The organism is Arthrobacter sp. TS-15 (genome assembly GCF_006964045.1).
Lineage (GTDB): Bacteria > Actinomycetota > Actinomycetes > Actinomycetales > Micrococcaceae > Arthrobacter.
Genome location: NZ_SDXQ01000030.1, coordinates 1 through 42,668, shown reverse-complemented (window position 1 = coordinate 42,668; position 42,668 = coordinate 1). Strand labels below are relative to the sequence as shown.

The following is a 42,668-nucleotide window of genomic DNA, read 5'->3' as shown; positions in this document are numbered from 1 at the left end:
GTGACCGCGACGCCGCAGGCCCCTTGGCGCCTGCGGCGTCGCGGTCACCAACGAGGAACGCTTCAACAGCCCGCCGCCCGAACACGAGGCCCTCGAGCAGGGAGTTGCTGGCCAGCCGGTTGGCACCTTGCACCCCGGTACACGCCACTTCGCCGGCGGCCAGTAGCCCGGGAACAGAGGTGCGGCCGTAAAGGTCGGTGACCACGCCGCCCATCCAGTAGTGGGCCGCGGGTGCTACAGGAACAAGCTCGGTGGTCCAGTCAACGCCGGCTTGGCGGGTGCGTTTGCTGAGGGTGGGGAAACGTTTGGCCAGGAAGCCTTTTCCTCGGCTTTCCTCAATCACGGTGGCGTCCAGGAACACGTGGCCGTTGGGGTCGCCGAGTTTTGTGAGGTGAAGGGCGATGCTGCGGGAGACGACGTCCCTGGGTGCGAGTTCGGCATCAGGGTGGTAGTCGGGCATGAAGCGGTGACCGGTGGCATCTACCAGGATGGCGCCCTCGCCCCGTACCGCTTCGGAGATGAGCAGGGGGTCGTTGTTGCCTTCTGCTTCCCGTGCCTCAGTCGGGAGAACCATGCACGTTGGGTGGAATTGAAAGAACTCAAGGTCTGCCACGGCCGCCCCAACACGCCACGCCAGTGCCAGGCCATCCGCTGTTGCCACTGAGGGATTGGTGGTTTGGGCGAACAGCTGGCCGGCTCCCCCGGTGGCGAGCAACACAGAGTCGCCGTGGACGCCGAGGTGGCGGCCATCGTGGAGGAAGTTCGCTCCCACTACACGGCCGCCGCCCGGTCCCCCCAAGGAGAGCGATGTCACGTGGGCGTGCCCTATGACCTGGATCTTTCCTGCGGCTTGGAAGTCCAGCACGGTTTTGATCAGCGCGGCCGCCACTCCGGCTCCTGTAGCGTCGCCACCGGCGTGGAGGATGCGGGGAGCTGAGTGGGCGGCTTCGAGACCCAGTGCGGGATCGCCGTCGTCGTCAAGGTCGAAGTGGACGCCGAAACGTGCCAGTCCTGCGATGTCCAACCGGGCCTCAGTGCACAGCACCCGTGCTGCTTCTTCATTGCAGTGGCCGGCCCCGGCTTTGAGTGTGTCGGCGATGTGGGCTGCCACAGTATCGCCGGGGGCCGGCTCGTCCAGCACAGCGGAAATCCCGCCTTGGGCGTAGTAGGTGTTGCTGTCTGCGAGCGCACCTTTGGTCAGCAGCACCACTTCCGCGCCGGCATCGGCAGCAAGAAGGGCTGAGTACAGACCTGCGATGCCGCTTCCGACGACGACCAGCCTTTGGGAGGCGGCCCCGCCGGTAAGGCTCTCTGTAGTCATATGAGGCTCGATTCGGCTAGTCGGGTCTTGATGCGCCCGGACGGTGATGCCGGCTTTGTGGTGCCGTCGGTTTTAGGCAGGTTTGGCTGCCAGCATGCGTTCGAGCGCAATTTTGGCGTTGTCCTGCACGGAGTCGTCAACGGTGATGCGGTTGACGATGCGTCCTTCCACGAGTTCCTCCAGGACCCAGGCGAGGTATCCGGGGTGGATGCGGTACATGGTGGAGCAGGGGCAAATGACGGGATCGAGGCAGAAAATGGTGTGCTGCGGATATTCGGCGGCGAGCCTGTTCACCATGTTGATCTCGGTGCCGATCGCGAACGTGGTGGATTCGGTGGCGGCGGCGATGGCCTTCTTGATGAAGTCGGTGGATCCTGCGGAGTCTGCGGCGTCCACTACTTCCATGGGGCATTCGGGGTGGACAATCACGTTGACGCCCGGGAAGTCCTGCCGGGCTTTCTCGATCTGGCCCACGTTGAAGCGCTTGTGGACTGAGCAGAAGCCGTGCCAGAGGATGACCCGGGAGTCCTGTAGTACCTGTTCGTCATTGCCGCCAAGTTCCTTGCGCGGGTTCCACATGGGCATCTGCTCAAGCGGGACGCCCAGTGCCTTGGCGGTGTTGCGGCCCAGGTGTTGATCGGGGAAGAACAGAACGCGCTGACCGCGTTCGAACGCCCATTCCAGAACCACTTTGGCGTTGGACGAGGTGCAGACGATCCCACCGTTGCGGCCACAGAACGCCTTGAGTGCTGCAGAGGAGTTCATGTAGGTGACAGGGATGACGGGTACCCGGCCGGAGGCATCCGGGTCCGTGCCGAAGATTTCTTCAAGCTGCTCCCAGCATTCCTCCACGGAGTCTTCATCTGCCATGTCAGCCATGGAGCATCCCGCGGCAAGGTTTGGCAGGATGACGGCCTGTTCGGGCGTGGAGAGGATGTCCGCTGTCTCGGCCATGAAGTGCACACCGCAGAAGATGATCGCTTCGGCGTCGGGCTTGGTCAGGGCAGCGTTGGCGAGCTGGAAGGAATCGCCCACGAAGTCCGCGTACTGGATGACTTCGTCACGCTGGTAGAAGTGGCCCAGGATGACGGCCCGGTCCCCGAGTGTCGCTTTGGCGGCCCGGATGCGGGCGTCAAGTTCGGCGTCGGTGGCTTTTTTGTACTCATCGGGCAGCTGGCCCTGGCGCGGTGTGGCTTTGGGAGCGACATCCTCGCTGGAAGCACCCGGGCCATAAGCAGGTTCGCCGGCAAGTGCTTCGGCGAGGTCGTACTCCCATGGGCCCCTGGCCAAGGCCGGGCTGCACGTGGCCCCTGCGCGGGAGAGGCCTTTCTCGGCTTCTTCGCGAGTGATCAGCTGGACGGCAGTGTTAACGCTGCTCATGGTGTACTCCTGTTATCTGGCCCGAGGCCGGGCGTGCCGGTGAAGCGGTAGAGGCGTGGCGGGCGGTGTTTTCCGCCTTGAAGGTATTCACCGGTTTCTTCGATTTCCGGTGTTGCCTTGACGTGCCTGCGAAAGTTAGCGGGATCGAGCTGGCGGTCCAGCACGGCCTCGTAGACTTCGCGGACCTGGGCGAGGGTGAAAAACTCTCCCAGCAGGTGGTAGGCGATGGTCCCGTAGGCCATCTTGTTGCGCAGCCGCCACAGGGCGTAGTCCACGATTGCGTTGTGGTCGAAGGCCAGTTCGGCGAGCTTGTCTGCCCGGAACCAGCGCACATTCTCGGACTCGTCAGCGAGGGCAGCTTCAGTGGGTTGCACCAGTGCCCAGTACACGATGGAGACCACTCTTTGGGTGGGCGATCTATGGAGGCCGCCGAAAGCGTAGAGCTGCTCAAGGTAGTGAGGGGCCAGGCCGGTGGTTTCGCGGAGGTTCCGTGAAGCCGCATCCTGGAGGGATTCGTCGTGGGCCAACGGTCCACCCGGGAGCGCCCACATGTCTTTGTAAGGCTCACGGATACGCCGTACCAACGGCAACCACAGGGTTGGGCGCCCGGATGTCTCGCTGGGGCGGAGGGCGAAAATCACCGTTGAAATAGCCAGCGACGGCGGTGCAAGCCGCCGCTCGGCAACGTTGGCTGAGTTGGTGTTCACGGCGTTCACCTCGCTTCATCGCCGTCCGAAACGCTCCCCGGTCAGTGAAGCGCTAGTTAAAGTCATGTTGACTAAAACTAATGGTACGGCTCGATCGACGCGGAGCAAAATGCTTTACGTCACACTGGCTTGGCGGCAGCTTCCATCAGCGGGAGCGTGCGGCCCTGGATGTGGCTGTTCAGGACGATGACCGACGAACACCGGACCACGGACTTGGTGGCGATCATGGCATCAAGGACGCGTTGCATATCAGGGTTGGACCGCGCGGCGATCCGCACCATCAGGTCCGAATTTCCAGTGACAGTATGAACCTCGATAATTTCCGGGATGGCACTGAGGCTTTCGATGATGGCATCGTGGCCGATTTCCTGGGTGATGGTCACCGAGCAGAACGCCACCACCGGAAAGCCGAAGTTGGCGGGATCAGGCTGGGGAACCCAGGAACCGATGACCCCGTTTTCAATCATTCTGTCTATCCGGGACTGCACCGTCGCCCTGGCAACCCTGAGCACGCGGGAAGCTTCCAGCACTGAAGATCGCGGTGAATCAGTGAAGAAACGTACAATTTTTGCATCAAGCGCATCCACCAGCATCAAAGTTCCTGTCCCCGGGGTAACTTACCCATCACATCGCTACAGCAAAAAGTGATGTATCTTACAAACTGCGAGAATTATTCCACGGCTCTTGCTGCGTCGTCGACGCCCGCGTGCCAAACCCATGAGGCCAGCACGCCAAACCAGCATGTAATCCATAGAAGGTAGACACGTATGACAACGAAGTCCATCGCGGCTCCTGCGCCAACATCCGGCCTCGGCCATTCGCTCAAGCCGCGCCAGCTCACCATGATGGGGCTAGGCAGCGCGATCGGCGCGGGCCTCTTCCTCGGCTCGGGGGCGGGCGTTCAGGCGGCCGGTCCGGCAGTCCTTATTTCCTACCTCGTCGCCGGTACGCTGATCATCCTGGTCATGTGGGCCCTTGGCGAGATGGCGGCAGCCAACCCGAACAGCGGCGCGTTCTCCGTTTACGCGGAGAAAGCCATGGGCAAGACCGCCGGCGGAACCATCGGCTGGTTGTGGTGGTTGCAGCTAGTAGTGGTCATTGCAGCCGAAGCCATCGGAGCAGCCGGTCTGCTGTTCTCGATCTGGCCCGTCATCCCCGTCTGGGTCCTGGCGCTGGTCTTCATGGTGGTCTTCACGGGCATCAACCTTGTGGGCGTCCGCAACTTTGGTGAGTTCGAGTTCTGGTTCGCCATCCTCAAGGTCGCAGCGATCGTGATCTTCCTACTGATCGGCGCAGCCCTGCTCTTGGGTTGGCTGCCTAACGTGCCCTCCCCCGGGTTCTCAGCGTTCAGCGACTTTGCCCCCAACGGCATCGGCGGCATCGCGGCCGCCTTGTTCGTCGTGATCTTCGCCTTCGGTGGAACCGAGATCGTCAGCGTCGCCGCCGCCGAAACCGAGAACCCCGCCCACAGCGTAGGCAAGGCCATCCGTACAGTTGTTTGGCGCATCCTGGTCTTCTACATCGGCTCGGTGTTCGTGATCGCAGCCGTCCTTCCGGTGGGATCGGAAGGATTGAAGTCCCCATTCGCCGGAGTTCTGGACCTTGCAGGAATCCCCGGCGCCGGAGCGGCCATCACCCTGGTAGCCGTCGTCGCCCTGCTGTCCGCCCTCAACGCCAACCTCTACGGCGCCTCCCGCATGATTTTCTCCCTCTCAGAGCGCGGCGAAGCTCCACGCTTCCTGTCCCGCCTGAGCGGTTCAAAGGTTCCCGTCGCCGCAGTCGGCATCTCAGTTGCCTTCGGCTTCATCGCCACGGTCCTTGAGTTGCTGTTTCCGGAGAAGATCCTGCCGGCTCTGCTGAACCTTGTGGGATCCACATGCCTCGTGGTGTGGGGCACCGCACTGGTCTCGCAGTTCATCCTTCGCCGCAGGGCTGACCGGGACGGCACCGAGCTGCCGCTGCGCATGAAGGGATTCCCCTTCCTCACCATCGTGGGCCTTGTCCTGTTGGGCCTCATCCTGGTGGTGGGCTTCGCCAACCCGGAAAGCGCCGGGCAGCTGATCGGAACGTTCATCCTGATCATGGTCATCGCCGCCGGCTGCTTCCTCAACGCCAGGGCCAAGGCTGGCAGGCAGACCACGCCGGTCGAGTAGCCAGCTGCTCATCATCATCAGGAAGCCCTGCACAGTTTGTACTGTGTAGGGCTTCTTTGTGTGCCCAAAATGTACAAAGTGTGCCGCTAGAACTGCACTGATTGCGCACAGGCGTAATGGGTGACTAGGGTCACAGCCATGACTACCAAAGCCGTGCTGGCCGCCGTCGATGATGACGCGGCCCCGCTCACCCACCATCAACTCCGTGAGCTGTACACCCTGATGGCAGCCGTCCGGCATCTGGACACCTCAGCCGTCGCCTGGCAGCGCCAAGGCATCATCCCGGGATACGCCCCGGAGCTCGGCCAGGAGGCCGCCCAGGTAGGCAGCGGCTACGCCGTTGACCGGACCCGTGACTTCGTCTTCCCCACCTACCGTGAGATGGGCGTTGCCCGGGCGATGGGCCTGGACATGGTGGGCTACATGTCCACCCATAAGGCCACGTGGCACGGTGGTATGTACAACCCGTTGGAATCCAGGTTCGCACCCATTCAGGCCGTGGTTGCGGGCTCGGTCCTGCACGCTGTCGGCTGGGCCCATGGCCAAACCCTTTCCGGCCACGCGGAGGGTGAAACGGGCGTTGCCATGACGTACTTCGGCGACGGCGCCTCCTCACAGGGCGACGTCCACGAAGCCATGAACTTCGCGGCAGTCATGAAGGCTCCCGTGGTGTTCTTCATCCAGAACAACGGCTGGGCCATCTCCGTCCCCACGGAACGCCAGGTAGCCGGCGGATCGGTCGCGGCTCGCGCTGCCGGGTACGGAATCCCGTCCCTGCAGGTGGACGGAAATGACGTGGTAGCTGTTTTCGAAGCCACTCGTTCCGCTTTAGCGCACTGCCGCGCCGGCAACGGACCCGTGGTGATTGAAGCCATGACCTACCGCCGCGGGCCGCACTCCACCGCCGACGATCCCGGCCGCTACCGCACGCTGGATGAGGAACGCCTCGACGCCGGCGAGGATCCGCTGGAGCGCTTCAGGCAGCGGCTGCTCGACGAAGGGGTTGCAGACGAGGCCTTCTTCGCCGAAGCGCAGCGGAAGGCCGAAGAAGAAGAGGAAGCCATCCGTACCGGCATCGAGGACCTGGGCCCCCGCCCCGGCGCCGAAATGTTCGGCCTGGTCTTCCAGGAACCAACGCCCGCCCTTCAATCCCAGGCCACCGCGTGGCGCGAGGAGTCCGAACATGTCTGAGACCATGACTGCCTTGCCAGGCATTGAAGCTGCCGCAGCTGGCGTTCAGCAACTGTCCATGCAGCAAGCACTCAACCGTGCCCTGGACGAGATCCTGGCCGAGAACCCCAAGGCGGTCATCTTTGGCGAGGACTGCGGCCGGCTGGGCGGCGTCTTCCGCATCACCGACGGCCTCCAGGCAAAGCACGGCGAGGACCGTGTCTTTGACACCCCGCTTGCCGAATCCGGCATCCTCGGAATGTCCGTGGGCCTGGCCGTGGCAGGCTTCCACCCCATCCCCGAAGTCCAGTTCGACGGCTTCGCGTATCCGGCCATCAACCAGATCGTCTGCCAGATCGCACGGATGAACTACCGCAGCCGCGGGACCCTGCCCATGCCCATCACCCTGCGCGTGCCCAGCTTTGGCGGTATCCGTGCACCCGAGCACCACGGAGAGTCCTTGGAGGCGCTCTTCGCCCACGTTCCGGGGCTCAAAGTGGTATCACCGTCCACCCCGAACGATGCCTACCACCTGCTCAAGTACGCGGCAGCTCGACCGGACCCGGTCATTTTCATGGAACCGAAGTCCCGCTATTGGCAGAAGGGACCGGTGGACCTCACCTCGGTGGATGCGGCCACTGCAGCGCACGACGGCGGAGCGGACAACGGCAGCAACCTCACCGGCGCCCGCGTGGCGAGGGAAGGCAGGCACCTGACCCTCGTGGCGTGGGGCGCCATGGTGGCCCGTTGCCTGCAGGTTGCCGAACTGGCGGCCGAAGACGGCATCGACGTCGAGGTCCTGGACCTTCGCTGGCTGAAACCGATCGACGCGGAAGCGTTGGCGACCTCCGTCGGGAAGACGCGCCGCGCCGTCGTCGTCCATGAAGCGCCGCTGACCTCAGGCCTGGGCGCCGAAGTGGCCCAACTCATCACGCAGAGCTGTTTCGCGACGCTCAAAGCGCCGGTGGAACGCGTGACGGGCTTCGACGTGCCCTATCCCTCCGGAGACCTGGAAGACGAATACATCCCCAACATCGACCGCATCCTCTTTGGGATCCAACGCGTACTGGAGTACCGCCGTGGCTGAAATTTCCTTCCCCCTTCCGGACCTCGGCGAGGGCTTGATTGAGGCAACAGTGCTGGACTGGCTCGTGGAGCCCGGTCAGCAGGTGGAACGCAACCAGGCGATCGTGGAGTTGGAAACCACCAAGTCGGCCCTCGAATTGCCCAGCCCGCAGGCGGGTAAAGTGGTGCGTATTCACGGAGCGCCCGGTGACACGATCAACGTTGGCGAGCCGCTGATCGTGTTCGAGGTTCCGGATGACACTGCCGGGATCGTGGGCACTGTTCCGAAGGACGAAGCACCCAAGCGCCGGGTCCGCCTGAGCGCCGTACTGGATGAGGACTGACGTGATGACCGGAAGGCACACCATGGAACAGCACGGGCACACAGTGGAGGGCACCGACCCCGGACTGTTCGTGGAAGTCCATGAGCCGACTACCGACGCCGGGCTGCGCCCCGTCCTGCTGATCCATGGCTTCTCTTCCTCCACGAAACTGAACTGGGTGGACAGCGGTTGGATCACCACGCTTCAGGACGCAGGGCGCCGGGTCATCACCGTAGACCTGCCCGGTCACGGCCGGAGCCACTCCCCTGAGGACCTGGATTCGTACACGCCCAGCCGCATCCGCGCCGACCTTCTCCAAATAGTGACCGACGCCGGCGCCCGGCCCCTGCGCGAAGGCGATCCTTCCACGGGACTGGACGTCATTGGCTACTCGCTCGGTTCCAGGCTGGCGTGGGAGTTCGGCGCCACCCAGCCGGACCTCGTTCACCGCATCGTCCTGGGCGGGCCGAGCTCGGCGGATCCGTTGGCAGCTTTCGACCTCGTGGCCGCGCAGCGGCATCTGGCCGACGGTACACCCATCGAGGACGGGTCCACGGCAGGCCTGCTGAAGATGGCCCAAATGCTTCCAAGCAACAACCTGTTTGCCATGTTGTCGCTCATCGAAGCCATCAAGGGCGAACCTTTCGATCCTGCAGAGGCCGCCCCTCACATGCCACTGCTGCTCGTGGCAGGAGAGAAAGACGAACGGGCAGCCACCATGCCGGAGCTGGCCTCCATTGCCGGCAAGCGTGGCGGCATGGTGGAGACCCTGGTGATCCCGGGACGCACCCACACCAATGTCATTACTAGCCGGGCTTTCAAGGAAGCTGCGGTCGAGTTCCTCGGCGTGTAGGTCTCAGCGGGCCAGTCGCTCCGCGTTCAGGCTCATGCGCTCCAACACGCTCAGGGCCATCGCGTACTCGTCAATGCCTATGCCCATGGACAGGTCCTGACGCGCATCTTCCACCAAGCGCTGGGCCTCGTGGTATTTCTCGCGGCCCCGGTCGCTCAGCGCCAGCCTGTCGTCGATCATGATGATCATTCCCCGCCCCACCAAGGCCGCAAGTTCGCGTTCGCGCAGCCGGGAATCGCCGCCCCACAGCGGCTGCAGGATGTCCTCCAATCGATCCGGCCGCATGGCACCCTCCGATAGCGTGCCCAAGGTGTGCCATTGGCGCCGGGTGAGTTTGATCCTGGCCAGGGTGGCGTCCAGCTGTATTTCCAGTGCGGCGTCGAGCCTCTTGATCCAATATCCGATGGGCTTGTTCACAAGGCCATGCTTTCAGTGGGCGCGCCACCGGGCAAGGTGTGGACTGTAGGCTTGGGAGTGCAACGAATTACGTGGAAGTGGAGCAGATGGGCATGCGTTTCAAGGACCGCGCGGAAGCCGGTCGACGCCTGGCTGAAGCACTCCCCCAACTGAGGGAACGGCCAGACACCATCGTCCTGGGCCTGGCCCGTGGTGGAGTCCCGGTAGCCGCAGCCGCGGCCGCAGAACTGTACCTGCCGTTTGGCGCCGTGCTGGTCCGAAAATTGGGGATCCCCGGCCGTGACGAGACCGCTTTCGGGGCGCTGGCGTGGTCGCAGGGCGACGTCCTGCGAATGGTCAACAGGCCCCTGAAGGAGCTCATTCTCGCGCACGGAATCTCCCAGTCCGCTTTGGATGCCGTGGAAACCCATGAACGTTCCGAACTCATCCGCCGTGCCCACAAATACCCCGGCATCGAGCACGATCTTCGCGGAAAAACAGTGGTGTTGGCCGACGACGGACTGGCCACCGGCGCCACCATGCGGGCAGCCGTGGAGGCCGTCCGGGCCGGCGGGGCCGGCACCGTCATCGCTGCAGTGCCGGTCGCCTCCCTGGAGGCCTCAACCTCCTTGGCCCGGGTCTGCGACGTTGTGATCGCGTTGCACACGCCCGGCAAGTTCCATGCAGTTGGCGCATTTTATGAACGCTTCGAGCAATTGTCCGACGCCGACGTCGTAGGCCAGTTGGAAGGTGCCGGTGCCAGCGGCCGTAAGTAGCCGCCGTCGTGGTCTGAACGCAAAGACGGGCGCGGTCCCTGTGGACCACACCCGTCTTTTGTTTGCCATTTGTTAGTGGTGGACGCTGTACCCCAGCGGACGGCCACGGGTTTCCTTGGCCAAAATCACGCCAATTGCGGAGATCACGCAGAGAACCATGATGTAGATGCCCACCGATCCGGACCACTTGGTGGTATCCAGGAGAGCTTGGGCAATGAGCGGAGCGAAAGCGCCGCCCAGGATTGCACCGAGCGCGTAGCCGATGGAAATTCCCGAGTACCGGACCTGGGCCGGGAACATCTCCGCATACATGGCGGACATTGGACCGTAGGACAGACCCAGTCCGATAGTGAGGACGAACAGTGCAGTTCCGTAAAGCACGATGTCCTTGGAATCGATCAGCACAAACATGGGAATCATCCACGCGAAGACCAGGCCATAACCGATCAGGAACGTCTTGACGCGACCAATCTTGTCCGACAACCAACCGCCCACCATGGTGAAGATGAGCCACCCGAAGGACGCAATGGTGGTGGCCAGCAAGACCTGAGGCGTAGGCATCTTCAAGGTACGTGTGGCGTAGGAGATGAAGAAGGCGATCAGCAGGTAGCCGGCAGCGTTGTTGGCGATGAAGATCAAGGCAGCAAGAACAACTTCTTTCTTGTTCTTACGGAACAGTTCACCCAGGGGCGCCTTGCTTTCAGCCTTGCGCTGGGCGATCTCCTTGAAGACGGGGCTCTCACCAACGGCGCGACGGATCAGGTATCCCACCACGATGAGGACCACGGACAGCAGGAACGGCACACGCCATCCCCAAGAGGCAAAGTCTTCCTTGGACATCCCCGACTGCAGCAGGAACAACAGCCCCGTGGCCAGGATCATGCCGATCGGAACACCGATCTGCGGGTAGGCGCCGAAAAGCCCGCGCTTCTTCAGAGGTGCATGCTCCACGGCCATCAGTGCAGCGCCGCCCCATTCCCCACCGGCCGAGAATCCCTGGACAACGCGCAGGGTGATCAGCAGGACGGGGGCCCAAAGGCCAATAGTGGCGTAGGTGGGCAGTAGGCCGATCAGCGCAGTGGCAGCACCCATCATCACCAGCGTCATGACAAGCACAGCCTTGCGGCCCATCCTGTCGCCGAGGTGTCCGGCCACAAAGGCCCCGAGGGGACGGAACAGGAAGCTGATGCCGATCGTGGCGAAAGACAGGAGCTGGGCTACTCCCGGGTTGGACTTCTCCAAGGGAGAAAGGAACAACGGCGCCAACAGGGTGGCGGTGAGCTGGGCGAAAATGAAGAAGTCGTACCACTCAATGGTGGTGCCCACCAACGTCCCGGCCAGTACCCTGCGCTCCTCGCGCTTGCTGCTGGGTCCTGACGGAGAGTCGACAGTGGAAGTTGCGGTCATTGGAACTCCATGGGGTGAGAGTGACTGGTCGGCGCTTGACTTGCATTAACCGACAGAACGGTCAGTTAGGAAAGAATACTACAACCTGTGAGCCAAAGCACAGACCCCTGCGGCGTGGGCCACCATAGAATGGTTCGCATGAACCCCCGCAGCGACGTCAAGGGCCCAACGGAAGCACCAACGCAAGCTCCGCCGTCGCAAACCCTCTCACGCGGAATCCGCGCGCTGGAGATTCTGGCGGCCGCCGAAAGGCCCCTCAGCATCGCCGAACTCACCGAGGCCCTTGGCGTACACCGTTCCGTGGCCTACCGGATCCTACGGACGCTGGAAGACCACTCGCTGCTGGTGCGCGACGACTCCGGGCGCGTTCAACCCGGCCCGGGCCTGTCCGTCCTGGCCCGCGGTGTTTCAAGAAGCCTGCAAACTGCGGCGCTGCCCGAGCTCACCCAACTTGCCAACACGCTGCATATGACCGCCTTCGTCGCAGTGTGGGACCACCAGGAGTGTGTCAACCTTGTCACCGTTGAACCGCGGCACTCCGGCGCCGCCCTGGCCCAGCACCCGGGCAACCGCCACCCCATCGCCACCGGCGCCCCCGGGATCGCCATCCAATCAACCATGACCGAAGAGCGCTGGCAGCAGGTAGGCGCTCCGAACCCCTACCGCGCCGAAGCCCACGAAGCCCGCCGCCTGGGGTACGCCACCAGCCACGACGAAGTCATTGCAGGATTGTCCTCCATTGCCGCCCCCATTAGGGTCCCGGGCGGGCGGCCGGCAGCGATCGCCGTCGTCTATATCCGCTTGGATCAGGACCCCGACGAAGTCGGCAAAGCGCTCGCTGACAGCGCTGCCCGAATCGAAAGCCAGCTGGCCTGACGCTGCGTTAGCCCTCCGAGCCATGGCCGATCCGGGCGTAGACGTCAGGCTGCGAGCGCCGGAGCCGCAATCCCCACATGACGCCAACCAGCCCAGGCAGCAGCACCAGCATCGGGAGGACGAACGTCGCCGCCGTTGACTCGGCCTGCCCCAGCAAGACGTTGAAGTTGGCCATGATGAGCACAAAGACGATAGCCAGAAGCACGAACCCCAGGCCGGGAGCGATCACCCTGACCCACAGGCCCGCCCCGTGCTGCTGCCGGCGGAAGAACCCGATCACCGCCACGGACACTACGGTCATGAGCAGCACGAGCCCCATGGCGCCGCTGTTGGTGAGCCATGTGAACATGGTCAGCACGGGGTACAGCTCGCCCAGTTCGGAACCCGCACCGGCAATGGCAAAGGCGACGGTTACGACGACGGCAATCACCGTCTGCGCCAGCGAACCGGCGAACGGCGCCCCGCTTTCGGTCCGCACCTTCGCCAGCGCAGACGGCAGGACACGCTCGCGACCCAGGGAGAAAAAATAGCGGGCCACCGCGTTGTGGAAGCTAACGAGTGCGGCGAAGAGGCTGGTGACAAAGAGGACCTGGGCGATGTCGCTGAGCAACACGCCACCGTGGTCGCCCAGGAAGGCGAAGATCATGTCCGGGCCATTGGTGGTGGCAGTCTCAATCACGGCGGACGGTCCCGTTCCCACAGTCATGGCCCAGGCAGAGACTGCATAGAAGACAGCGATGATGCCAACCGCAGCAAACGTTGCCCTTGCGACCGTGCGTTGTGGGTCCTTGGACTCTTCACCATAAATGGCGGCGGATTCGAATCCCATGAAAGCGGCGATGCCGAAGGAGAGTACCGCTCCGATACCGGGAACGAACAGGCTTTCGGGGCTTAGAGTTGCAGCGCTGATACCTTCTGGAGCCACCGCGAGGCTGATGACGTCGTACACAATGACCACCAGGAACTCCAGTGCCACCAGGACGCCAAGGACTTTAGCGGACAGGTCCACCCTGTTCACCCCCAGCCATCCGACGATCGCGATGCACACCAGCACGGGGAGCCACCACGGCATGCTGATACCAAGGCGGGCGGACAGCAGTGACGAGACCGTAAAGCCGAACAGCCCGTAGATGCCCACTTGCATCAGGTTGTATGCCATGAGGGCGATCAGTGACGCGCCCACCCCGGCTGGTCTTGAGATGCCCTGCGCAATGTATGCGTAAAACGCTCCTGCGTTGGTGACGTGCCGGCTCATGGCGGCGTATCCCACGGCGAAAAGCGCCAGAATTGCACCAAGGATCAAGAATGACAACGGCACGCCGGTGACCCCGGTGACCGCGAAAGTGGTGGTCACGCCGCCCGCCAGCACGGTCAGCGGCGCCGAGGCCGCGATAATCATGAAGGTTACTGCCGGTACGCCGAGCCGACCCTTGGTGCTTACGGCTCCGGGGGCGCTGCCCTTGACGGGGTTGTCCACGCTCATAGTGTGCTCCTGCCTCGGTGCCGCTGGAGATTGCGCGGCACGGTGTGTGTCATTCCGCAATCTTCCACCGCAGCGGCGTCGCGTGACTTGTCTCACACGGCAGGGTGTTTGTCGCTGCACGCAAGCACGAGCCCACGCAGGCGCCGGTGTACAATCGTGGGCAAGCTCACGCCCGCAAACCCGGCATTCCCTGCCCCAGTGGCACCGGCGCCGCGGGCCACTGAAAAGGAGTTTGATGACCGTCGCGGCTGATATGGGCCCCGCAACTGTGGAAACCATTGTGGCGGAGTCGTTCCAGGAGTGGAGCAAAGCAATCTCCAGCTCTTTCGTGCCCCTGCTGGCTACGGGCCCCAACAGCTCTTCCTTCCCGGGCACTGACTTCCACGGCATGATGAGGGCACGAGTGCTGGGGCAGATCTCCGTGGTGGAGATTACAGCCGGGCCTCACACTGTGCTTCGCACGCCGGAGCTGATTGCCAAGTCCACGGGGCGCTTTTTCAAACTCAGCATCCAGCTCGGTGGATCGGGCCGCCTGGTTCAGGACGAGCGCGAGGCCGTGCTCCGCCCCGGGGACCTCTCCATCTACGACACCTCGCGTCCGTATCAATTAACCTTCGACGACGACTTCCGCACGTTGGTGCTCATGTTCCCGCACGTTTTGTTGGACTTGCCCGCCGAAGCCATGGGACATGTGACAGCCTTGCGAATTCCGGGCGATGAGGGCCTGGGCGAGCTCATCAGCCCCTTCCTGGTGAAACTGGCCGACAACCTTGAGGCCCTCTCCGGGGCCAATGGACTCCGGTTGGTCCACAACGCCCTGGACCTGGTCACTACGCTTTTCAACGGTGAGCTCGATCAACTGATCGAGACGGGCAGGGATCCGCATCTGCTGCTGCTTGGCCGCATTCACGACTACATCGAGGCCAACCTCGGTGATCCTGGACTCTCCCCCGGAAGCATTGCCGCGGCCCACTACATCTCAACGCGGCATCTGCACGACCTCTTCCAGGAAATCGGGACCACGGTAGCCTCCTCCATCAGGCAACGGCGACTGGAACGGTGCCGGCGGGACCTTAGAGATCCTGTGCTGGCCGATCGACCTGTAACAGCCATCGCGGCGCGGTGGGGGTTCACCGATGCCGCCCATTTCAGCCGCATCTTCCGCGCAGCTTTCGGGAACTCTCCCACCGGCTACCGCAGTGCCGCATAGCGGTTACCCCTGAGGTGGGCGCTTCATCACCAAGGATGTGAGGACACCCAGCAGCAACAGCCCCGCTGCAGCCGCCATCGAGACGACAAAGGCTGCGCCCGGCCCCTGCGTTTGCGCCAATTGCCCGGCCAGGTAGGAGCCCAACGCTGTTCCTGCCACGATTCCGCTGGCGAGCGCCGTCATCACAGTGGCCATGCGACCGGTTGGAGCCACCACGCCGCCGATGCTGAAGACGGTGACCATCACTGGCCCCACGGGGATTCCTAGTATCAGCAGGACAAAGATCATGGGCCAAATACCAGCAGGGAGAAGCAACAGGAGCGACAAAACGGACATCGCCAGCGCTGCGGCGACCCAGCGGGAAGCCAGACTGAACCGTTGCGGCCAGAAAGCTACAGACAGCGCCGCCACAGCTGAACTAAGCCCCATCACTGCATACAGCAGTCCGGCGATCTCGGCCGTAGCGTACTGCGCCGAGAAGGCACTCAGCGCGTTCTGGGTAGCTCCAAAGAACGTACCCATGCACACCATGGCCACCACGGGAACGGCCACCACGGCTCCGGCCCAACGATGACGCCGCTGCGCAGGGACTTGGGCGGAGTGCTCGCCGGTAGAGGCTTGTCCATTGGAAGGCGCGACGCCGGTACGCGGCTTGCGGGGTGCGGGCACCACCGCGTGTTGGCTTGGATGGACGGCGAAGGCCGGAACCAGGGTGATGGTCATGACAGCGGCCAAAGCGAGCGGCAACCAGGGTGCCACCAAGCTGGCAAGAACACCCACCAAGGCGGGGCCCAGGACAAAAGTGACCTCGTCAGCGGTGCCTTCATAGGACAGAGCGGTATCAAGGTCGGCCCGGTTGGCTGCTACGCTTCTGGCCCCGTTTGCTGCAGCCGGGGACAAATTACGGGTGGTCAGCGCCATCCACCGAACACGGGCCATGGGCCCCACCTGGGGACAACTGGCGCCAGCGAGAAAGGCCACAATGAGGACACCAGCCGCCTCGCCCACGGAACCGTAACCGGTAGTGAGGTACGCAGCAGCAAGGAGCCCCACTACAGCAAGGGTGTTGACCACTGCCGCCACAAGCAGCACGATCCGTTGCCCGGCCCTGTCGGCCAGGGAGCCCAGGACGGGAGCCCCCACCGCCGAGCCGATACCGACGGCTCCGGCTGCCATGCCGCCGATGGCGTAGGAGTGGCTGACGGCTGTGACCAAGGTCAGGGTGCCCACGGTCAGCATGGCCAAGGGTAGCCTGGCGAAGAGCCCCAAGGGCAGGAAACCAGGTCCCGCCAGTTCAGGCAGCCGAGCGAAACGGCCCGGCAGGCGGGAGGGGCGGGAGGGAGCCTGGGGTGCAGGCTGTGACGTTACAGAAGTTTTTTCCATCAATCCGGGTTCGCTAAAGGATGCGCATCGTCCCTCCTCCCGATGCGCGCGACCCGGTGTAACGGGTTAAGTCTATCGGATACGTCTCAGACCGGTACAGCGTCGGCAATCCGCACGCTGGAACCATGCCTGCCCTTGATCACCTGCAGCTGGTTGGTGATCCGTTGCTTCATCTCCGCGACGTGACTGACAAGGCCAACAACCCTGCCGCCGTCGCGCAGTCCCTCAAGGGCGTCCATCACTTGCTCCAGGGATTGCTCATCCAGGCTGCCGAAGCCCTCGTCCACAAACAGCGTCTCAATATCGACTCCGCCGGCCTCCTGCTGCACTACATCGGCGAGGCCCAGCGCCAGGGATAATGACGCCATGAAGGATTCACCGCCCGACAACGTGGAAGTGTCCCGCCGCTGACCGGTCCATTCATCCACGACTTCCAGCCCAAGGCCCGACTTTGCGCCTCTGGCGGCCTTGGCGTCCGTATGCTGCAAGGTGTATCTGCCATCACTCATGGCCACGAGCCGCTCGGAGGCTGCAATGGCTACCTGTTCCAGCCTTGCCGCCAGGACATAAGTGTTCAGACTCATGCGGTAGTTGTTATCACCCGAGCCCCTTACGGTGTCGGCCAATTCTGCGAGCATATGTGCCCGGCGCCGAGGTTCCCTTCCCGATTGGGCCAGGGTCCGGTACTCCTTCCCCAGGCGGGCAACAGCGTCCGCTGACTTGCCGGCAAGGCCGGCTGCCAATTCCTTGGCCCGTGCGTCATCGGCGGCCTTTGAAGCAAGAAGCTTCGCCTCGGCAAGCTCGGCTTCGGCCAAGGGGAGTTCGCCGATGCTGGCTTCCTTGGCCGCAAGGATCAGGTCCTCACCGGCAAACAGCTCATCCAAGCGGGACGATTCGGCCTCGAAATCGGCCAGATCCTTTTCCAGGCCCACCACATCTGCGGGCGGGAGGATCTCCCGGCGGGCTTCGTCAGCCGAAGCAAATCCGGATTCCACCAAGGCTTTGTCAAGGGAAGCGGCTGCGGCTTCGCAGGCTTGTTGTGCCTGTTCCAGTTCCCGCTCTGCATCCACGGCCGCCTGCAGAAGCCCGCGCTCATCGACGAGTGCTTCCAGCCGCTCGCGAAGGCTGGGGAAGCCGTCCTTCAAACCGGCAAGTTCTACTTCAAGGGCAGCACACTGCTCCTGAAGCAGCTGTGCTGCCGAAGACCCCTGGGCCGCAGCGTTCGCGGAAGCGTCGTGTTCTTGTTGCACCAGGGCGATCCGCTTGCTGAGGGCCTCGTGCCGGGCGCGAAGCTTCTCCAATGTCACCGCCGCCTTGCGAGCCGTCGAGGCAGCCTCCTGGGCAGACGCCCGCTTGGATTCTGCTTCAGCAGCATCCACTGCACCTCCCTGGGCCACCAGTCCGGCGAGCACCTGCGCTGCGGAGGAGAGCTGCTCAGCGAGGAGCGCCAACGCTTTTTCGCTGGCCTCAAAACGATCCTTGGCTTCTTCCTCTTCCTGGGCGAGGGAGAGCGCCGTTTGCACGGCTTCGGCTGGGTTGGGATGTTCCTCACTTCCGCACACGGCGCACGGCTTACCGCTTTCCAACGCCGCAGCGAGCTCCCCCGCAGCGTTGGCCAAACGCAGTTCACGGACATCAAGCCATTGCTGCCGGAGGTCCTGCGATTCGGTCCGAGCCTGAAGATGCTTCAGGGTGATCCCGTCCAACTCGTTGGTGGCCGTTGCGTGGCGGGCCACAATCCCTACCAGCTCGGCGGCACCAGCAGCCTCCCGCTCCAGTTCCGTGAGCTGGCTAGCCAAAGGTTCCAGAGGCTGGATCTCTGCTTCCACGGTGGACACGTCGGAGCGCAACTGTTCCAGTAGACCGGCCGAAGCGCCGGCAGCGGCCTGCTGTTCGGCGATATCACCACGCATGGTTGCCAAACGTGCCGTGATGACTTCCAGACGTTGTTCATCGGGCAGCCGTGCCTCAACCACTGCGCAGACGGCTTTAACGGCTTCCAAAGCTACATCCGTAGTAGCGGCGTCCAGGCCAGCTGCACCAAGCTTCCCGCGCACACCGGCAGCCCGCGCTGCGGCGGCTTCGAGTTTGCGCGCCGTCGAATCGACAGCTTCGAGCTGGCCGCTGAGAACGGCGGCACGCCGGTGTCTGCCCAGCATCTCCTTGTTCTCCAGCGCTCGGGGCGCTGCCAGTTCAAGCAACACCCGCCGTTGCATCGCAGCGCCCAGCCGACCATGTCTGAGCGACCTCTCCTGAGCCTCGTGGAATTGTTCCAGCAGGCGGGTGGCCGCTGATTCTGCCTCCGCTGCCTCGTCCTGCCGACGCTGCCATTCAGAGTGAATTTCAGCCTCCATGACGGCCAGCCAAGCTTCCGGTTCCTTGCCTGGTTCCGGCGTTGGCTCTTGCCCCGGCTCCTGGTTTGGCTCCTTGTCGGCAGCCGGAGTAGCAGCTGCAGGAAGATCCAGATGGTCATGCTCAGAGGCGACCCGGTCAAGTAGCTGCTGGAGTTCGGAGGCATTGTCCTGCACAGCCCGGGCGGCATCGGCGGCTTGCTGCAGGAGCTGGCGTTCCACCGCTTCGAATCGCTGCGTGCCGAACAATTTTTGGAGCAGGTCCAGTCGGTCGTTGGCCTTGGACCTCAGGAAAGCGGCAAAGTCGCCCTGTGGCAACATCACCACACGGGTAAACTGCTCCCGGTCCATTCCCAGGACGTCCGAAAGCTCAGCCCCTACCTCGTCATTCCTGGACGACTTCTCCTCCCAGCTCCCGGCTATGCGTTCCCTGAGGAGGGTCTTGGCCTGCTGGGTAGTGAATCCATTGCGGCCGCGGGCGCTTGGACGGTCCCACGCCGGGGAGCGCGTCACTTCAAAACGGCGGCCACGCGCAGAGAACTCACACACCACCCGCGGCTCAGCACCCGGTGCAGCATGATCGCTTCGGAGCCGTTTGCCTTCCTGGCGGGCGCCGGGAACGGACCCGTACAGGGCGAAGCAGATGGCATCCAGAATGCTGGTCTTGCCGGCGCCTGTGGCGCCGTTAAGGAGGAAAAGGCCCTGCGCACTGAGCTGGTCAAAGTCAATGTGTTGGGGTGTTGCAAACGGACCGAAAGCTTCGATGTCCAAACGATGAATCCTCATAGCTCAGCCTCCTGCAGCCGGACGGCTTCAAGTGCTTCCGTCAGGGCAGCTTCTTCTGCACCGTTTGCACCACGTTCCCGGACATGTTCCAGAAAACCGCAGCAGACACCGAGGTCGTCTTCTGCGGCGGCGAGGCGGTTGCTGTAACTGGTGGAGGGCCGTGACTGACCACCTTGGGGATCGAAGGAGAGGACCAAGGTGTCCGGGAAACGTGTGCGCACCTTCTCCATGGCCTGCCCAGGACGTTGCGCGTCCGTCAGCGTGATCTGGCAATAGGCTGTCTCTGCCCACGCGTGCTCTTCACCGCCCAATAGCTCCTCCAGCGTTCCGCGCAAGGTGGCCAACGCTTTGGGAGCCTCCCACAGGACCTCCTCAACGGCGATCGCGCCGCTGGCGTCGAGGTCTACCAGCCAGGCACCCTTGTGGTGTTTGGCTTCCGAGAACGAATAGGCCAAGGGAGAACCGGAGTACCGGACATTGGGTGCCAGCTCCTGCCGCCCATGGAGGTGACCTAAAGCTGTGTAGGCGAAGTCTTCAAAGAGATCCAGGGGAACCGCGCCCAAGCCGCCAATGCTCAGATCCCGTTCGCTTTCCGAGGTAATGCCCCCACTGGCAAAGGTATGCGCGAGGACCACCGGATACACCGGCCCTGATGCACGACGCGCCTGAACATCACGCCGGATCCGTTCCACTCCGGCCAGGGTCACATCAAAATGGTTGGCGTTCTCAGCTCCCAACCGTTCAGCCACAAGCCGGGGTTCCAGATAGGGGATGCCGTAGACCGCCACCTGGCCGTTCCCCGCGCCGTCCTTGCCAGCCCCTGTGTCTGCCAACGGGAAAAGCACCGGTACGTCGAGTTCCTCCACCTTGGTCCTGAGGTGGACGCCTCCGCGTTCCAACAAGCGGGAAGCGAAGCCCAGCCTGATCGCGGAGTCGTGGTTGCCGCTGGTCAGGACCACTGCGGCTCCTGCCTGCGTGATGCGCACCAGTGCGTCATCGAGCAGCTTGACCACATCCAATCCGGGCAAAGCACGATCATAGACGTCCCCGGCAATCAGCACGACGTCAACGGACTTGGCTTCCACCAGTGATACCAACTGGTCCACAAAGCTCCGCTGGGCATCGAGCATGCCAACGCCGTGGAAAGACCGGCCAAGGTGCCAATCGGAAGTGTGAAGAAGCCGCATATTTTTAAGCTAACCGGGGGCACCGACAATAAAGCGCAGGCGAGCCGTCCGCCGTCGAGCCCGTAGGGTTATTTGCCCTTTTTACCGTCGAAGAAGTCCCGGGCGTCATCATTGACCGGCGTGGCCGGCACGGCGCGGGAAGGGGAACCGTCTGCTTCCGCAGCAGCGTCCTTGGCCCCGGTGTCCTCGTCCGGCTCATCGTTGGCATCAAAAGAGTCGTTGACGCCATCGCTGCCGCCTTGAACGTCACCAGGCGCCGCCACGGCAGTAGTGGAGAAGCCTTGGAAGCCGCGGAAGGCAAGGCCTGCAAGCGCGGCGCCCATCAGCGGGGCCACCCAGAAGAGCCACAGACCCTCAAGCGCCCAGGACGAGCTGAAGAATGCCTGCGCTGTTGCCCGCGCAGGGTTGAAGGGAAGGTTTCCCAGTACCTGTCCGAGCTGGAGCAGGACAGCCATAGCCAAGCCGACGGCGAAGGGGGCCATAGCCGGAACAGCGCGGCGGCCGGCGGTCGCGCCAAGAAACACAGCCACGATGAGAGCTGCACCTAGGACCTCGACCAACAGAACCCCGGCGAGCTGTGTTTGGGCGGCAGCGTGGTCGCCATAACCTGGTGCAACGACGTCAAAAGCGGCCCTCGCGTCCGTAAGGACGGGCACCGTGCTCACGACAAAGTAGATCAAGGCAGCACCAACCACGCCGCCGATAATTTGCGCTGCTACATAGCCCAAGGCCGCAACAGCCCGGACTCGACCGGCGATCAGATTGCCCACAGTGATCACAGGGTTGAAGTGGCCTCCCGAGACATAGCCGAAGGCCAACATGGCCACTGTCACCGCAAGGCCGGTTGCAAGAGCAACAGGCACGGGGGCACCACCAGGATTGGAGAAAATCCCGACTCCCGCCGCGACAACCACAACGAACATCGATCCCAAAGCTTCAGCCGACAACCGGGCAACAAGTCCCGGTTGGGGTTCAGGTGGGGCCTGTACAGGAGAGGTCATGTCCAAGGAGTCCTTCGGTTGGTGTGGATGCCGGTATGGCCGGCTTCGGTCGCGGCGGACGCTGATGTTTGGCACCGACGCTGCAGGGGTCATGCAAGCTCAAGGCCACTGAGCATTTTGTCAGCCGAGTCTGGGCGCCAGCTGAATCCCGCCTCCGAGCTTATCCGCCCAAGGCGATCGCTGCGATCGCGGTAGCACCGAGCCCCACCACAGCCAACATGCTGACCCGGACCAGCCGGGCCGAAGCAGCCCCGTTGCCGGCGTGGAGCTGCCGTGAGCGAACCCACACCACTGCCGCCACCACGATGGTGGCTGCAGCCGCCACGAGAGCGCAGATGCCTTGGTAATCAAGCCCGGGAAGGCCCGCGACGAGATGGCCGGTTGAGGGCTCAGACGTCAGCCAGCTTCGCCAAATGAACAAGTCCACCACCACCAGGGAGATCAGCGTCCGGCGCCATGCCAAGATAGTGCGCTCAGGCTGCAATCCGGGGTCACGGACTTCCATAGTTACCGCGCCACCAAAATCAGCACCGCGAAAGCGAAGGCCGCCACGGCAACCACGATGGTCATGAACAGCATGACCCGGGAGAAAGGGAGCGCCTGATCATTGCGCATCGCCGCTTCCATCTGACCCCAACGACGATACGAAAGTGCCGCCAACCCCGCACCAACCAAGGCAAGCAAAACACAAAGAACCAGCCGCACCGGGGTGGGCGCGATGTTCGGGGCCAACTGGTCTACGGCAACCGCCCCGGCAAGCAGTGCCAAGGATGTGCGGATCCATGCGAGGAAAGTACGTTCGTTGGCGAGAGAAAACCTGTAGTCGGGTGTCCTGCCTGTCCGTCGCCACTGAGGTTCACGCGCCATGTCTCTCCAAGTTTTGTCAGTGCCGGGCAGCTTCCCCACCATACCAGCGGGGTCTCACGACACGGTAAGTTACTGGCATGAGTGTTGAACCTAAATCGCCCGCTGATCCATCCTTCGAGTCCCGTGTCCATGGGTCACTTTTGGGAGGGGCACTGGGTGATTCGCTTGGCTACGCAGTGGAGTTCGACTCCATCGCCGCGATCCGCGCACGGTATGGTTCCGAGGGCCTGAAGACTTTCGGTCAGCTCGACGGCGCCAGCCACTTCTCGGACGACACGCAAATGACGCTATACACCGTTGACGGCCTGGTGGAAGCACTCGAATGGGCCAACGATGGCGTAGCTGCGGACGAGATCGCCTGCCTATGGCTTGCCTACCTGCGTTGGCTCGCCACCCAGGACGTTGCTGTTGACTCCGCCGCTCCCGTGCCGCAACCGCGGTGGATCGATGCCCAGGAGGTCCTGCGCCACCGCCGCGCACCCGGTAACGCCTGCCTCAGCGGTTTGGCAACGGGCACTATGGGAACGGTGGCCCGTCCGGTCAATGCCGACTCCAAAGGGTGTGGCACCGTGATGCGTTCAGCCCCGTTTGGACTAATCCCCCACATTTCACGCGAAGCCGTGTACAAGCTCAGTTCGGACGCCGCGTCGTTGACGCACGGACACCCTTCAGCACGGCTCAGCGCAGCCGCCTTCAGCCTGCTGATCCACAACGTCGTGGCCGGTATGGACGTCCGCACCGCAGCAACCGAGGCGCTCAACTACGTCAACGCCGTTCCTACCAAAGCACCCGAACTGGTGGAGCGTCTTGAAGGAGCCTTGCAGTTGTCCCTGCGGCCCGCCCCTCTGGACCCGGAAGAACTGACCACAGCACTTGGTGAGGGTTGGATCGCCGAGGAAGCGCTCGCCGTCGGGCTTTACGCGGTGCTGGCAACCAAAGGCGGCACGCCGGCAGAGCACTTCCGCAACGCAATCGCCGTGGCCATCAATCACAGTGGCGACAGTGACTCCACAGGGTCCATTACCGGGAACATCCTGGGCGCCTACTATGGTCTGGCATGCTTGCCGGCCGATTGGCTGGAGGCCCTGGAGGCCCCGGAAGTCATTCGCGGCATGGCGGACAGATTGCTTGCCGTCACCACCGGGTAGGTAGTGGCTACGCCTTGCGGAGCGTGACGTTGTTGCAGGCTTCGCACACGTCCTCAGGGATAAAGCCGCGGCGCTGCAGGAAGCCAAAGATCGCGCATCCGAGGCAGAAGCCCACGAATGCTTCCAGCGAAGCCGCCACGATCAGCAGCGTCAGCAGGATCCAGGCGGCGGGCTGGAAACCGGTGAAAAACAGCACGACGGCGGCACTCGTCAAGGCGGCACCGATGCCTTGCGCGAAACGCTTTGGTGGACCGGCAACGAGCTTGGCGTGTCCAAGCCGGGGTGCCAACACCTTCACTGACAGAACTGCGAGCGGGGAGATCCGCGGACCGAACAGCACACGGAGCCAGAAGCCCACAGCCAGAGCCACCAGCCCCCAAGCCCAGCCGGTCAAGAGGGTGGCGACGGCCACCGCCACCACCAAGCCGGCCGTGATCCGGGCGGCGTACTCGTTAACCGGGTTGGGGAAAGCAAAAACTGCCCGCCAGTCCACCCCGCCGCGTTGAGCAGCGCCAGCAGAAGTAGCCGCAGCGGCAGGCTGGCGAGCGGGTGCTTGGGGAAGGACTGGTTTGGCCATGCCCCAAGGCTAGGAGTGCGGCTCTCCCAGCGGATAGCTTTGTTGCGCAGTATGAACTGCTGACCGTGTGGTGGAGGCTATGCGCCGCCCACCATCTGCAGGAATTCACCTTCGGAGACAACCTCGATTTGCTGGCCCTTGGCGTGCAGCTCCAAGACGCGCTTGGCCTTGCCTGTGAGGCGGCCTGCGCGCAAGTCACCTGCCACGAAACCGTCACCAACTATCAGCACAGTAGTCCGCGCGGTTACCCGGCTTTCGGGACGTGCTCCCATGTCCGCGGCCCGTGACTTCGCCTCCGGCCTGGTGATGGCGAGGTCGCCCGTGAACACCACGGTCTGCCCGAAAAGCGGATGTCCGGGTTCCGCGGACGGGTTGGGCAACGGGTTGGGGCCCTCCTCCGGCCAGGCCTGGAAGCTTCCTGCAACGCCCAGTGCGCGTTCGACCGTGCGTTCGGCGGCGCTTCCGGTCCGTGCCGCGAGCGCGGACATGGTCGCCTTGGAGAGGCCATGCGCGGGATCGAAGGCGGGTTGCTGTGGCAGGTTCAGGCCGAGGGAAAGGTAGAGTTCGGCGATGCTGTTGGCGTTGTTCCGCCTGGCGATGTCCACCAGAATGCCGGCGCAAGCGCGGGCATCTTCCGCGGCGTCGTGGTGGTTGACCAAGGGAACCCCGGCTTCCTCGGCGGCGTACGGCAGGGAATTTGAAACCAGTGAATAGCAGCGGCGGGAGAGCATGACCGTGCACACATAGTCGTAAGCGGGTCCGGCAAGGCCGGAGACTTCCAGTCCTGAGCGAATCACGCCGAGGTCGAAGGCTGCATTGTGGGCGGCGAGTACGTCGTTGCCAATGAAGGCGCCGATTTCCGGGAAGAGTTCACCGAAGCGGGGGCGCCCCGCCACGTCTTCGGCGCGGATCCCGTGGATTCGGGTGTTGTGGAACTCGAAATGATCATGGTTCTCCGGCGGGCGCATGAGCCAGGAGGCTTCCTCCACCACGACGCCGCCACGGACTTTGCTGAGGCCCACCGAACACGGCGACCCCCGGAAGCCGTTGGCTGTTTCAAAGTCGATCGCCGTAAAGTCCAATGCCACTGGACAAGATTACAGCCGAAAAAGGCCGCCCTTGCCGATTTGCACGGCGGGGCGGCCCTTCCGGCCTGCATTGTGGTCAACGTGACATTTGGGCCTCTATGGAGTGGCCCTGCGCAGGGTTGCATAGGAACCTGCTGCGAGGACTACGCAAAGGAGCGCCGTCCATCCGCTGATGCTCAGGGGCGACTGTTGGGCAAACCAGTTCCCTACGTACCCCCACCATTCGGCCAATGTTGCCAAAGCTGCCAGGCCAATCAGGACCAACCCCGTGCCCAGGGTTGAGATGAGGGTGCCTGTGGTTCCCCAGCGCTTGAAAATGGTGGCGAACCAGAATCCGACGATGAACATGAACATCATGACCACGAAGAAGAATGCTGCGGTGGAGTACCAGGGGCCCTCGGTTACCCATGGAATGTTGAAGAAGTACCCATATACTCCCCAGCCGGTGGTTGCCTTCTCAATGGCGCCACCGATCAGGTACAGCGCCGTCATCCCCAGGGCAATGAGGGAGAACAGGCCCAGGGTCCCCAGGTAGAAGGCCCTCCGGCTGATGCTCAGACCCTGCGAAAACGGGAAGACCAAGGTCATGCTTTGGATGCCGAGGACCAGGAAGTACCACAGGGGTGCCTGGCTTCCGCCACCGTTTTTTCCTTCGGTGACTGGGATCAGCGCGAAGATGGCGATCGACATCAGGAACGATGCCGCCAGGATGGTCAAGGGCCATCCGATGTACGTCCACTTGTTGATCAGCTGCATCCGGGCAACTGCTACGGTCCTGCTCATCGCCTTGCCTCCAACGTGTCATCGGCGAAATCGTTTGTTTTTGACGCGGCTCCGGTGGCTCCCGGTCCCGCCATGGTCTTGCGGACTACCAGCTGCTGCAGGGAGACGGGCGAGAGCTCCAGGCCCAACTCCTGCGCTTCGGCACGATCGCGGCTGCCCAGCGCCTCATCCACAGTCACTGATGCCAGGGAACCGAGGGTTTCGCGATGCAGGATCTTCCGGCCGGCCAGGAACGTGTCCACCTTTTCGGCGGAGCCCGAGACAGTCACAGCCGAACCCCGGATTTCTTCTGCGTCGGCGTCCATGATGATCCGTCCCCTGTCAATGACCACAACATGTTCCAGGAGGTTCGCTACCTCGTCGATCAGGTGGGAGGACAGGATGATGGTCCGCGGGTGTTCTGCATAATCTTCCACGAGGCGGTCGTAGAACAGTTGGCGGGCCACGGCGTCAAGGCCGAGGTAGGGCTCATCGAAGAACGTCAGCTCGGCGCGCGAGGCGAGGCCGATGATGACTCCCACCGCGGACAACTGGCCGCGGGAGAGTTTCTTGATCCTTCGCTTGAGGGGAAGCTGGAAATCTTCTGCCAGGCGGTCAGCGAAGTCCTGGTCCCAGTTCTTGTAGAAAAGTGCGGCGGAGCGGAAGGCGTGCTGCGGATGGAAGTCCTCAGGATACTTCTGCGATTCCCGGATGAAGCAGATCCGGGACAACACGGCGTCGTTCTCGTAGGCGCTGGCGCCGAAGACGAGCGCTTCACCGGACGTGGCAAAGGCCTGCGCGGTCAGAATGGACATCAAGGTGGTCTTACCTGCGCCGTTGCGCCCAAGCAATCCGTAGATGCGGTTGGCCGTCAGGCTCAGATTGACGTTGTCCAGCGCGTTGAGTTCCTTGTAATGCTTGACCAGATGACGGGCCTCGATGATGGTCTCGTTCACAGGGCCGCGCTCCTTTCCTTGTCTGTCCCGGTGTCCGGGGCCAGCCCGGAATTGCGTTCGATCATGGTGTTCAGCTGCTCTGCCGAAATGCCCAGCTTCCGGGCCTCCACTGCCAGCGGCTTGACGTACTGCTCAACAAACTCTTCGGTGCGGCGCGCTATCAGCTGGGCGCGGGCTCCTGTGGCGACGAACATCCCTATCCCCCTGCGTTTGTAGAGAATTCCCGAATCCACCAGCACGTTCACGCCTTTGGCGGCGGTTGCCGGGTTGATGCGGTGGAAGGCCGCGAACTCATTGGTGGAGGGCACCTGGGATTCCTCTGCCATGGTGCCGTCCACGATGCCGTTCTCGATGAGTTCGGCGATCTGCATGAAGATCGGCTTGCTGTCATCGATCACGAGCTCCACCGCCTCATTGGTTCATTACTCATGCAACTAACCATACAACTGACAAACCTAGTGTCAATAGGTCCCCGGGAAAAATACGACGACGGCCGTCAAGTAGGCTTGATGGGTGATCTTCTCTGCGATAAGCGACCTTGCCGTATCCACTTTCGGGGGCGCGGGCCCGGTACAGCCGCCTATGGCTTCGTTCCTGCCGGACTGGTTGAACCCCGACGTCTTCCTCCGTGATTCACCCTTGGGACCGTGGGTGGTCCTTCTGGTCTGCGCCATTGTGTTCGCAGAAACGGGCCTCCTGGTGGGGTTCTTCCTTCCCGGCGACTCGATGCTGTTCACGGCGGGACTCCTGGTCTCCACGGGTGCCATCGAGTTCAATCTTTGGGCCATGTGCGGCATGATCATCGTGGCCGCGATCATTGGCAACCAGACCGGCTATCTCATTGGGTCCAAGGCCGGCCCTGCCATCTTTAATAAGCCGGATTCCAGGCTTTTCAAGAAGGAAAACGTGGAGAGCGCCCACGCATTCTTCGAAAAGCACGGCGGCAAGGCCTTGATTCTGGCGCGCTTCGTGCCCATCATCCGCACGTTCGTGCCGGTGATCGTGGGCGTGGCTCAGATGGACAAGCGTAAGTTCTTCCTCTTCAACGTCATCGGTGCCGTCCTGTGGGGCGGCGGCGTTACCCTGCTCGGCGCATGGCTTGGCCAGTTTGAGTGGGTTGGAAACAACATCGACATCATCTTCATCGTCATCGTCCTGATCTCAGTCATCCCGATCTTCATTGAGATCGGGCGTGGATTCATGGCCAAGCGCCGGGCCGCTGCCGAAGGCACGGACCCTGTGGAGGAATTCATCGACGAACACGAGGGCGGCAAGCACAGCGAGCACTAAGCTCCCTGAACCCTGAAACACAAAAGGCACCCCGCAACAGCGGGGTGCCTTTTCGCGTAGGGGAAGAAGCTACGTGGCGTTGGGCCCGGACAACGCCGCGACGATCGCGGGAAGCAGTGCACGGAACGCCTGTCCACGGTGGCTGATGGCGTTCTTCTCCTCCGAGCTCAATTCCGCACAGCTGCGGTCCATCCCGGCCGGCTGCAGTATGGGGTCATAGCCGAAGCCACCTTCGCCACGGGGTTCACGCAACAACGTCCCTTCCAACTGGCCGTACTCCACCGTCTCCTGGGCAATTCCGTCCGGACCCGGCACCGCCAATGCAGCTGCGCATACAAACGCAGCTGAGCGGAAAGCGTCCGGAACATCGGAGAGCTGTGCCAGCAACAAGTTCAGGTTGCCGATGTCATCACCATGCGTGCCGGACCATCGCGCCGAGAAAATACCCGGAGCCCCGCCCAGGACATCAACGGCCAATCCCGAATCGTCGGCGATGGCCACCAGGCCGGTCGCCTCCGCCACCGCTCTGGCCTTGAGGAGGGAATTCTCAGCAAAGGTGACACCGGTTTCGGCAACATCCGGGGCGCCTGCCGCAGCGGCGTCCACCACTTGGGTGTCGACGTCGAGACCCGGCACCTGGCCCCGCAACAGTTCCCGGAGTTCCTTCAGCTTGCCCTTGTTGTGTGTTGCCAGGACGAGGCGTGGAGCACCAGAGGCCTGTGCGCTGCTCACGGGGCTTCGGCCAGCGTCTCGCGCTGGATGGCGGACAACTGGGTGGTGCCCAGCAGTGCGAGGTCCAACAGGGCGTTGAGCTCGTCGCGATCGAACGGAGCGCCTTCCGCCGTGCCCTGAACTTCCACGAACTTCCCCGAACCGGTCACCACAACATTCATGTCCGTCTCCGCGCGAACGTCTTCCACATACGGCAGATCCAGCATGGGAACGCCGTCAATGATGCCCACGGACACTGCCGCAATGGTGTCCACCAGGGGCTCCGCGTTGCGGGCAATGAGCTTGTTCTCCCGGGCAAAGCGGATAGCTTCCGCCAGCGCCACGTATGCGCCGGTGATCGCGGCGGTGCGTGTGCCACCGTCGGCCTGCAGGACATCACAGTCCAGAACGATCGTGTTTTCGCCCAGTGCCTTGGTGTCGATGATGGAGCGCAACGAGCGGCCAATGAGGCGCGAGATCTCATGCGTGCGCCCACCGATCTTGCCCTTGACGGATTCACGGTCCGAACGGGTGTTTGTGGCGCGCGGCAGCATGGCGTACTCGGCCGTGACCCATCCGCGGCCTTCGCCCTTGAGCCAACGGGGCACACCTTCAGTCAGGGAAGCGGTGCACAGAACCCGGGTGTTGCCGAATTCGATCAGTGCCGAGCCCTCGGCCTGCTTCGACCAGCCGCGGGTGATGCTGATGGGTCGCAGTTGATCGGGGGTCCGGCCATCGGCGCGGATGACGGGAGTGGCTGTAGCTTCAGAAGTCATGGTTCAAGCTTAGCCAAGCTGACGCCACCACCCCGACGCCGGGTAGGGCTGAACATGGTGTGAGGCTAGATCGTGTAGTGGACTCCGGCAACCGCCACTGCCACGTCACCGGTGAAGACCGGTTTAGCTTCGGACAACACCTTGGTCTGCGAGGTCCATACAGGGATGTGCGTGAGGAGGAGTCGCTTGGCACCGGCATTCATGGCAGCCTCACCTGCACGCTTGCCCGTGAGGTGGACGTCCTTGATGCCGTCATCCCTGCCTTCCTCGAATGCCGCCTCGCACAGGAACAAGTCCGAGCCCCTCGCGGCGTCCTCGAGTCCCTGGCAGGAATCCGTATCCCCCGAATAGGTCAGGACCTTGGTGACGGGAAGGCCGTCCTTGCCCGGTTCCGTAGCGGTGACGCGCAAGGCATAGGCCTCTTCAACGGGGTGGTTGACGGCGAAAGGGGTCACAGTGAAGGGACCCACCGTCACCGGCTTGAGCTCGGTCCAGTTGGTAAAGTCGAATTCCTCGTGCATGCCGGGATCGAGATCCAGCCCATAGGCGGTGGCCATCCTGTCCGCGGTGGCTGCAGGTCCCCACACCGGCAGGCGATCCCTGCCCCAGCCGCCCGGCTTCCAACGAACCGCGACGTGAAGGCCGCAGAGGTCCATGCAGTGATCAGGATGCAAGTGCGTGAGGAAGATCGCGTCGATGTCTTCCAGATCCGTATAGCGCTGGATGGCACCCAAAGCTCCGCTGCCCAGGTCCATCACGATCTTCCACTCGCGCTCACCGTCGTGCGCTGTCACCAGATAGCACGACGCCGGCGAGCCAGGGCCGGGGAACGAGCCCGTGCAGCCCACGATGGTCAGCTTCACAGGTCACGTCCCATGGTTGTTCCGGTGCCGCGACTGAGCGTCTCATCGGGCTGGACGAAGTACGAGCGGCGGGAGAGCCCGGATCCGGACCGTGCTGCTTCGAGCATCTCGGGAGTTATTCGAGCCAGGCTGCCTGTGGGGTACTGGGCCGCGACGTGGTCCACATGCTTTACGGAGAGGACTTCCGGCCCCAGGAAGCGGCGGGCCAGAGTCTCGAATTGGGTAGCATCACCGGTAGCTATGAATTCGTGGCTCGGTGCCCGCGTCTCTGTCCGCTGAATGCCGTGGTTGGCCAACGCGCGGTAGACGTCTTTGGCCGTCTCCTCGGCACTGGAAACCAGCGTGACGTCCTCCCCCATGACGAATGAAATGACACCAGTCAGCAGCGGGTAGTGGGTGCAGCCAAGGACAACAGTGTCCACTCCGGCGACTCTGAGGGGCTCGAGGTACTCATTGGCAGCAGCCAGGAGCTCGGGGCCCGTGGTGATTCCGGCTTCCACGAACTCCACGAATGCCGGGCAGGCCACGGACGTGATGCTAAGGTCCGGGGCGGCAGCAAAAGTGTCCTCATAGGCTCTCGAACCCACGGTGGCCGAGGTTCCAATAACACCAATCTTGCCGGAACGGGTGGCCGAGACAGCGCGCCGGACTGCCGGCTGGATCACTTCGATCACCGGGATGCCATAACGGGCGGTATAGCGTTCCCTGGCATCGCGGAGCACCGCGGCGGAGGCCGAGTTGCACGCAATGGTCAGCAACTTAACGCCCGAATCCACGAGCTCGTCCATGACGCCCAGCGCGTTCGCGCGAACTTCGGCAATAGGCAGCGGACCGTAGGGGCCGTTAGCGGTATCGCCCACGTAAAGGATTGATTCGTTGGGGAGCTGGTCAATGATGGACCGTGCAACAGTCAGCCCACCCACGCCTGAATCAAAGATGCCGATCGGACGTGTCCCTAGGAGTTCCCCATTGCCAATGGGGGCATTACTGCCCAACGCGCCGAAGGGTGAGCCCGAATCTGAAGTCATAATTATTCGAGAATAAGGCTTCCCGTGGTGTGCGGCCATTACCTGTGCTCTCCGCCTCGTGTCTGATGTGTCACACGGTGTGAGGAGCATCCCGCCACCCGGATCAGGATTTCGCCTGTCGTGCGGCCATCATCGCCTGCACCAAAGACTCCTGAAGCCAGGTGGTGAAGTTGTAGACGAGGGCCAGGTAGCTCTCCACGTCCTCTGCCTGGCTCCAGTCCTGCATGCTGTGGATGTGCTCGGCATCGGCTTCATCGCGAATATCCAGGCGTTCGGCCAGCACGAGCCGGACATCGTTCAGCGCCATGGACCAGCGGGTCGCGTCCTCGGGGGTCAAAACGAGCTCGTTCTTGTCCAGGCCCAAAGCCGCAGCCCTCAGGGCACCGATTTTGTTTTCCCGGACAGAGCGTTCGGTGAGTTGGCGGAATTCCAGCGAGCCGTCGTCGTCGTCCTTCATGACGTTCGGCAAGAGACGCAGCAGGGCGCGGTCGCTGGGCTGCTGGACGTCCATATCCAGGCCGATCAGCGCAGCCAGCGGATCCTCGTTCTCCCGGGCGTCCGACTCCAGCATGGAAATGACGTCGTCCAGCAATCCCCGCAGGAGGTCACGCTCCGCGGGCTCCAGGTATCCGCTGATGCCCTTGAGTCCGTACTTGAATGCCTTAGCCACGCTGGCGGCCGCCCTTCCCGGGTGTCTCGTTGCCGCTCGCGGCCTTTTCAACCGTGGCCCACAAGCCAAAGCCGTGCATGGCTACGGCATGCTGCTCCACTTGTTCCTTGCTGCCATGGGCAACAATGGACCGGCCCTTCTTATGGACCTCCATCATGAGCTTGTGGGCTTTGGATTCGGAGTAGCCGAAGTAACTCTGGAACACAAAGCTCACGTAGCTCATCAGATTCACGGGATCATTCCAGATCACAAGGTTCCACGGGATATCAGGGGCTGTCAGGACATCGGTGGAGGACTGCTCTGCAGCTTTCGTCCGCTCATCGATGTCCGTGCCGTACGCAACGCTAGGGCTCATCTGTCCATTCTAGGGCGGCTCGCACTAGAGTGAATTCGTGAGTAGAGCCTCGTCGTGGGACCACCCCGCAACTTCCTTGTACACAGACCACTACGAACTGACCATGCTTCAGGCAGCCCTGCACTCGGGCGCCGCGCACCGCCGCTCGGTGTTCGAAGCATTCGCCCGGCGACTGCCGGATGGCCGCCGGTATGGCGTGGTAGGCGGCACGGGACGCCTTTTGGAGGGCATAGCGGACTTCCGGTTCGGCGACGCCGAGCTCGCATTCCTTGAGCAAAACAAAGTGGTCAACCAGGAGACCCTGGACTACCTGGCCGACTACAAGTTCAGCGGCGACATCTGGGGCTACGCCGAAGGTGACGCCTACTTCCCCAACTCCCCCATCCTCATTGTCGAATCCACGTTCGCCGAAGCCTGCATCCTGGAAACCTTCATCCTGTCGGTCCTCAATCACGACAGCGCCATTGCTTCGGCGGCCTCGAGGATGACCTCGGCAGCCGGCACACGCCCTTGCATCGAGATGGGTTCCCGGCGCACCCAGGAGGAATCGGCGACGGCGGCAGCCCGCGCCGCCGTGATTGCCGGCTTCGCCAGCACGTCCAACCTCGAAGCCGGACGGCGGTACGGTATCAGGACCGTCGGCACGGCAGCGCACTCCTTTACGCTCCTTCATGACACCGAGCGTGAAGCATTCGAGGCACAGATCGCAGCGTTCGGCCCCGGTACATCCCTCTTGGTAGACACTTACGACGTCGAGACCGCGGTGCGTACCGCCGTCGAGCTGGCCGGCGATAAACTCGGCGCCGTCCGCCTGGACTCCGGCGACCTCATTGCGCAAGCACAGTGGGTCCGGCAACTTCTTGATGACCTCGGCAACGTCAACACCCGCATTGTGGTCACCTCCGACCTCGACGAATTCGCCATCGCCGCCCTGCAGTCCGCCCCGGTGGACTCCTACGGTGTTGGAACGTCGTTGGTCACCGGATCCGGTGCTCCGACGGCCAGCATGGTCTACAAACTCGTCAGCCGCACCAACGATGCCGGCGAGTTCATCTCGGTAGCCAAGGCCGCCAAGAACAAGGCAAGCGTCGGAGGTCGCAAATACGCCCTGCGGAAGCTCAACGAGCGCGGGCGGGCCACCCAGGAAGTCGTGGGGATCGGCCACCGCCCCGAAGATGACGGCAACGACCGCGAACTGCTTCACCAGTTCGTCAAGAACGGTGAGGTGTTGCCCGGGTGGACCGGACCCGAAGGTGTCATCCGCGCCCGGGAACGGCACGCTGCCACCATGGCCGAGCTGCCCGCCGTCGTGAACCGACTCCAGCGAGGCGAAGCTGCCATTCCCACCATCTACGAGGAGAACTGATGTCCAGGGCCCTGATTATCGTCGATGTTCAAAATGACTTCTGCGAGGGCGGAACGCTAGCTGTTGAAGGTGGCGCCGCCGTTGCAAGTGCCATCACCGAATACATGGACGCCAACCAACAGCATTTCGATCACATCGTGGCCACTCAGGATTGGCACGTCGAGCCCGGCGACCACTTCTCAGATAACCCGGACATGGTGGATTCCTGGCCTCCGCATTGCAGGGCCAGGAGTAAAGGTGCCGAGCTACACGAAGACCTGGATCCCGAGTACATCCATGCCTACTTCCGGAAAGGTCAATTCACCGCGGCCTACTCCGGCTTCGAGGGCGTCCTGGCTCCCGAAGACGACGTCCCCACCGGCGACCTCAAAGCCGGAGCAGCCACCGTGGAGGTCCTCGACGAAGACGCGATCGGACTCGACGATTGGCTCCAAAGCCACGACGTCGAGGAAGTGGTGGTGGTAGGACTTGCCACGGACTACTGCGTGAAGGCTACGGCGCTGGATGCGGTCCAGGCCGGATACACCACCACGGTGATTGCCGGGCTCACGGCAGGAATCGCCGATGACCTCAGCGATGCCTATGACGAAATGGAAGCCGCCGGAGTGGAAGTCGAACGCGACTGATTCGTGAATTCCTGGAAACAGGGAAGGGCGCCGCAACCGCGGCGCCCTTCCCTGTTTCAGCTGCTAGTGGTTCCAGCTACTTCCTGCCGATGAACCAGTCCTGAAGCTTGCGCAGGCGGGCCTGCAGCTGCTCCTCGTTCGCTTGGGCGACAGCCGGGCCACCACACACTTCACGCAGTTTGGTGTGAACCACACCATGGGGCGTGCCGGTACGGGCAGCCCAGGCAGCCACGTTTTTGGCCAGCTCGTTGCGCAGGTCCATGAGCATCCGGTGGTCAGGCACAGCCGGCGCGGCCGCAGCCGCCAGCGGTGACTGGCGTTTCTTGCGGGACTGCTGATCGTGCTGGCGTTGGCGCAGCAGTGTGCCCACTTGCTCTGCGTCCAGGAGCCCGGGAATGCCAAGGAAGTCCAATTCATCATCGGAACCGATGTCCGCTCCCGTGCCAAACTCACCACCGTCAAAAAGGACGCGGTCAAATGACGCTTGGGAATCCAGAGCCTCGAACTTGCCTTTGGTGAGCTCGTCCGACGCTTTGTCTTCCCGATTGGCCTCTGCCATGAGGTTCTCTTCGGGATTGAAGAGGCCGTCCTCGTCCTTCTCCGGGCGGTCCAACGCGTGGTCCCGCTCTGCCTCCATGGTGTTGGCGAGAATCATCAGCGGCGGCACGGAGGGCAGAAAGACCGACGCCGTCTCGCCCCTCTTGCGGGCCCGCACAAAACGCCCCACGGCCTGAGCGAAGAACAAAGGTGTGGAGGTGGAGGTGGCATAGACGCCCACCGACAGCCGCGGCACGTCAACGCCTTCGGACACCATGCGGACAGCAACCATCCAGCGCTGTTCACCCGCGGAGAATTCCTCGATCTTGCTCGAAGCCTTGGAGTCGTCCGAAAGGATCACCGTGGGCGACTGGCCCGTGATCTTCCTGAGCTGGCCCGCGTAGGCCCGGGCGTCCTCGTGGTCTGTGGCAATGACCAGGCCACCGGCGTCCGGCACCGTCCTCCGGACCTCGCTGAGGCGCTTATCCGCCGCAGCCAGGACGGCAGGAATCCACTCGCCGGTGGGGTTCAACGCCGTGCGCCAGGCCTGGGAGGTGATGTCCTTGGTGACAGCAGCTTCACCCAGCGAGGCAGCCATCTCGTCACCTGCACTGGTACGCCACCGCATCTGGCCCGAATACGCCATGAAAAGTACGGGGCGCACTACGTGGTCCCGCAGCGCATTGCCATAGCCGTACGTGTAATCGGCTTTGGAACGCCGGATGCCGTCCCGGTCCTCAGCGTAGTCAACAAAGGGAATCGGCGAGGTATCCGAGCGGAACGGAGTACCTGTCAGTGACAGGCGCCTGGCGGCCGGATCAAAGGCCTCGCGCAGGCCATCGCCCCACGATAAAGCTTCGCCGCCGTGGTGGATTTCGTCCAGGATCACCAAAGTGCGTGCCGCTTCAGTTTTCGCCCGATGCAGCATGGGCTTGCTGGCTACCTGTGCGTACGTGACGGCAACGCCCACGAAGCCACGACCATGCTGGCCATCGGAATTCTTGAAGTTTGGATCAATGGCGATTCCCACTTTGGCTGCGGCATCCGCCCACTGACGTTTCAAGTGGTCCGTAGGTGCCACGATGGTGATCCTGTTGACCACTCCACTATCCAGCAGCGTGGTGGCGATGCGAAGGGCAAAGGTGGTCTTACCGGCGCCGGGGGTTGCCACGGCGAGGAAGTCCTTGGGATTGCGGTTCATGTAGAGGTCAAGTGCCTCCTGCTGCCACGCACGGAGCTTGGGCGCTGTACCCCACGCAGCACGTTCCGGGTACGCCGGAGGCAGGGACGGTCCACCAAATAGTGTTTCTGTCATGCTGGCTCCCCCGGGCTGATGGCAGCGATGATCATTTCCGGATTTCCGGGCACGCCAAAGCTGACGGGCAGGAGATGATCAGATAGGGCCGGTGTTCTCTTCCCACCCACTACTTGGAGTTGCCCGGGCCGCCGTTGTTTCCACCGTCGTTGCCGGGGCGGAGGCCGTCGTAAATCTCCTTGCACTCCGGGCAGACCGGGAACTTTTTGGGATCGCGCCCCGGTGTCCAGACTTTGCCGCAGAGGGCAATGACTGGCTCACCGCTCAGGGCCGACTCCATGATCTTTTCCTTGCGGACGTAGTGCGAAAACCGCTCGCGGTCGCCGGGTTCCACTTCCTGGCGCGTTTCCTCGCGCTCAATGGTGGCAGTGGACGTTCCGGCTCCGGAAAGCTCTCGCATGGGGTCGTTTTCGAATGGATCCGGAGGAAGCGTAGTCATGCCAAACATCTTACCGTCTACAGTCCCTGCCACTCCGGCTTGTTGTCGTAAGTGTGCCGATAATAATCAGCCAGTTTCAGCGATGACGCGGCTGCCTCATCCACCAAAATCGTGGCGTGCGGGTGCATCTGAAGGATTGATGCTGCACAAATTGCAGCTACTGGTCCCTCCACGAAATCACGCACAGCCTGGGCTTTCTGCGCCCCTGTTGCGACCAACACCACATGCCGGGCGTCCATGATGGTTCCCAGTCCCTGGGTGACTACGTGGTGGGGAACGTCGTCGATGCTGTCGAAGAAGCGGGCGTTGTCCTTCCGGGTCTGCTCGATCAGCGTCTTGATGCGCGTTCGGGATGCCAGGGAGGACCCGGGCTCGTTGAAGCCAATGTGCCCGTCTGTCCCCACACCCAGGATCTGGAGATCCACTCCACCCACGGCTTTGATGGCATCCTCATAGGCCTGGCATGCTGCCTCAAGGTCCCCGGCTGCGCCGTCGGGTCCATGGACGTTTTCCGGCTTGATATTCACGCGGTTGGTGAACTCGCGCCGGATTACCTCGCGGTAGGACTCGGGATGTCCCGCTTCAAGCCCCACGTATTCGTCCAGCGCAAAACCATGCGCCTGGCTGAAGTCCAATCCCCCGGCCTCATAGCGGCTGGCCAACTCGTCGTAAATGGGCAGAGGGGACGAACCCGTTGCCAAGCCCAGTACAGCATTGGGCTTACGGCGGACCAGCGCTTCGATGGCATCGGCTGCAAGTGCACCGATCTGTTTAGTGCCAGGGAGAATGACAACTTCCATCGTCACGGCCTTTCTAGTTGTGGTCGTCGAGCTATCTGACAAAGACGTTATCCCATGTCCCACCTACGGGCACGGTTGTTACGTGGTTATCGGTTTGCGCTGAGCTGGGCGAACATCTCCGGCCCCCTGGCGTCCAACCACTTTCCACCAAGGCGGACGCCCACCACGAACAGGATAACGCCCAGTACCGGACCTACTGCCAAGTTGATCCATCCAGCTTCCGAACCTCCACTGAACGCCTGAACAGCCACCAGCGCAAGCTCCGGAACCAGTAGAAGAGCCAAAAGACCCATACCAACTGCCTGAACTGCGAGGGTCTGGGCGACATTTCCCGGGGGTTTCTTGAACGGGCTGTCCCCCGGCAAGGGCACGGCGATGTTGTAACGCGCTGAAATCACGGATGAAAGCCCCAGCCCGGTCAAGAGCGTGCCCAACGACAAGCCCAAGAGATTGGGCAGCCATTGCCAGTCACCGGTGACAAAAAGCGGCCCTACGGTGAACACCAGCACCACCGGAAGGGAGAGTGCCAGGCAAGCCAACGCCCGGCCCAGGCGGTCATCGATGCCACGGACACCTGCTGCGAGGTGAAGCGCAAAAGCTGTGTTGTCGTACGAGACATCAGCGCAAATCGACCAGGCCATCACAAAGGCCGTCAGCGGCCCCAGGATCATGAGCATGCCGTAACTGCCGCTCTGTGAGCCGCTGAAGAAAAAGATGACAGGAAACAGGGGAACAATAACCAGGGATGCCGCGTACCGCGGATCCTTCATCCAATAGACCAGAGCCCGGGCAGCAACTGCACCTGCCGGTGTTCCGGGAAGAAGACCGAACAGTCCAAGTTTTCCACCCTTCTTTGCTGACCCTCCGGAGTACGGAGGCGTCACCAACGCCCGCTGCAGCAGAACATGCCAGCACAGGAGCAGGGCGACGATGGTTGCTGCCGCAATGAGCAACTTGAGCCCCGCGGCGGCCACATTGCCTGATTCGAGGTCTCCGCCCAGAGACCACGCTGCACCCAGCGGCGTCCAGGAAACAGCCCTGGCCAACACGGGGAGGTAATCAGCACTTCCGCGAACGCCGTCAATAATTCCCATCATGATGGGGCCTAGCAACACCAGCGGAATGAACACAATAATGCTGCTGGCATCTTTGAAACGCCGCGACGCCGCAAGGCCGGCAGTCGCCGTCGTGACTACTTTGGACAGGACGATGCACGTTATGGCACCCAGAACCGCACCCAACAAGGCACCTGCCACCGCTGGAAAACTACGCCACCAGGTCCCTACCGTCCCGAGCGCAGCCAGCAAAGTGGCCAGACCGGGAATACCGATGAAGCCCGCGAGGGCAAGGCCGGTCAAGAGTTGTCTAGGCGGTATGGCAAAGGTGGTGAACCGGGCAGGGTCCAAGGTCATGTCCGCGGCCGAAGCAACAAGCGGAATGATGGCCCAACCCAGGACAGCGGCCGCTCCACCCAATACCACTACAGTGTGGGCGATCTCCGGATCAGCCCACCGCAGCGCTATGAGGCCTCCAACCAGGAGGACCAGCAATCCCAATGCATAAACGAGCCCCAACGCCATGCCTACCAGCTGCCACGGGCTGCGTTTGAACCCGTTCAGGAGCAGGCGCCACTTGAGGTTTAGAAGGTGCGCAACCATTCCAAGCCCTCCGTCCGGTGCCCGCCGCCCACCAACTGGACGAAGCGTTCCTCCAACGTGGAACCATCGCGGACCTCGTCCACGGAGCCCGCGGCCAAAACACGCCCACCAGCCACAACTGCTACGTGGCTGCACATGCGCTGCACAAGATCCATGACGTGGCTCGAAACGATGACCGTACCGCCGGAAGCAACATACCCCTCAAGGATGCCCCTGATATTGGCGGCCGACACAGGATCCACCGACTCAAAGGGCTCGTCAAGGACAAGCAGACGCGGAGCATGGATCAGCGCTGAGGCCAAGGCAATTTTCTTGGTCATACCTGCCGAGTAGTCCACAACCAATTTGCCGGCGTCCGCTTGGAGATCCAGGGCAGCCAGCAATTCAGGCACCCGGGAGCCCACCACTTCACGGTCCATACCGCGGAGCAGACCCGAGTACGTCACCAGCTGTTCGCCGGTCAGCCGATCAAACAGGCGCACGCCATCAGGCAGGACGCCCATGAGCTTCTTGGCCTCCAGCGGCCGCGACCAGACGTCAACCCCGTGGATCAAGGCTGTGCCAAAGTCCGGCCGCAGCAGTCCGGTGGCCATGGACAACGTGGTGGTCTTTCCTGCACCGTTAGGCCCGACCATCCCGTAGAAGGATCCGGCAGGGACTTCCAGGCTCACGCCGTCGACGGCGATTTTCTCGCCGAATCGTTTGGCCAGGCCCCGAATGGACAGCGCAGCCAGTGGCTCGCTCCCGGGCGAGTCCTCCGAGGGCATCGGGTGAGCGGCCACCTGCGGTGGCTCGGCAGCTTGTGGCGGCTCGGCAGCTTGTGGCGGCGCGGCAGCTCGTGGCGGCTCGAATGTGGGCATGGGTTCATGGCGTGGTTCCGTCATGAACCCAGCCTAACCTTGCAGGCGGAAACCTGGAGGAGGTCCTAGAAGCCGTGGCGGGGAACGGCCCGCTGGTACTGCGGGACCCACGCAATGTCATGGCCTAATTCGTAGGCGGCCCTCAGCCACCAGTGCGGATCACGCAACGCGGCACGGGCCATGAACACCGCATCAGCCCTCCCGTTGGCCACAATGTCCTCCGCCTGCGTAGGACTCGTCAACAAACCAACCGCACCGGTGAGGACCCCGGCGTCGTTCTTTAACTGCTGGGCGAACCCTGCCTGGTAACCTGGCACGGCCCTGATCTGTTGATGCGCAACCGCGCCGCCACTGGAGACGTCCACCAAGTCAACGCCACGTTCAGCAGCGGCGCGAGCCAAACGCACTGAGGCCTCCACATCAACCCCGCCCTCGGCCCAGTCCGACGCCGAGATACGGAGCAGCAGCGGCATCGAATCCGGGATGACTTCCCTGACCGCGTCCACCACCGCGAGGATCAGCCGGTTGCGCCGTTCCTCGCTGCCGCCCCAAGCGTCTGTCCGGGTGTTGATGAGCGGGCTTTGGAACTGGTGAAGGAGGTACCCGTGGGCACCATGGATCTCCACGGTGTCAAAACCCACGGCCACCGCGCGCTTGGCAGCAGCGGCGTAGTCGGTCACCACGGCTTGGATATCCTCTTCGCTCATCACTCTGGGCGAAGCATAGCCGTCAAAAGGAGCGCTGCCGGGCCCTACCGTGAGCCAACCGCCGTCGCTTTCCGGAACAGAGCCGGAGCGTTCGGAAAACGGCCAGTAGGTGGACGCCTTGCGCCCGGCATGGGCCAGCTGGACACCGATCTTGGCATCGACGGCGCCATGCCGGTGGACAAAGTCCACAATCCGTTCCCACCCCGCGGCCTGGTTATCGGAATACAAACCGGCGTCCAGCGGGCTGATCCTGCCCGCCGCGTTCACTGCAGCTGCCTCGGTAAGGATTAATGCGGCACCACCGGCTGCAAAAGAACCCAGGTGCATCAAGTGCCAGTCGTGCGGGACACCTTCTCCGGTCTCCGGGTGGCAACTGTACTGACACATGGGCGATACCCAGCCGCGGTGTGCAACGGTGAGTGCACGCAGCTGCAGCGGCGTGAACAGCGCGGACGGCACTAGAAGAGGACCCTCGCGAGTCCTTGGCGGGCCTTAGCCACGCGCTCGTCCTGTGTCCCTACCACCTCGAATAGCTCCAGGAGGCGTACCCGGGCCGTCTCGCGCTCCGGACCGAAATTCCTGCCGATAAAGCTGATGATGCGATTGAAGGCGTCATCGATGTGGCCGCCGGAAATGTCGAGGTCAGCAACCGTCAACTGAGCCTGAATGTTGTCGGGTTCTGTTGCGGCGAGGTGGCGGAGGCTTTCAGCCTCAGGCGCGGAGAGCTTTTCCAGCCTTGCCATCAGCTCCACCTGCACCAGACCCGCTTTGGCGTCGGTGTCTGCGGGTTGTTCGAGAAGCGCCTGCTTGTAGGCCGCTATGGCCCCCGCATAGTCGCCGGCCTCGATCGCATCAATGGCTGCCTGGTGCAGCGGCGGGAGCGGTGCGGGCTCCGGGTCCTCACCTGACTCACCGGCCTCACCTATGCTGCCGGTGACACCGTTGGCTGCAGCAACCTTAAGAAGTTCCTCCACCAGGTTTCGGATCTGTTCATCATCGGCAGGTCCCTGGAAAAGCGGTACAGGCTGTCCTTTGACCACAGCAACTGCTGCGGGAACGGCCTGAACCTGGAAGGCCTGCGCCAGCTGGGGGAAAGTATCAACATCGGCAGCGGCCAGCACCAGCCGGCCACCATAGGTTTCCACAACGCGTTCGGCTGCTTCGAGAACCGCGGGTGACTCCGGTGCGTAGCGCGACCAAAGAAGGAAAAGCACGGGGATCTGCGCAGACAATTGCACCAGATCCTGGAAATTTGTTTCGGTGGCATCCACTCGGAGTGGTGCTTTGCCGTTTTCGCCCCCTTGGGGCGCGCCGGCCGCGGGCGATCCGCCGCCCGCCGAAGCGGAGGGGGAAGACGCCGGCGGGGCGGCCGGGCGGCGCAGCGACGATAGGTCGACGGCACCGCGAAGATTGAGCTGGCTGGCAGCGGCTGGAGTGGGTC

Annotated in this window: 43 protein-coding genes; 12 read left to right on the top strand and 31 right to left on the bottom strand. The window is 62.9% G+C overall.

Annotation, left to right across the window (positions count from 1 at the left end; translation table 11 throughout):
- From EU811_RS12350 to EU811_RS12335, 4 genes are all read right to left on the bottom strand, one after another.
- A partial coding sequence (locus tag EU811_RS12350) for an L-aspartate oxidase (RefSeq protein WP_142938702.1) occupies positions 1 to 1,321 on the bottom strand: 1,321 nt, incomplete at its 3' end.
- 72 nt (positions 1,322 to 1,393) lie between these two features.
- Complete coding sequence (gene nadA / locus EU811_RS12345; protein WP_142938701.1) at positions 1,394 to 2,701, bottom strand: quinolinate synthase NadA; 1,308 nt, start codon at positions 2,699 to 2,701, stop codon at positions 1,394 to 1,396.
- Positions 2,698 to 3,417: an NUDIX hydrolase gene (locus EU811_RS12340; protein ID WP_142938700.1), complete on the bottom strand. Its 720-nt coding sequence runs from the start codon at positions 3,415 to 3,417 to the stop codon at positions 2,698 to 2,700. The genes nadA and EU811_RS12340 overlap by 4 nt, the downstream gene beginning before the upstream one ends.
- 110 nt (positions 3,418 to 3,527) lie before the next feature.
- Positions 3,528 to 4,001 (bottom strand): Lrp/AsnC family transcriptional regulator, encoded by a 474-nt coding sequence (locus EU811_RS12335; RefSeq protein WP_014922130.1) that lies wholly within the window; start codon positions 3,999 to 4,001, stop codon positions 3,528 to 3,530.
- A 174-nt stretch (positions 4,002 to 4,175) separates the two neighbouring features.
- Here EU811_RS12335 and EU811_RS12330 point away from each other — a divergent pair, with 174 nt between their 5' ends.
- From EU811_RS12330 to EU811_RS12310, 5 genes are all read left to right on the top strand, one after another.
- On the top strand, positions 4,176 to 5,561 hold the full coding sequence (locus EU811_RS12330; RefSeq protein WP_142938699.1) for an amino acid permease: 1,386 nt from the start codon (positions 4,176 to 4,178) through the stop codon (positions 5,559 to 5,561).
- 138 nt (positions 5,562 to 5,699) lie between these two features.
- Positions 5,700 to 6,752 (top strand): thiamine pyrophosphate-dependent enzyme, encoded by a 1,053-nt coding sequence (locus EU811_RS12325; RefSeq protein WP_142938698.1) that lies wholly within the window; start codon positions 5,700 to 5,702, stop codon positions 6,750 to 6,752.
- Positions 6,745 to 7,818: an alpha-ketoacid dehydrogenase subunit beta gene (locus tag EU811_RS12320; protein WP_142938697.1), complete on the top strand. Its 1,074-nt coding sequence runs from the start codon at positions 6,745 to 6,747 to the stop codon at positions 7,816 to 7,818. The genes EU811_RS12325 and EU811_RS12320 overlap by 8 nt, the downstream gene beginning before the upstream one ends.
- Positions 7,811 to 8,140 carry a biotin/lipoyl-containing protein gene (locus EU811_RS12315; RefSeq protein ID WP_014922133.1) on the top strand — a complete coding sequence of 110 codons (330 nt, stop codon included), beginning with the start codon at positions 7,811 to 7,813 and terminating at the stop codon, positions 8,138 to 8,140. Before EU811_RS12320 ends, EU811_RS12315 begins: the two co-directional genes overlap by 8 nt.
- A 4-nt stretch (positions 8,141 to 8,144) precedes the next feature.
- Complete coding sequence (locus tag EU811_RS12310; RefSeq protein WP_142938696.1) at positions 8,145 to 8,972, top strand: alpha/beta fold hydrolase; 828 nt, start codon at positions 8,145 to 8,147, stop codon at positions 8,970 to 8,972.
- A 3-nt stretch (positions 8,973 to 8,975) separates the two neighbouring features.
- Here EU811_RS12310 and EU811_RS12305 read toward each other — a convergent pair whose 3' ends face one another.
- The gene (locus tag EU811_RS12305; protein WP_142938695.1) at positions 8,976 to 9,389 is read right to left on the bottom strand and encodes a MarR family transcriptional regulator; all 414 of its coding nucleotides are present in this window, start codon (positions 9,387 to 9,389) and stop codon (positions 8,976 to 8,978) included.
- A 71-nt stretch (positions 9,390 to 9,460) separates the two neighbouring features.
- On the opposite strand from EU811_RS12305, the gene EU811_RS12300 reads away from it, so the two are divergent.
- Positions 9,461 to 10,144, top strand: a complete 684-nt coding sequence (locus EU811_RS12300) for a phosphoribosyltransferase (RefSeq protein WP_142938694.1) — start codon at positions 9,461 to 9,463, stop codon at positions 10,142 to 10,144.
- A 72-nt stretch (positions 10,145 to 10,216) separates the two neighbouring features.
- Here EU811_RS12300 and EU811_RS12295 read toward each other — a convergent pair whose 3' ends face one another.
- Positions 10,217 to 11,551, bottom strand: a complete 1,335-nt coding sequence (locus EU811_RS12295; RefSeq protein ID WP_142938693.1) for an MFS transporter — start codon at positions 11,549 to 11,551, stop codon at positions 10,217 to 10,219.
- Between the two features lie 129 nt (positions 11,552 to 11,680).
- On the opposite strand from EU811_RS12295, the gene EU811_RS12290 reads away from it, so the two are divergent.
- Positions 11,681 to 12,427 (top strand): IclR family transcriptional regulator, encoded by a 747-nt coding sequence (locus tag EU811_RS12290; protein ID WP_142938706.1) that lies wholly within the window; start codon positions 11,681 to 11,683, stop codon positions 12,425 to 12,427.
- 7 nt (positions 12,428 to 12,434) lie between these two features.
- Here EU811_RS12290 and EU811_RS12285 read toward each other — a convergent pair whose 3' ends face one another.
- Positions 12,435 to 13,910: an APC family permease gene (locus EU811_RS12285; RefSeq protein WP_142938692.1), complete on the bottom strand. Its 1,476-nt coding sequence runs from the start codon at positions 13,908 to 13,910 to the stop codon at positions 12,435 to 12,437.
- Positions 13,911 to 14,145: 235 nt separating this feature from the next.
- Here EU811_RS12285 and EU811_RS12280 point away from each other — a divergent pair, with 235 nt between their 5' ends.
- Positions 14,146 to 15,120, top strand: coding sequence for an AraC-like ligand-binding domain-containing protein (locus EU811_RS12280; protein WP_142938691.1), 975 nt, complete (start codon positions 14,146 to 14,148; stop codon positions 15,118 to 15,120).
- A 3-nt stretch (positions 15,121 to 15,123) separates the two neighbouring features.
- Here the strand turns inward: EU811_RS12280 and EU811_RS12275 are convergent, their stop codons facing one another.
- The 6 genes from EU811_RS12275 to EU811_RS12250 all read right to left on the bottom strand — a co-directional run bounded on the left by EU811_RS12275 (position 15,124) and on the right by EU811_RS12250 (position 22,695).
- Positions 15,124 to 16,503 (bottom strand): MFS transporter, encoded by a 1,380-nt coding sequence (locus tag EU811_RS12275; protein ID WP_142938690.1) that lies wholly within the window; start codon positions 16,501 to 16,503, stop codon positions 15,124 to 15,126.
- 86 nt (positions 16,504 to 16,589) lie between these two features.
- On the bottom strand, positions 16,590 to 19,640 hold the full coding sequence (locus tag EU811_RS12270; protein WP_142938689.1) for an AAA family ATPase: 3,051 nt from the start codon (positions 19,638 to 19,640) through the stop codon (positions 16,590 to 16,592).
- Complete coding sequence (locus tag EU811_RS12265; RefSeq protein ID WP_142938688.1) at positions 19,637 to 20,827, bottom strand: exonuclease SbcCD subunit D; 1,191 nt, start codon at positions 20,825 to 20,827, stop codon at positions 19,637 to 19,639. Before EU811_RS12265 ends, EU811_RS12270 begins: the two co-directional genes overlap by 4 nt.
- 68 nt (positions 20,828 to 20,895) lie before the next feature.
- On the bottom strand, positions 20,896 to 21,828 hold the full coding sequence (locus EU811_RS12260; protein WP_142938687.1) for an aquaporin: 933 nt from the start codon (positions 21,826 to 21,828) through the stop codon (positions 20,896 to 20,898).
- Between the two features lie 160 nt (positions 21,829 to 21,988).
- Complete coding sequence (locus tag EU811_RS12255; RefSeq protein ID WP_142938686.1) at positions 21,989 to 22,333, bottom strand: DUF202 domain-containing protein; 345 nt, start codon at positions 22,331 to 22,333, stop codon at positions 21,989 to 21,991.
- 2 nt (positions 22,334 to 22,335) lie between these two features.
- Positions 22,336 to 22,695 (bottom strand): YidH family protein, encoded by a 360-nt coding sequence (locus tag EU811_RS12250; protein ID WP_284705199.1) that lies wholly within the window; start codon positions 22,693 to 22,695, stop codon positions 22,336 to 22,338.
- 77 nt (positions 22,696 to 22,772) lie between these two features.
- On the opposite strand from EU811_RS12250, the gene EU811_RS12245 reads away from it, so the two are divergent.
- A complete protein-coding gene (locus EU811_RS12245) occupies positions 22,773 to 23,843 on the top strand; it encodes an ADP-ribosylglycohydrolase family protein (protein ID WP_142938684.1) in 1,071 nt (356 codons plus the stop codon).
- Between the two features lie 7 nt (positions 23,844 to 23,850).
- Here the strand turns inward: EU811_RS12245 and EU811_RS12240 are convergent, their stop codons facing one another.
- The 5 genes from EU811_RS12240 to EU811_RS12220 all read right to left on the bottom strand — a co-directional run bounded on the left by EU811_RS12240 (position 23,851) and on the right by EU811_RS12220 (position 27,633).
- Positions 23,851 to 24,420, bottom strand: a complete 570-nt coding sequence (locus EU811_RS12240; RefSeq protein WP_142938683.1) for a DUF4395 domain-containing protein — start codon at positions 24,418 to 24,420, stop codon at positions 23,851 to 23,853.
- 77 nt (positions 24,421 to 24,497) lie between these two features.
- Positions 24,498 to 25,508 (bottom strand): exonuclease domain-containing protein, encoded by a 1,011-nt coding sequence (locus tag EU811_RS12235; protein ID WP_142938682.1) that lies wholly within the window; start codon positions 25,506 to 25,508, stop codon positions 24,498 to 24,500.
- 96 nt (positions 25,509 to 25,604) lie between these two features.
- Positions 25,605 to 26,291, bottom strand: a complete 687-nt coding sequence (locus EU811_RS12230) for a hypothetical protein (protein ID WP_165450185.1) — start codon at positions 26,289 to 26,291, stop codon at positions 25,605 to 25,607.
- Positions 26,288 to 27,226 carry an ABC transporter ATP-binding protein gene (locus tag EU811_RS12225; protein ID WP_142938681.1) on the bottom strand — a complete coding sequence of 313 codons (939 nt, stop codon included), beginning with the start codon at positions 27,224 to 27,226 and terminating at the stop codon, positions 26,288 to 26,290. The genes EU811_RS12230 and EU811_RS12225 overlap by 4 nt, the downstream gene beginning before the upstream one ends.
- Positions 27,223 to 27,633 carry a GntR family transcriptional regulator gene (locus EU811_RS12220; protein WP_142938680.1) on the bottom strand — a complete coding sequence of 137 codons (411 nt, stop codon included), beginning with the start codon at positions 27,631 to 27,633 and terminating at the stop codon, positions 27,223 to 27,225. The genes EU811_RS12225 and EU811_RS12220 overlap by 4 nt, the downstream gene beginning before the upstream one ends.
- A gap of 121 nt (positions 27,634 to 27,754) precedes the next feature.
- Here EU811_RS12220 and EU811_RS12215 point away from each other — a divergent pair, with 121 nt between their 5' ends.
- Positions 27,755 to 28,516, top strand: a complete 762-nt coding sequence (locus tag EU811_RS12215) for a DedA family protein (protein WP_187697156.1) — start codon at positions 27,755 to 27,757, stop codon at positions 28,514 to 28,516.
- A 69-nt stretch (positions 28,517 to 28,585) separates the two neighbouring features.
- On the opposite strand, the gene rdgB is transcribed toward EU811_RS12215, so the two are convergent.
- From rdgB to clpS, 6 genes are all read right to left on the bottom strand, one after another.
- Entirely contained in the window at positions 28,586 to 29,248 is a 663-nt protein-coding gene (rdgB, locus tag EU811_RS12210) for an RdgB/HAM1 family non-canonical purine NTP pyrophosphatase (RefSeq protein ID WP_142938678.1), read from the bottom strand.
- On the bottom strand, positions 29,245 to 30,003 hold the full coding sequence (gene rph, locus EU811_RS12205) for a ribonuclease PH (RefSeq protein WP_011775233.1): 759 nt from the start codon (positions 30,001 to 30,003) through the stop codon (positions 29,245 to 29,247). The genes rdgB and rph overlap by 4 nt, the downstream gene beginning before the upstream one ends.
- 65 nt (positions 30,004 to 30,068) lie before the next feature.
- Positions 30,069 to 30,866, bottom strand: coding sequence for an MBL fold metallo-hydrolase (locus tag EU811_RS12200; protein ID WP_142938677.1), 798 nt, complete (start codon positions 30,864 to 30,866; stop codon positions 30,069 to 30,071).
- Positions 30,863 to 31,933 (bottom strand): glutamate racemase, encoded by a 1,071-nt coding sequence (gene murI, locus EU811_RS12195; RefSeq protein WP_142938676.1) that lies wholly within the window; start codon positions 31,931 to 31,933, stop codon positions 30,863 to 30,865. The genes EU811_RS12200 and murI overlap by 4 nt, the downstream gene beginning before the upstream one ends.
- Before the next feature lie 64 nt (positions 31,934 to 31,997).
- Positions 31,998 to 32,564, bottom strand: coding sequence for a DUF2017 domain-containing protein (locus tag EU811_RS12190; RefSeq protein ID WP_142938675.1), 567 nt, complete (start codon positions 32,562 to 32,564; stop codon positions 31,998 to 32,000).
- Positions 32,557 to 32,919, bottom strand: a complete 363-nt coding sequence (gene clpS / locus EU811_RS12185) for an ATP-dependent Clp protease adapter ClpS (RefSeq protein WP_024817261.1) — start codon at positions 32,917 to 32,919, stop codon at positions 32,557 to 32,559. Before clpS ends, EU811_RS12190 begins: the two co-directional genes overlap by 8 nt.
- Before the next feature lie 37 nt (positions 32,920 to 32,956).
- Here clpS and EU811_RS12180 point away from each other — a divergent pair, with 37 nt between their 5' ends.
- Together EU811_RS12180 and EU811_RS12175 are read left to right on the top strand one after the other, a co-directional pair.
- Positions 32,957 to 34,285, top strand: coding sequence for a nicotinate phosphoribosyltransferase (locus tag EU811_RS12180; protein WP_142938674.1), 1,329 nt, complete (start codon positions 32,957 to 32,959; stop codon positions 34,283 to 34,285).
- Entirely contained in the window at positions 34,285 to 34,911 is a 627-nt protein-coding gene (locus EU811_RS12175; protein ID WP_142938673.1) for an isochorismatase family protein, read from the top strand. Before EU811_RS12180 ends, EU811_RS12175 begins: the two co-directional genes overlap by 1 nt.
- 76 nt (positions 34,912 to 34,987) lie before the next feature.
- Here the strand turns inward: EU811_RS12175 and EU811_RS12170 are convergent, their stop codons facing one another.
- The 7 genes from EU811_RS12170 to EU811_RS12140 all read right to left on the bottom strand — a co-directional run.
- Positions 34,988 to 36,763 carry a DEAD/DEAH box helicase gene (locus EU811_RS12170; protein ID WP_142938672.1) on the bottom strand — a complete coding sequence of 592 codons (1,776 nt, stop codon included), beginning with the start codon at positions 36,761 to 36,763 and terminating at the stop codon, positions 34,988 to 34,990.
- Positions 36,764 to 36,872: 109 nt separating this feature from the next.
- On the bottom strand, positions 36,873 to 37,211 hold the full coding sequence (locus tag EU811_RS12165; protein WP_142938704.1) for a DUF3039 domain-containing protein: 339 nt from the start codon (positions 37,209 to 37,211) through the stop codon (positions 36,873 to 36,875).
- A gap of 8 nt (positions 37,212 to 37,219) precedes the next feature.
- Positions 37,220 to 38,002: a glucosamine-6-phosphate deaminase gene (nagB, locus tag EU811_RS12160; protein ID WP_142938671.1), complete on the bottom strand. Its 783-nt coding sequence runs from the start codon at positions 38,000 to 38,002 to the stop codon at positions 37,220 to 37,222.
- Between the two features lie 86 nt (positions 38,003 to 38,088).
- Entirely contained in the window at positions 38,089 to 39,660 is a 1,572-nt protein-coding gene (locus EU811_RS12155) for a transporter (protein WP_142938670.1), read from the bottom strand.
- Positions 39,642 to 40,544, bottom strand: coding sequence for an ABC transporter ATP-binding protein (locus EU811_RS12150; protein ID WP_142938669.1), 903 nt, complete (start codon positions 40,542 to 40,544; stop codon positions 39,642 to 39,644). The genes EU811_RS12155 and EU811_RS12150 overlap by 19 nt, the downstream gene beginning before the upstream one ends.
- A gap of 41 nt (positions 40,545 to 40,585) precedes the next feature.
- A complete protein-coding gene (locus EU811_RS12145) occupies positions 40,586 to 41,686 on the bottom strand; it encodes an NADH:flavin oxidoreductase/NADH oxidase (RefSeq protein ID WP_142938668.1) in 1,101 nt (366 codons plus the stop codon).
- Positions 41,686 to 42,668, bottom strand: a 983-nt coding sequence (locus tag EU811_RS12140) for a tetratricopeptide repeat protein (protein WP_238703399.1), incomplete at its 5' end; no start/stop codon positions are given. The genes EU811_RS12140 and EU811_RS12145, both read right to left, overlap by 1 nt.

Excerpts from the sequence above, each read along its gene's own strand:
- nadA (WP_142938701.1), bottom strand. The coding sequence starts at position 2,701 with ATGAGCAGCGTTAACACTGCCGTCCAGCTGATCACTCGCGAAGAAGCC.
- EU811_RS12335 (WP_014922130.1), bottom strand. The coding sequence starts at position 4,001 with ATGCTGGTGGATGCGCTTGATGCAAAAATTGTACGTTTCTTCACTGAT.
- EU811_RS12330 (WP_142938699.1), top strand. The coding sequence starts at position 4,176 with ATGACAACGAAGTCCATCGCGGCTCCTGCGCCAACATCCGGCCTCGGC.
- EU811_RS12325 (WP_142938698.1), top strand. The coding sequence starts at position 5,700 with ATGACTACCAAAGCCGTGCTGGCCGCCGTCGATGATGACGCGGCCCCG.
- EU811_RS12320 (WP_142938697.1), top strand. The coding sequence starts at position 6,745 with ATGTCTGAGACCATGACTGCCTTGCCAGGCATTGAAGCTGCCGCAGCT.
- EU811_RS12310 (WP_142938696.1), top strand. The coding sequence starts at position 8,145 with ATGACCGGAAGGCACACCATGGAACAGCACGGGCACACAGTGGAGGGC.
- EU811_RS12295 (WP_142938693.1), bottom strand. The coding sequence starts at position 11,551 with ATGACCGCAACTTCCACTGTCGACTCTCCGTCAGGACCCAGCAGCAAG.
- EU811_RS12290 (WP_142938706.1), top strand. The coding sequence starts at position 11,681 with ATGGTTCGCATGAACCCCCGCAGCGACGTCAAGGGCCCAACGGAAGCA.
- EU811_RS12285 (WP_142938692.1), bottom strand. The coding sequence starts at position 13,910 with ATGAGCGTGGACAACCCCGTCAAGGGCAGCGCCCCCGGAGCCGTAAGC.
- EU811_RS12280 (WP_142938691.1), top strand. The coding sequence starts at position 14,146 with ATGACCGTCGCGGCTGATATGGGCCCCGCAACTGTGGAAACCATTGTG.
- EU811_RS12275 (WP_142938690.1), bottom strand. The coding sequence starts at position 16,503 with ATGGAAAAAACTTCTGTAACGTCACAGCCTGCACCCCAGGCTCCCTCC.
- EU811_RS12270 (WP_142938689.1), bottom strand. The coding sequence starts at position 19,640 with ATGAGGATTCATCGTTTGGACATCGAAGCTTTCGGTCCGTTTGCAACA.
- EU811_RS12265 (WP_142938688.1), bottom strand. The coding sequence starts at position 20,827 with ATGCGGCTTCTTCACACTTCCGATTGGCACCTTGGCCGGTCTTTCCAC.
- EU811_RS12260 (WP_142938687.1), bottom strand. The coding sequence starts at position 21,828 with ATGACCTCTCCTGTACAGGCCCCACCTGAACCCCAACCGGGACTTGTT.
- EU811_RS12255 (WP_142938686.1), bottom strand. The coding sequence starts at position 22,333 with ATGGAAGTCCGTGACCCCGGATTGCAGCCTGAGCGCACTATCTTGGCA.
- EU811_RS12250 (WP_284705199.1), bottom strand. The coding sequence starts at position 22,695 with ATGGCGCGTGAACCTCAGTGGCGACGGACAGGCAGGACACCCGACTAC.
- EU811_RS12245 (WP_142938684.1), top strand. The coding sequence starts at position 22,773 with ATGAGTGTTGAACCTAAATCGCCCGCTGATCCATCCTTCGAGTCCCGT.
- EU811_RS12240 (WP_142938683.1), bottom strand. The coding sequence starts at position 24,420 with ATGGCCAAACCAGTCCTTCCCCAAGCACCCGCTCGCCAGCCTGCCGCT.
- EU811_RS12230 (WP_165450185.1), bottom strand. The coding sequence starts at position 26,291 with ATGAGCAGGACCGTAGCAGTTGCCCGGATGCAGCTGATCAACAAGTGG.
- rph (WP_011775233.1), bottom strand. The coding sequence starts at position 30,003 with ATGACTTCTGAAGCTACAGCCACTCCCGTCATCCGCGCCGATGGCCGG.
- murI (WP_142938676.1), bottom strand. The coding sequence starts at position 31,933 with ATGGCCGCACACCACGGGAAGCCTTATTCTCGAATAATTATGACTTCA.
- clpS (WP_024817261.1), bottom strand. The coding sequence starts at position 32,919 with ATGAGCCCTAGCGTTGCGTACGGCACGGACATCGATGAGCGGACGAAA.
- EU811_RS12175 (WP_142938673.1), top strand. The coding sequence starts at position 34,285 with ATGTCCAGGGCCCTGATTATCGTCGATGTTCAAAATGACTTCTGCGAG.
- EU811_RS12170 (WP_142938672.1), bottom strand. The coding sequence starts at position 36,763 with ATGACAGAAACACTATTTGGTGGACCGTCCCTGCCTCCGGCGTACCCG.
- EU811_RS12165 (WP_142938704.1), bottom strand. The coding sequence starts at position 37,211 with ATGTTTGGCATGACTACGCTTCCTCCGGATCCATTCGAAAACGACCCC.
- nagB (WP_142938671.1), bottom strand. The coding sequence starts at position 38,002 with ATGGAAGTTGTCATTCTCCCTGGCACTAAACAGATCGGTGCACTTGCA.
- EU811_RS12155 (WP_142938670.1), bottom strand. The coding sequence starts at position 39,660 with ATGGTTGCGCACCTTCTAAACCTCAAGTGGCGCCTGCTCCTGAACGGG.
- EU811_RS12150 (WP_142938669.1), bottom strand. The coding sequence starts at position 40,544 with ATGACGGAACCACGCCATGAACCCATGCCCACATTCGAGCCGCCACGA.